Annotated in this window: 44 protein-coding genes, 2 tRNA genes and 3 pseudogenes; 16 read left to right on the top strand and 33 right to left on the bottom strand. The window is 65.0% G+C overall.

The window, feature by feature from the left end:
- Positions 1–44: 44 nt before the first annotated feature.
- Entirely contained in the window at positions 45–395 is a 351-nt protein-coding gene (locus Q0X68_RS04765) for a metallopeptidase family protein (protein WP_297748305.1), read from the top strand.
- Positions 396–420: 25 nt separating this feature from the next.
- Here Q0X68_RS04765 and Q0X68_RS04760 read toward each other — a convergent pair whose 3' ends face one another.
- Genes Q0X68_RS04760 through ffh form a run of 3 tightly spaced genes read right to left on the bottom strand, consistent with a single transcriptional unit; the run spans position 421 to position 4,402 of the window.
- On the bottom strand, positions 421–1,680 hold the full coding sequence (locus Q0X68_RS04760; RefSeq protein WP_297748302.1) for a S49 family peptidase: 1,260 nt from the start codon (positions 1,678–1,680) through the stop codon (positions 421–423).
- On the bottom strand, positions 1,673–2,755 hold the full coding sequence (locus Q0X68_RS04755) for an amidohydrolase family protein (protein ID WP_297748298.1): 1,083 nt from the start codon (positions 2,753–2,755) through the stop codon (positions 1,673–1,675). Before Q0X68_RS04755 ends, Q0X68_RS04760 begins: the two co-directional genes overlap by 8 nt.
- A 54-nt stretch (positions 2,756–2,809) precedes the next feature.
- The gene (gene ffh / locus Q0X68_RS04750; RefSeq protein WP_297748296.1) at positions 2,810–4,402 is read right to left on the bottom strand and encodes a signal recognition particle protein; all 1,593 of its coding nucleotides are present in this window, start codon (positions 4,400–4,402) and stop codon (positions 2,810–2,812) included.
- Between the two features lie 266 nt (positions 4,403–4,668).
- On the opposite strand from ffh, the gene Q0X68_RS04745 reads away from it, so the two are divergent.
- Both Q0X68_RS04745 and Q0X68_RS04740 read left to right on the top strand, forming a co-directional pair.
- Complete coding sequence (locus Q0X68_RS04745; RefSeq protein ID WP_297748293.1) at positions 4,669–6,144, top strand: ABC transporter substrate-binding protein/permease; 1,476 nt, start codon at positions 4,669–4,671, stop codon at positions 6,142–6,144.
- On the top strand, positions 6,141–6,902 hold the full coding sequence (locus tag Q0X68_RS04740) for an amino acid ABC transporter ATP-binding protein (RefSeq protein WP_297748290.1): 762 nt from the start codon (positions 6,141–6,143) through the stop codon (positions 6,900–6,902). The genes Q0X68_RS04745 and Q0X68_RS04740 overlap by 4 nt, the downstream gene beginning before the upstream one ends.
- A gap of 90 nt (positions 6,903–6,992) precedes the next feature.
- Here the strand turns inward: Q0X68_RS04740 and ftsY are convergent.
- Positions 6,993–7,928: pseudogene (gene ftsY, locus Q0X68_RS04735) on the bottom strand (signal recognition particle-docking protein FtsY); the annotation flags it as partial.
- 454 nt (positions 7,929–8,382) lie between these two features.
- Between ftsY and Q0X68_RS04730 the strand changes: the two are divergent.
- From Q0X68_RS04730 to glpK, 6 genes and pseudogenes are all read left to right on the top strand, one after another.
- A complete protein-coding gene (locus Q0X68_RS04730; protein WP_297748287.1) occupies positions 8,383–9,342 on the top strand; it encodes a sugar-binding transcriptional regulator in 960 nt (319 codons plus the stop codon).
- Positions 9,343–9,516: 174 nt separating this feature from the next.
- A complete protein-coding gene (gene glpA / locus Q0X68_RS04725) occupies positions 9,517–11,094 on the top strand; it encodes an anaerobic glycerol-3-phosphate dehydrogenase subunit GlpA (RefSeq protein ID WP_297748328.1) in 1,578 nt (525 codons plus the stop codon).
- Entirely contained in the window at positions 11,091–12,317 is a 1,227-nt protein-coding gene (gene glpB / locus Q0X68_RS04720) for a glycerol-3-phosphate dehydrogenase subunit GlpB (RefSeq protein ID WP_297748284.1), read from the top strand. Before glpA ends, glpB begins: the two co-directional genes overlap by 4 nt.
- Positions 12,314–13,576 carry an anaerobic glycerol-3-phosphate dehydrogenase subunit C gene (locus tag Q0X68_RS04715; RefSeq protein WP_297748281.1) on the top strand — a complete coding sequence of 421 codons (1,263 nt, stop codon included), beginning with the start codon at positions 12,314–12,316 and terminating at the stop codon, positions 13,574–13,576. Before glpB ends, Q0X68_RS04715 begins: the two co-directional genes overlap by 4 nt.
- 221 nt (positions 13,577–13,797) lie before the next feature.
- Positions 13,798–14,549: pseudogene (locus tag Q0X68_RS04710) on the top strand (MIP/aquaporin family protein).
- Between the two features lie 33 nt (positions 14,550–14,582).
- Positions 14,583–16,103 (top strand): glycerol kinase GlpK, encoded by a 1,521-nt coding sequence (gene glpK / locus Q0X68_RS04705; RefSeq protein ID WP_297748278.1) that lies wholly within the window; start codon positions 14,583–14,585, stop codon positions 16,101–16,103.
- A 138-nt stretch (positions 16,104–16,241) separates the two neighbouring features.
- On the opposite strand, the gene smc is transcribed toward glpK, so the two are convergent.
- From smc to Q0X68_RS04690, 3 genes are all read right to left on the bottom strand, one after another.
- A complete protein-coding gene (gene smc / locus Q0X68_RS04700) occupies positions 16,242–19,775 on the bottom strand; it encodes a chromosome segregation protein SMC (RefSeq protein WP_297748275.1) in 3,534 nt (1,177 codons plus the stop codon).
- Between the two features lie 4 nt (positions 19,776–19,779).
- Positions 19,780–20,337 (bottom strand): GtrA family protein, encoded by a 558-nt coding sequence (locus tag Q0X68_RS04695; protein ID WP_297748272.1) that lies wholly within the window; start codon positions 20,335–20,337, stop codon positions 19,780–19,782.
- A gap of 575 nt (positions 20,338–20,912) precedes the next feature.
- Complete coding sequence (locus Q0X68_RS04690; RefSeq protein ID WP_108871568.1) at positions 20,913–21,413, bottom strand: DUF2938 domain-containing protein; 501 nt, start codon at positions 21,411–21,413, stop codon at positions 20,913–20,915.
- A gap of 93 nt (positions 21,414–21,506) precedes the next feature.
- Between Q0X68_RS04690 and Q0X68_RS04685 the strand changes: the two genes are divergently transcribed.
- A complete protein-coding gene (locus tag Q0X68_RS04685; protein WP_297748265.1) occupies positions 21,507–22,151 on the top strand; it encodes a helix-turn-helix domain-containing protein in 645 nt (214 codons plus the stop codon).
- Between the two features lie 730 nt (positions 22,152–22,881).
- Here the strand turns inward: Q0X68_RS04685 and mutM are convergent.
- From mutM to Q0X68_RS04660, 5 genes and pseudogenes are all read right to left on the bottom strand, one after another.
- Positions 22,882–23,709 carry a bifunctional DNA-formamidopyrimidine glycosylase/DNA-(apurinic or apyrimidinic site) lyase gene (gene mutM, locus Q0X68_RS04680; RefSeq protein ID WP_297748262.1) on the bottom strand — a complete coding sequence of 276 codons (828 nt, stop codon included), beginning with the start codon at positions 23,707–23,709 and terminating at the stop codon, positions 22,882–22,884.
- Positions 23,702–24,461: pseudogene (gene rnc, locus Q0X68_RS04675) on the bottom strand (ribonuclease III). The gene mutM and the pseudogene rnc overlap by 8 nt, the downstream one beginning before the upstream one ends.
- Positions 24,376–24,567 (bottom strand): 50S ribosomal protein L32, encoded by a 192-nt coding sequence (gene rpmF, locus Q0X68_RS04670; protein WP_108871565.1) that lies wholly within the window; start codon positions 24,565–24,567, stop codon positions 24,376–24,378. The pseudogene rnc and the gene rpmF overlap by 86 nt, the downstream one beginning before the upstream one ends.
- A 24-nt stretch (positions 24,568–24,591) precedes the next feature.
- The gene (locus tag Q0X68_RS04665) at positions 24,592–25,137 is read right to left on the bottom strand and encodes a DUF177 domain-containing protein (RefSeq protein WP_297748257.1); all 546 of its coding nucleotides are present in this window, start codon (positions 25,135–25,137) and stop codon (positions 24,592–24,594) included.
- Between the two features lie 108 nt (positions 25,138–25,245).
- On the bottom strand, positions 25,246–26,166 hold the full coding sequence (locus Q0X68_RS04660; RefSeq protein WP_297748254.1) for an asparaginase: 921 nt from the start codon (positions 26,164–26,166) through the stop codon (positions 25,246–25,248).
- A gap of 47 nt (positions 26,167–26,213) precedes the next feature.
- Between Q0X68_RS04660 and Q0X68_RS04655 the strand changes: the two genes are divergently transcribed.
- Positions 26,214–26,924 carry a hypothetical protein gene (locus Q0X68_RS04655; protein WP_297748251.1) on the top strand — a complete coding sequence of 237 codons (711 nt, stop codon included), beginning with the start codon at positions 26,214–26,216 and terminating at the stop codon, positions 26,922–26,924.
- 122 nt (positions 26,925–27,046) lie between these two features.
- On the opposite strand, the gene coaD is transcribed toward Q0X68_RS04655, so the two are convergent.
- The 11 genes from coaD to Q0X68_RS04600 all read right to left on the bottom strand — a co-directional run bounded on the left by coaD (position 27,047) and on the right by Q0X68_RS04600 (position 39,384).
- The gene (gene coaD / locus Q0X68_RS04650; RefSeq protein ID WP_297748325.1) at positions 27,047–27,529 is read right to left on the bottom strand and encodes a pantetheine-phosphate adenylyltransferase; all 483 of its coding nucleotides are present in this window, start codon (positions 27,527–27,529) and stop codon (positions 27,047–27,049) included.
- A 20-nt stretch (positions 27,530–27,549) separates the two neighbouring features.
- The gene (gene rsmD / locus Q0X68_RS04645) at positions 27,550–28,128 is read right to left on the bottom strand and encodes a 16S rRNA (guanine(966)-N(2))-methyltransferase RsmD (protein WP_297748248.1); all 579 of its coding nucleotides are present in this window, start codon (positions 28,126–28,128) and stop codon (positions 27,550–27,552) included.
- Complete coding sequence (locus Q0X68_RS04640; RefSeq protein WP_297748244.1) at positions 28,125–30,353, bottom strand: ATP-dependent DNA helicase RecG; 2,229 nt, start codon at positions 30,351–30,353, stop codon at positions 28,125–28,127. The genes rsmD and Q0X68_RS04640 overlap by 4 nt, the downstream gene beginning before the upstream one ends.
- Before the next feature lie 73 nt (positions 30,354–30,426).
- Positions 30,427–30,615 (bottom strand): 50S ribosomal protein L28, encoded by a 189-nt coding sequence (gene rpmB / locus Q0X68_RS04635; protein ID WP_108871559.1) that lies wholly within the window; start codon positions 30,613–30,615, stop codon positions 30,427–30,429.
- Positions 30,616–30,777: 162 nt separating this feature from the next.
- A complete protein-coding gene (locus Q0X68_RS04630; RefSeq protein ID WP_297748241.1) occupies positions 30,778–33,363 on the bottom strand; it encodes an Rne/Rng family ribonuclease in 2,586 nt (861 codons plus the stop codon).
- Between the two features lie 224 nt (positions 33,364–33,587).
- Positions 33,588–34,286, bottom strand: coding sequence for a TIGR03936 family radical SAM-associated protein (locus Q0X68_RS04625; RefSeq protein WP_297748238.1), 699 nt, complete (start codon positions 34,284–34,286; stop codon positions 33,588–33,590).
- 46 nt (positions 34,287–34,332) lie between these two features.
- On the bottom strand, positions 34,333–35,184 hold the full coding sequence (locus tag Q0X68_RS04620; RefSeq protein WP_297748235.1) for a hypothetical protein: 852 nt from the start codon (positions 35,182–35,184) through the stop codon (positions 34,333–34,335).
- A gap of 16 nt (positions 35,185–35,200) precedes the next feature.
- The gene (locus tag Q0X68_RS04615; protein WP_297748322.1) at positions 35,201–37,138 is read right to left on the bottom strand and encodes a TIGR03960 family B12-binding radical SAM protein; all 1,938 of its coding nucleotides are present in this window, start codon (positions 37,136–37,138) and stop codon (positions 35,201–35,203) included.
- A 173-nt stretch (positions 37,139–37,311) separates the two neighbouring features.
- Entirely contained in the window at positions 37,312–37,716 is a 405-nt protein-coding gene (ndk, locus tag Q0X68_RS04610; RefSeq protein ID WP_108871555.1) for a nucleoside-diphosphate kinase, read from the bottom strand.
- Positions 37,713–38,057 carry a DUF4233 domain-containing protein gene (locus Q0X68_RS04605; RefSeq protein ID WP_108871554.1) on the bottom strand — a complete coding sequence of 115 codons (345 nt, stop codon included), beginning with the start codon at positions 38,055–38,057 and terminating at the stop codon, positions 37,713–37,715. Before Q0X68_RS04605 ends, ndk begins: the two co-directional genes overlap by 4 nt.
- Entirely contained in the window at positions 38,047–39,384 is a 1,338-nt protein-coding gene (locus tag Q0X68_RS04600; protein ID WP_297748228.1) for a folylpolyglutamate synthase/dihydrofolate synthase family protein, read from the bottom strand. The genes Q0X68_RS04605 and Q0X68_RS04600 overlap by 11 nt, the downstream gene beginning before the upstream one ends.
- A gap of 194 nt (positions 39,385–39,578) precedes the next feature.
- Here Q0X68_RS04600 and Q0X68_RS04595 point away from each other — a divergent pair, with 194 nt between their 5' ends.
- Positions 39,579–40,400, top strand: a complete 822-nt coding sequence (locus Q0X68_RS04595; RefSeq protein ID WP_297748225.1) for a thioredoxin domain-containing protein — start codon at positions 39,579–39,581, stop codon at positions 40,398–40,400.
- A 106-nt stretch (positions 40,401–40,506) separates the two neighbouring features.
- Complete coding sequence (gene valS / locus Q0X68_RS04590) at positions 40,507–43,047, top strand: valine--tRNA ligase (protein ID WP_297748222.1); 2,541 nt, start codon at positions 40,507–40,509, stop codon at positions 43,045–43,047.
- 77 nt (positions 43,048–43,124) lie between these two features.
- On the opposite strand, the gene Q0X68_RS04585 is transcribed toward valS, so the two are convergent.
- From Q0X68_RS04585 to Q0X68_RS04550, 8 genes are all read right to left on the bottom strand, one after another.
- Positions 43,125–44,336 carry an RtcB family protein gene (locus tag Q0X68_RS04585; protein ID WP_297748219.1) on the bottom strand — a complete coding sequence of 404 codons (1,212 nt, stop codon included), beginning with the start codon at positions 44,334–44,336 and terminating at the stop codon, positions 43,125–43,127.
- Positions 44,337–44,605: 269 nt separating this feature from the next.
- Positions 44,606–47,803: a S41 family peptidase gene (locus Q0X68_RS04580; RefSeq protein ID WP_297748216.1), complete on the bottom strand. Its 3,198-nt coding sequence runs from the start codon at positions 47,801–47,803 to the stop codon at positions 44,606–44,608.
- 54 nt (positions 47,804–47,857) lie between these two features.
- Positions 47,858–49,135, bottom strand: a complete 1,278-nt coding sequence (gene clpX / locus Q0X68_RS04575; RefSeq protein WP_297748213.1) for an ATP-dependent Clp protease ATP-binding subunit ClpX — start codon at positions 49,133–49,135, stop codon at positions 47,858–47,860.
- A gap of 188 nt (positions 49,136–49,323) precedes the next feature.
- Entirely contained in the window at positions 49,324–49,941 is a 618-nt protein-coding gene (locus Q0X68_RS04570) for an ATP-dependent Clp protease proteolytic subunit (RefSeq protein ID WP_297748319.1), read from the bottom strand.
- 23 nt (positions 49,942–49,964) lie between these two features.
- Positions 49,965–50,570 carry a ClpP family protease gene (locus Q0X68_RS04565; RefSeq protein ID WP_108871548.1) on the bottom strand — a complete coding sequence of 202 codons (606 nt, stop codon included), beginning with the start codon at positions 50,568–50,570 and terminating at the stop codon, positions 49,965–49,967.
- Positions 50,571–50,716: 146 nt separating this feature from the next.
- Positions 50,717–52,147: a trigger factor gene (gene tig / locus Q0X68_RS04560; protein ID WP_297748210.1), complete on the bottom strand. Its 1,431-nt coding sequence runs from the start codon at positions 52,145–52,147 to the stop codon at positions 50,717–50,719.
- Positions 52,148–52,187: 40 nt separating this feature from the next.
- Positions 52,188–53,228 carry a hypothetical protein gene (locus Q0X68_RS04555; RefSeq protein WP_297748207.1) on the bottom strand — a complete coding sequence of 347 codons (1,041 nt, stop codon included), beginning with the start codon at positions 53,226–53,228 and terminating at the stop codon, positions 52,188–52,190.
- Positions 53,225–54,226, bottom strand: coding sequence for a hypothetical protein (locus tag Q0X68_RS04550; RefSeq protein WP_297748204.1), 1,002 nt, complete (start codon positions 54,224–54,226; stop codon positions 53,225–53,227). The genes Q0X68_RS04555 and Q0X68_RS04550 overlap by 4 nt, the downstream gene beginning before the upstream one ends.
- Positions 54,227–54,287: 61 nt before the next feature.
- Between Q0X68_RS04550 and Q0X68_RS04545 the strand changes: the two genes are divergently transcribed.
- Positions 54,288–54,358 (top strand) — tRNA-Gly (locus tag Q0X68_RS04545).
- A 111-nt stretch (positions 54,359–54,469) separates the two neighbouring features.
- On the opposite strand, the gene arsA is transcribed toward Q0X68_RS04545, so the two are convergent.
- Positions 54,470–56,212, bottom strand: coding sequence for an arsenical pump-driving ATPase (gene arsA, locus Q0X68_RS04540; RefSeq protein WP_297748201.1), 1,743 nt, complete (start codon positions 56,210–56,212; stop codon positions 54,470–54,472).
- Positions 56,212–56,571 carry an arsenite efflux transporter metallochaperone ArsD gene (gene arsD, locus Q0X68_RS04535; RefSeq protein ID WP_297748198.1) on the bottom strand — a complete coding sequence of 120 codons (360 nt, stop codon included), beginning with the start codon at positions 56,569–56,571 and terminating at the stop codon, positions 56,212–56,214. The genes arsA and arsD overlap by 1 nt, the downstream gene beginning before the upstream one ends.
- An 86-nt stretch (positions 56,572–56,657) precedes the next feature.
- Here arsD and Q0X68_RS04530 point away from each other — a divergent pair, with 86 nt between their 5' ends.
- Together Q0X68_RS04530 and Q0X68_RS04525 are read left to right on the top strand one after the other, a co-directional pair.
- Positions 56,658–57,404 carry a metalloregulator ArsR/SmtB family transcription factor gene (locus tag Q0X68_RS04530; protein WP_297748194.1) on the top strand — a complete coding sequence of 249 codons (747 nt, stop codon included), beginning with the start codon at positions 56,658–56,660 and terminating at the stop codon, positions 57,402–57,404.
- A 71-nt stretch (positions 57,405–57,475) separates the two neighbouring features.
- Positions 57,476–57,551: transfer RNA gene (locus Q0X68_RS04525), tRNA-Pro, on the top strand.
- Positions 57,552–57,671 lie beyond the last annotated feature (120 nt).

Here is a 57,671-nt window from a genome sequence, read left to right as displayed (position 1 = left end):
GGGCCGGTGTGGCCTTGTCCGTCGCGCGCCGTTAGGCTCGCGGCATGCCCATGGACATCGCCGACGACGACTTCGACGCGCTCGTGGATGAGGCGTTCGACGAGATCCCCGAGGCGCTGCTGGAACACGTCGACAATCTCGTGTTCGTCGTCGAAGATGAGCCCGACGATGGTTCCGACACGCTGGGAGTGTACGAGGGTCAAGCACTCACCGAGCGAGATAGCAGCTACTTTGGGCAGCTGCCCGACCGCATCGTGCTGTTCAAGGGGCCGCTGACGCGGATGTGCAACAGCCTCGACGAACTCGCCGACGAGGTGACCATCACGCTGTTACATGAACTCGGCCACTACCACGGCATCGAGGAAGAACGCCTGCACGAGCTGGGCTGGGGATGATGCCCCAACCCAGCTCTGGATGCACTTAGCCGCACGCCGCAGTGGGCGCCCCGTGGTAGGCGAGGATGGCGTGGCGGCTGCAGATGGCTTGGCTCAGCTGCGGCACGACGCCCTCCCCCTGCTTCACTGCGGGAGCTTGCCCGTACGCGCGCTTCACGCCGAGGAAGCCGCCCAGGAATCCGAGGTCATCGGCGACCGTCTCGACCTTCGTCTTCGACGGGTCGAGCCCGGCCTGCTCAGCGGCGTAGCGGAAGAATTCGTCGCGGTTCTTCACACCGTTAATGAGCTTGTATTCGACGGCCTTCTCGCCGTTGAACATGCCGGCGCCCATCTCTTCGCGGATCACCTTTTCATCCATGCCGCGGCCCTCAACCATGCGCTGCACGAACTTGTCGTAGGAGGCGTTGATGCCCTCCATCCACTTGGCCTTCTGCTCGTCGCTCATGCCCACAAACGGATCACCGAAGGCCTTGCCCTTACCGGCACTGAGGTACTCCTGCTCGATCTTCTCAGCCGTCACGCCAGCCTCGAGCAGTGTGCTGCCCAGTGCGGTGACGTTGGTGTAGCGCTGGAACGGCCCGGAGATCACACCGATCGAGCCCACCAGCGAGCCTTCGTCGGCCCAGATCTCGTCGGCGGACGACGTCGAATAGACGCCCCCGGAAGCCGACATGCTGGACACGTGCGCCATGACCTTCTGGCCGGTGCGCTTCTGGTAGTCGGTTACAGCGTCGGCAATCGCTGCGGAGCCCGGGATGGATCCGCCCGGCGTGTTCATGAGCAAGATCAGGCCCGACGAGTCGTCCTTGTCGAGGGAGCGAATCATGTCGGCAACCTCGTAACCGTAGGTGCCGGCGCTCAGTACCGACCCGTCGCTGGCGTCGGCGAGGATGGGGCCGGAGATGGAGATGGCGCGGAGACGCCCCTCCGCGCTGCTATTGCCCCAGATGGTCTTGAGCGTGGTGGTCGAGTCGCCTTGGACGTCCTTCAACGACACGGCGAGCATGCCGAGGAAGATCAGGCCCGACAGAATCGAGCTCACGGTGAGTACCACGCCCAGGCCGAGTGCGAAGCCCATACCGGACCCGAAGCCACGGCTGAATCCGCCAGGCTGCTTCTGAGGTTTCGGAGCGTACCCCGGGCGAAGCTGCGGCGCGGGGCCCGCGTCGGCCTGCCAGGAACCCGGCTGACTGCTAGCGCTGGACGCAGACTGCGGAGCCTGCGTGGGTGGCTCAGGATTCGGCTGGTTCTTCGGATCCTGGTTGGGCGGGGGCAAATCAGACATGTGTAGCCAGTACCTTTCCTCGAAGTACACGGTGCAGCGGTGAACGCAGCGTTTGCAACGCACTACGCGGGTCCTCACTGTAGACCACGAAGTCAGCACTGGCCCCCTCGACGACGGCGTCGACGCCGAGCCATTCCCTCGCCCGCCAACTCGCGGCGCCGAGCGCGAACTCAACGCCGCCGACCTTGGCGAGCTCCTCGATCTCGTCGATGACACGACCGTGCTTGATGACGGTGCCCGCGTCGGTGCCGGTGTAGATGGGAATGCCTGCCTCGTAGGCTTTCCCAATGGTCTCGTAGCGTCTGGCATGCAGGTCGCGCATATGTGCGCTGTAGGTGGGAAATTTGGCTTCACCCTGTGCCGCGTAGTCGGTGAAGCGCGCGAGGTTGATCATCGTCGGCACCAGCGCGACACCGCGTTCCGCCATGACGGCGATCTGGTCGTCGTCGAGCCCCGTGCCGTGCTCGATGCAGTCGGCACCGGCGTCGATGATCTCCGCGACGGATTGCTCCGCGAAACAGTGCGACGTCACCTTCGCGCCCTCTTCGTGGGCAGCAGCGACGGCCTCGCGCACCACGTCGGCGGGGAAACTCGGCGCGAGGTCGCCCACGGAGCGGTCAATCCAGTCGCCTACGAATTTCACCCAGCCGTCGCCACTGCGCGCCTCGTGGCGCAGCTGCTCCACGAATTGCTCCGGCTCGACCTCTTCGGCGAGGTTGCGGATGTACCGACGAGCGCGAGCGACGTGCCGCCCCGAGCGGATGATGCGGGGCAGCGTCGGGTCTTGCTGCATGGAACGGGTGTCTTTCGGCGAGCCCGCGTCGCGAATGAGCATGACGCCGACGGCAAGGTCGGCCTCAGCTTGGGCGCGGGCGGTGGCGTCGTCGACAGCACCCTCGACGCCGAGGCCGATGTGGCAATGCGCGTCAACCAGCCCCGGAAGCACGAATGCACCGGAGGCGAGCGTCGTGGCTTGTTTCACTGGCTCGAACGTGACCCGTCCATCGACAACCCAGAAGTCGACGGGCTCATCGTCTGGAAGCACGGTGGCGTTGATATGCAGCGCTTGGTCCATGTGGAGAGCCTACCCTCCGACGTAGACAGCCTGGCGCCACGGCCGGACGACGGGCTATAGACCGCCCTGGTCTTTGAACATCTTCTGCAGCTCCGGGGGAAGCTCGAAGTCGTCCATGCTTTGTGGCATCGGCGGCATCCCGTCCATACCCGACGGTGCCTGCCTACCCAGCGCCTTTTGTTTCTCCTGCTGCGCTCGCTTGGCCGGGTTGCCCGACACACCCTTGCCGCGCTGCTTGCCCTTCTTCTTGGCCGCCTTCGCCTGCTGGCGGCGGCCACCGCCCATGCCGGGCATGCCTGGGAAACCTCCCATGCCGGGCATCCCGCCCATGCCGGGGAACCCTCCTCCGGCCATCTGCTCCATCAATTTACGGGCATCGACGAAGCGGTTCACGAGGTTGTTGACGTCCGACACCTCGACGCCCGCACCCTTCGCGATGCGTGCGCGACGTGACCCATTCAGGATGGACACATCGTCGCGTTCCTTGGGTGTCATCGAGCAAATGATGGCCTCGATGCGGTCGATCTCACGCTCGTCGATGCCGTCGATGGCGTCCTTGTGCTGCGCGGCACCGGGCAGCATGCCGAGGATCTTTGACAGCGGCCCCATCTTGCGCAGCTGGCGCATCTGGTTCAGGAAGTCGTTGAGCCCGAACTTGGATTTGCCGCCCATGAGCTTTTCGGCAGCCTCGCGCGACTGTTCTGCGTCGAAGGTCTTCTCCGCCTGTTCGATGAGCGTGAGCATGTCGCCCATGCCGAGGATGCGGCTGGCCATGCGATCGGGATGGAAGAGGTCGAAGTCTTGCAGCTTCTCGCCATTCGACGCGAACATGATCGGCTTGCCGAGCACCCTCGCGATCGACAGCGCGGCACCGCCGCGGGCATCGCCGTCGAGTTTGGTGAGGACGACACCGTCGACGCCAACTCCCTCGTCGAAGGCTTTGGCGGTGTTGACGGCGTCTTGGCCGATCATTGCGTCGACGACGAACAGCGTCTCGTCGGGGTGCACGGCGGCCTTGATGTCCGAGGCCTGCTGCATCAGCTCTTCGTCGACGCCCAGGCGGCCGGCCGTGTCGACGATGACCACATCGAACAGATGGCGCTCCGCGTGCACGATCGCGTCACGAGCTACCTGCACCGGGTCGCCAACGCCGTTGCCAGGCTCCGGCGCGAAGACGCGCACGCCGGCGCGCTCACCCACAATTTGGAGCTGGTTCACAGCGTTCGGGCGCTGCAGGTCGGCGGCAACCAGCAGCGGCGAGTGGTGGTCATTTGTGAGGTATTGGGCGAGCTTGCCTGCCAGAGTGGTTTTACCCGCACCCTGCAGACCTGCGAGCATGATGACCGTCGGCGGGTTCTTCGCAAACCGGATGGGGCGCGCTTCCCCGCCGAGAATATTGATGAGCTCTTCGTTGACGGCCTTGACGATTTGCTGCGTCGGGTTGAGCGCCTTCGAGATTTCAAGCCCGACGAGGCGTTCCTTAATTGCTGCGACGAATTCCTTGACCACGCCCAGGTTGACGTCTGCTTCGAGCAGTGCGATACGAATCTCGCGCAGCGTCGAGTTCACGTCGTCTTCCGTGAGCCGGCCCTTGGCGCGCAGCCCTTTGAATACAGAAGAGAGGCGGTCTTGCAGCGTGTCAAACAACGGAGGATCCTTCTCGAATTCGGGTACCCGCCTAAGGATAGCCCGAGCCGGCCATCGGAGCAGTCACCCGCGTCACCGTCGGAGTTCTCCGACCGTTCCTGCCGATTTTCTGCGCAACGGACCTCGTCGCGGATTACCGTCCAGGAAGGCTGAAATTCATTGCTTGCTGCGGCGTCAGCGTTGTGATGAGCGGTGGCGCAAACATGCAACATGCCCATAGGGTGCTTATCGAGGCAATACGTACGGTACATCTACGGAAGGAATCCATGCGCCGACGAGCCGAAGCAAGAAATACACCCCTCATACTGGCCTGGATTGCGGGCCTCATCGCCGTACTGCTGGGGCTCTCCCCGCTCCCGGCACATGCCGACGGAGAAGCCTCCGCCGCAGAGGGCAAGACTTACGAAATCGCCACTGATACTTCGTTCCCACCGCACATCGTGCCCGGACTCGGCGGCAAGGATGAGCTGAGCGGGTTGGACATTGAACTCGCCGAGGCGATTGCCGAGGTTCAAGGGTTCAAGGTGGCTTGGAAGCCGCTCGGCTTCGACGCCGCTATCCAAGCTGTCACGTCCGGGCAGGCCGACGGGCTCATGGCCGCCGCTGGCATCACGGAGGAACGCAAGCAGGTCTTCGACTTCTCCGACCCCTATCTGGAGACCAAGCTCTCTCTCGCAGTGAAGGACGGCGAGGGTGAGAAGTACCAGTCGTGGGACGACCTGAAGGGCCAGACCATCATGGCCAAGACCGGCTCGTTGAGTGAGACGCACGCTCGCGAACTCGCCGAGGAGCACGGTTTCAAGGTTCGCTCACTCGAAGACTCCGCAACGATGTACGAGGAAGTCCTCGCCGGGCGTGCCGTCGGTGTCATGGACGACTACCCCGTGCTGGCGTACGGTTCGCAAACCGGCAACGGACTCGAGCTGGTGCTCGACCCCATCCCTGTGGGTAACCTCGGCTTCGCCGTCGCCAAGGATAAGAACCCCGAGCTTCTGGCTGCGTTCAACGAAGGGCTCGAGACGATCAAGCAAAACGGCACCTACGACGAGATCTCTGAGAAGTGGCTCGGCGAGGGCGCGGCGAAGGAGAAATCGAGTTTCTGGGAGCTGCTCAAGGAGACGCTGCCTTCCTTGCTGCAGGCGCTCAGCATCACGATGCTCGTCACGCTTGCCGCCATCGTGTTCGCCTCGGCGCTGGGCATCGTGTTCGGCTTCGCGAAGGTCTCCGGAGTGAAGATGCTGCGCTGGATCGCAGACATCTACGTGAATGTGTTCCGAGGCACACCGCTGCTGGTGCAGGCGTTCTTCTTCTACCTCGGCGTTCCGGCTGTGCTTGGCATCAAGGCCGACATCTTCTGGACCGGCATCCTGGTGCTCTCATTGAACGCTGGCGCGTACATGACGGAGATCGTCCGCGGCGGTATCCAGTCGGTCGATATCGGACAGTCTGAGGCGGCGCGTTCGCTGGGTCTCAACTGGACACAAACTATGCGCAAGGTGGTGGCCCCACAGGCCATCAAGATCGCCACTCCTGCGGCCATCAACCAGTTCATCATGACGCTGAAAGACACGTCGATTCTCGCCGTACTGGGCCTCGCGGAGCTCACCTATCGCGGGCGCTCGATCATCTCGCAGAACCTGCGCTCCTTCGAGATGTGGCTGATCGTCGGCGCGCTCTACTTCATCGTCATCATGCTCTTGACCATGCTCTCCAACTTCCTCGACAGGAGGTTCAACAAGTGACCACCGACCAAAACCGTGACGACCAGGACGTCGTACTTGAGGTACGCGACCTCCACAAGTCGTTCGGCGACCACGAAGTACTCAAGGGGATCAACACCACGATTCGGCAAAGCGAAGTGGTCGTGGTGATCGGGCCGTCGGGCTCCGGCAAGTCCACCTTCTTGCGTTGCCTCAACCGGCTGGAGGAGGCGACGTCGGGCGAAATCATCTATGAAGGCACCGATCTTGCTGACAAGAGCAACGACATCAACACCATCCGGCAGAAAATCGGCATGGTGTTCCAGCATTTCAACCTGTTTCCCCACAAGACGGTGCTGGAGAACATCATGTTGGCACCCACGACGCTCAAGAAATCTTCGAAGGCCGAGGCGAAAGAGCGCGCCATGAAGCTGCTGGATCGGGTGCAGCTCACCGCTAAGGCTGACGCGATGCCTAGGTCGCTGTCTGGCGGGCAGAAGCAGCGTGTGGCGATTGCCCGCGCGCTCGCCATGAAGCCCGACGTGATGCTGTTCGACGAGGCTACGTCGGCGCTCGACCCGGAGATGGTGGGCGAGGTGCTCGACGTCATCAAGTACCTCGCGAACGATGAAGGCATGACCATGGTGCTCGTGACGCACGAGATGGGATTTGCCCGCGAGGTTGCCGACTGGGTGATGTTCATGTCCGACGGTGAACTCGTCGAAGAAGGCACCCCCGAGCAGCTCTTCGATTCGCCCCAGCACAACCGCACCAAGGAATTCCTCTCCAAGGTGCTGTAACGGGGCCGATAGCCGGTAAAGAATGAGGGATTCCACCTGTTTCGGTGGAATCCCTCATTCCTTATTCGTCAGAGGTGGCGACGGCGCTCGTTACTCCCCCAGGATGCCGGCCACGAACCCGTCAGTGTCGAACGGCGCCAGGTCGTCGACGCCCTCGCCCAGGCCGATGAGCTTCACCGGCACGCCGAGTTCACGCTGCACCTGCACGACGATGCCGCCCTTCGCGGAGCCATCGAGCTTAGTGAGCACCACGCCAGTGACGTCCACAACCTCGCGGAAGATGCGCGCCTGCGTGAGGCCATTTTGGCCGGTGGTGGCGTCAAGCACCAGGAGCACCTCGGAGACCTTCGCCTTCTTCTCGATGACACGCTTCACCTTGCCGAGCTCGTCCATGAGGCCCGACTTGGTGTGCAGACGGCCAGCGGTGTCGACGATGACCACGTCGACGCCCTGTTCCACGCCCTTCGCCACCGCGTCGAAGGCCACCGACGCCGGGTCGGCACCTTCGTTGCTGCGCACCGTGTCGACGCCGACGCGCTCACCCCACGTCACAAGCTGTTCTGCAGCGGCAGCACGGAAGGTATCGGCCGCGCCCAGCAGCACCGACTTCCCCTCCGCGACGAGCACACGGGCAAGCTTGCCCACCGTCGTGGTCTTTCCGGTGCCGTTCACGCCCACGACGAGCACCACCGCAGGATTGTCGCCGTCTTTCTCGAGGTTGAGGGTGCGGTCGAGCGTCGGATCGACGAGCTTCACCAGCTCGGAGCGCAGCACGCGCTTGGCCTGCTCGGGGTCAGACACACCGTCGACGGCCAGCTCCTTGCGCAGCGCCTCGGTGAGCTCCGTCGTCGGGCCCACGCCCAAATCGGAGCTGATGAGCGTCATCTCGAAGTCGTCCCAGGTTTCGTCATCGATCTTGTTCGACGACAACAGATCAGCCAGCGCACGCGCCAGCGCGTTGTTGGAGCCTGCGAGCCGGCGACGCAGCCTGGCGAGCCTCGACTTCGGCGCCTCCGGCTGGTCGAGCGGCGCCTCCGGGGCAGCAACCTCATCGGAAGGTTCTGCCTCAGCAGGCGCCTGCGGAGCGGGTTGCTCCGTCTCGGGCGCGGCCGTACTCGACACGTCCACCAGCGGCGGCTCGTCTTCAGCAACTTCACCGACGGGGCCTTGGTCGGCTGGCGGGGCCTCGACGTCGGTGGGTGAGGGTTCCTCGTCGCGGGAATCGAGCTCGGGCTTGTCGCGGCTTTCCAAACGCGCACGCTTGTTGTCGCGGAACACCACGACGCCGCCGACGACGATGGCCAGCCCCACGAGACCGACGACCGCCCAGAATATGACCTGATCAATAGTGAGAAGTATCACGCTGCTGATCCTACCGGGCACCAGCCACGTGGCCACCTCGCGAGGTAGGCTCGTATCACGTTGCGGGGATCTCGCCCCGTGGCCGCCTGAGAGGAAATCAGTGCCAACGAGCAAAGGCATGCAGGAATCGCGTGACCGGCAGGTGTACATCGCCGCCCGACGGCATTACATCGACGGTGAAACCATGGAGGCGATCGCACGCGAGCTGAACGTCTCGCGCCCCAAAGTATCCCGTCTGCTCCAACGTGCTCGCGAGACCGGAGTCGTGCGTATCAGCCTGGCAGAACCGCCCGGCGCGAACTCCCCCACCGCACGTCTCATCAGCGACGCCTTCGGCATCAACGTGCACATCGTGAACGTGCCGGATCAAGCCTCCGCGAGCGACCGGCTTCGAGCCGTCGCTGCCGAGGCCGCGGCGCTCCTTGACTCGCTCGTCACCGACGGCACATCGCTCGGCGTCGCGTGGGGGGTCACGTCCGCGCACGTCGCTCGCGAGTTGAAGCCCCAGGCAGTCTCAGGAGTCGAGGTGGTGCAGATCAACGGCGCCACGCACGCGCGCGATTCGAGCACCCCCTACATCGGCTCCCTGTTGCAGGCCTTCGCCACGAATTACGGCAACGCACACGTCGTTCCGTTCCCCGTGCCGACCTTTTTCGACCATCCCGAAACGCGCGAGGCGATGTGGCGCGAGCGCTCGATCCGCAACGTGCTTTCCTCCATTGAGTCACTGGACGTGGCCCTCTTCGGCGTCGGCTATCCGCACGCCCGCATCCCGTCGCACGTGTACGCCGCGGGGCACGTCGAGCCCGCCGACCTCGCCGCCGCCATCAACCAGGGTGCGGTCGGCGACGTGTGCACCGTCATGCTGCGCGCGGACGGCTCCCACGAGGGCGTTCATCTCAACACTCGCGCCACGGGCCCGAGCCCAAGCACGTTGCGCTCCATCAAGCACCGATTGTGCGTCGTAGGCGACCCGAGCCGCACCGTCGCCCTGTTGGCCGCGCTGCGTGCAGGCGTGGTGACGAACCTCGTCGTCGATGACTCCACGGCGCGGACCCTCGCCCGGCATCTTCAGTAGTTGCCCCAACGCAGCGCGGGACAATTCCGAGCTACGGCGGCGTCCATTGAAGAAGTGTGCAGGCCGCGCACCTATGAGTGATCATTCGTGCAATCACTCCACAAGCCGGTCAAATCACGATTGGATAGGAATAGGCAACGTGTATCTCGACGTTGCCGGAGAGGACCAATGATGGTGCAACACCTGAAGGCCGATGTTGTAGTGATCGGCGGTGGCTCCACAGGTGTGGGCGTGGTGCGCGACGCAGCGATGCGCGGCTACTCCGCAGTCCTGGTGGAGCGAGACGACTTAGCGTGCGGCACGACGGGACGCTTCCACGGGCTGCTCCACTCGGGCGGGCGCTACGTGGTGAGCGACCCCCAGTCGGCGACGGAATGCGCGGCGGAAAACGAGATTCTCAGACGCATCCAGCCCGCCGCCATCGAAGACACCGGCGGCATGTTCGTCACCCTGCCCGGCGACGACCCCGCCTTCGCCGACGAGTTCCTCAAAGGCGCGGCGGCCACCGGCGTTCCAGCCCAAGAAATTCCCGCCGCCGAGGCGCTGCGTCGAGAGCGCAGGCTAAACCCCGGCATCGAGCGAGCCATCGAGGTGCGTGACGCTTCCGTCGACGGCTGGGCGCTCGTGTGGGGCGCCGCCCGTTCCGCGATGGAGTACGGCGGCAAGGTGCTCACCTACCACAGGGTGACGAAGATTCTTCGCGAAGACGATCATGTCTCCGCGGTGCTGTGTCGCGACGAGCGCAACGGCGAAGATGTGCAGATTGATTGCCGCTTCGTGTTGAACTGTGCCGGGCCGTGGGCCGGACAGGTGTCGGCCATGGCGGGCTGCGAACCCGTCGCAGTGATCCCCGGGCGCGGCGTGATGGTGGCGATGAACCACCGCATCGTGAACACCGTCGTGAACCGCCTCGTCTACCCCACCGACGGCGACATCCTCGTGCCAGCGCACACAGTGTCGATCATCGGCACCACCGACGTGCACACCGACGACCCCGACAACACCCGCGTGCCCGCCGACGAGGTGCAGCAGATGCTGGACGCGGGCGAGCACATGATTCCCGGGTTCCGCAGCAACCGCATCCTGCGCGCCTGGGCAGGCAGCCGTCCGCTGGTGAAAGACCCGCGCGTGAGCAGCGACGACACCCGCCACATGAGCCGCGGCATGTCCATCATCGACCACTCCGAGCACGACGGCCTGCGCGGCTTCCTGACCATCGGCGGCGGCAAGCTCACCACCTACCGGCTCATGGCCGAGCACATCGTCGACGCGATGTGCCGCCAGCTGGGCGAGACCCGGCCTTGTCGCACCGCCGACGAGGCAGTGCCCGAGGAGCACCACAAGATCCACAAGATCACCGACCGCCTCGAAGAGCGCGAGGAAACACGCTTCGACGAACGTCTCCTGTGCGAGTGCGAACTCGTCACCGAGCCGGCCTTCCGCGAAGCCCTCGAGGCACACCCCGACGGCAACCTGGACGACCTGCGTCGCCAGCTCCGCATCGGCATGGGCCCTTGCCAGGGCGGGTTCTGCGCGACGCGCGCCGCCGGCGTCGCGTGCAGTGCGCGGAAGGATAGCGCCGAGGAGGCGTCGCACCTTCTGGAGGCCTTTCTGAAGGGCCGCTGGAAGGGCGTACAGCCTGTCCTGCTCGACGACCAGGTGCGTCAGCAGGCGTTGGACGATTGGATTTACACGGGGACGCTCGACGTAGAGCACCTCCCCAAGGGCGAGGCACAGGAGGAAGTGCGATGAAGGTCTGCGTCATTGGTTCCGGGCTCGCGGGGCTCACCGCGGCGATCCGGCTGCTCGAGGCCGGCGTCCAGGTGACGCTGGTCGCGAAGGGGCCGGGCGGTCTGCAGCTGGGCCAGGGCACCGTCGACGTGTTGGGTTACGCTCCGCAGCGCGTGCAGACGCCGCTCGAGGTGCTGGACGACCTGCCCGACGGTCATCCGCTGCGGGCGCTCGGTGCGCAGACCGTGCGCGAGTCTGTCACGTGGCTGGGTGAACAGCTTGGGCTTGAGGGTTCCGTCGACGAGAACCTCCACCTCCCGACTGCCGTCGGCGCGGTGCGCCCGACTGCGCTCGCCGCGCCATCGCTCGCGGGCGCCGACGTGCACACCCACACGTCGTTCGCCGTCGTGGGAGTACAGCAGCTGAAGGATTTCCAGGCCGCATTGATTGCCGGCAACCTCAATCGCACCACCTTCGGCGACCGGCAGCTGCGCGCGGAGGCCACGTCGGTGGATTTCGCACCTCGCAAGGGCGAACAAGACCCCTCCCCCGTGCATTTCGCGAAGGCGCTCGACGATCCGGTCGCGCTGAAGCAGTTCGCCAAGAAAGTGGCTGGCGCCGCCGGCGACGCGGATGTGCTGCTCGTACCAGCCGTCGTTGGGCTCGACAATCCCGAGGCCTGGGCAATCTTCCAAGACGCGGTGGGTAGGCCGGCAGCCGAGGTGTCGATGCAGCCCCCATCGATGCCAGGATTGCGCATGTTCCGTGCGCTGCTGGAACGGGCACGCGAGCTCGGAGTGCGCCACATCCAGGGCGTACTGGCTACGGGCTTTGAGGCATCCGACGGGCACGTCACCGCCATCGAGGTGGCATCGGCCGGGCACACCAAACGAGTCCGCTGCGACGCGGTCGTGCACGCCCCGGGTGGTTTCGAATCGGGCGCCCTCGCCGTCGATTCGAAGGGGAACATCACTGAGCGTCTGTTCGAGCTGCCGCTGACGGCCAGCACCATGGAGGGGCTCGTGCTTCCCGATCACAGCGTTCCCCAGCCCTTGTTCGAGGTGGGCGTGAAGGTCGACGAGGCCATGCGCCCTGTCGACGAATCGGGAGTGGTCTACGACAACCTGTACGCGGCCGGCGGCATCCTCGCCGGTGCCCAGCGTGCGCGAGAGAAATCCGGAGATGGAATCGCTGTGGCGAGCGCGTGGCGCGCCGCCGCTTCAATCCTGGGAGGTTCACGATGAGTGCAAAGTCTGCCGCCAAGTTGCGCGAGCGTCTCGACAACGAGGTGCGACGCGTCAGCCTCGATCACTGTGTGAAGTGCACCATCTGCGAGACGGCGTGCCCTGTCTCCGGCGTCACGTCGCTGTTTGAGGGGCCCAAGTACTCCGGGCCGCAGGGCGAGCGTTACCGCGATGGGGCGTCCGTCGACGATTCCATCGACTGGTGCTCCAGTTGCGGCACGTGCACCGTCGTGTGCCCGCAGGGCGTGCAGGTGGCCGAGATCATCTCGCTCGCCAAGGCCGTCAAGCGCGCGGAGCACGGTGGGCCGGTGCGCGACCGGCTGCTCACCCAGACCACGCTCATGGGTAAGGCCATGACCCCGGTGGCGCCGCTGGCAAATGCGGTGCTGAAGAACAAGCCCATTCGCAAGATCATGGAAGCGACGGTGGGTGTCGCCGCGAACGCTCCCATGCCGCCTGCGCAGAAGCAGTCGCTGCACAGCTGGCTCAAGCGTCGCAAGCAGCCCACTGTGAAGCCCACCCGCGGTGCGGTGGTGTACTTCCACGGCTGCGCCGGTGGCTACTTCGAGGTGGAGGCCGCGAAGTGCGCCATCGAGGTGCTGGAGTATCTGGGCTACGAGGTGCTGGTGCCGAAGCAGGGCTGCTGCGGGCTTGCGTCGCAGAGCAATGGCCTGTTCGACCAAGCCACCAAGTCTGTACTCGCGCTCGCTAAGTCGCTTGCGAGCGCTGGCAAGGAACTGCCAGTGGTATCGACTGCGGGCAGCTGCGTCGGCATGCTGAAGCATGAGGCGAAGCACTACCTCGGGATCGACGATCCAGTCCTCGACGACGTGAGTGTGCGCTCGTACGACATCTCGGAGTTCCTGATGGACCGCTACGAGGAGGGCGAACTGGAGTTCGACTTCCAGCCCATCGAGATGCAGATGCCCTATCACCAGCCTTGCCAGGTGCGCAGCCAGGGCATGGGCGCACCGGCTTCCGACCTGTTACGGCTTATCCCCGGGCTCAAGGTGCAAGATTCCAACGCCACCTGCTGCGGTATCGCGGGCACCTACGGCCTCAAGAAGGAGAAGTACGACGTCGCGCAAGCCGTCGGCAAGCCGCTGTTCGACATGGTGGAGCGCACCAACGAGGGGCTCGTCGCGTGTGACACCGAGACCTGCCGCTGGCAGATCCAGTACTCCACCAAGGTCACTGCCGTGCATCCCATCATGCTGGTGCACCAAGCGCTGGGGTTGAGCGACGCAAACGACAATTGATCGCTGCGCAATCTACGGTGTCGCCTCGACGAGTTTTCGTCGGGGCGACACCGTTGTTGCACAAACGAAATAGACTGGTGTCCGACCATGCACGAACGTTCAGGAGGGATGGCCTCGGTGAGGCTACGTGATTGAATATTCGAAAGCCCGGTACTGTCGGTATCCAACGACGAGCAGCCGGGAAAACAACGACATAGTAGTCAAGAGCAAAGAGGCCAACGATGGACTTCGCAACTATTTTTCTCTCCGAGTTCGTAGGAACGACACTGCTGCTTCTCTTGGGTGGCGGCACCGTCGCCAGCACAGCCCTCGTGAAGTCGAAGGGTAAGGATTCAGGATTCCTATTCGTAAACTGGGGCTGGGGTCTCGCCGTCATGATGGGTGTCCTCGTCTCGTACAAGTCCGGCGGCCACCTCAACCCGGCGGTGACGTTTGGCCTCATGGCCAGCGGCGTCAAATTCACTGGCGGCCAGATTGCCGGCTACATGCTCGGCCAGATGCTCGGCGCCCTGCTTGGTGCCGGCCTGTGCTGGCTGGCCTACAAGCAGCACTTCGACGAAGAACCGATCCCGCGACGAAGCTCGGTGTCTTCGCCACTTCCCCGCAGATCCGCAACCCGCTATGGAACGTCGTCACCGAGTTCATCGGCACCTTCGTCCTGGTGTTCGTGATCATCGGCGCTGGCAAGTACACCGCTGAGACCACAGCTGGAGTTGGCGTTGGTCCGGCGAACCTGGGCTGGCTGGGCGCGTTCGGCGTCGCGCTGTTGATCGTCGTGATTGGTATCGCGCTGGGTGGCCCCACCGGATACGCCATCAACCCTGTCCGTGACCTTGGCCCACGTATCATGCACGCAATACTTCCCATCAAGGGCAAGGGCGGCTCCGACTGGGGCTACGCGTGGGTGCCTATCGTCGGACCGCTGCTGGGCGGCGTCGTCGCAGGATTCGCGTCACTGGTTCTTCTCCCCTGACCACCTACCAACTACAAGAATTGAGATTCAACGATGACTGAAAAGAAGTACGTACTCGCTATCGACCAGGGCACTACAAGCAGCCGGGCAATCATCTTCGACCACTCGGGCCAGATCGTCGCTACCGGCCAGAAGGAACACGAGCAGATCTTCCCGCGCGCAGGTTGGGTAGAACACGACCCCATGGAGGTTTGGGGGAACGTCCGTGAGGTCGTCGCCACCGCACTCAGCGCAGCCCAGATCAATCGTCACAGCCTGGCGGCGGTGGGCATCACCAACCAGCGCGAGACCACCGTCGTGTGGGACAAGAACACCGGCGAACCCGTCTACAACGCGATCGTCTGGCAGGACACCCGCACCGACAAGATCGTCAAGGAACTCGGCGGCGACGAGGGCCAGGACAAGTACAAGGATCGGGTCGGTCTGCCGCTGGCCACGTACTTCTGTGGCCCAAAGGTGAAGTGGATTCTCGATAACGTCGAGGGCGCCCGCGAGCGCGCCGAGGCCGGCGATTTGCTGATGGGCACCATGGATTCCTGGATCATCTGGCACTTGACCGGTGGTGTCGAGAATGGCGTGCACGTGACCGACGTGACCAACGCTTCCCGCACCATGCTGATGGACCTCAAGACCCTCCAGTGGGATGAGGAGATCGCAGCCGACATGGGCATCCCGATGTCGATGCTGCCGGAGATCAAGTCGTCGGCGGAGGTGTACGGTTACGGCCGCAAGCAGGGCCTCCTCATCGATACCCCGATCGCCGGCATCCTGGGCGACCAGCAGGCCGCGACGTTCGGCCAGGCCTGCTTCGAGAAGGGCATGGCCAAGAACACCTACGGCACCGGCAACTTCATGCTGATGAACACCGGCACCGAGCCCGTGCCCAGCGAGAATGGCCTGCTCACCACCGTCTGCTACAAGATCGGCGACCAGGACGCTGTGTACGCGCTCGAAGGGTCGATCGCCGTCACCGGTTCGCTCGTGCAGTGGCTGCGCGACAACCTGCGCATGTTCGACTCCGCCCCGGAGATCGAGAAGCTGGCAGAAACCGTCGACGACAACGGCGGCGCCTACTTCGTGCCGGCCTTCTCCGGCCTGTTCGCTCCGTACTGGCAGTCGGACGCGCGCGGCGCGATCGTCGGCCTCACTCGCTACGTGAACCGTGGCCACATCGCGCGTGCAGTGCTGGAGGCGACGGCCTTCCAGACGCGCGAGGTGCTCGACGCCATGGAGGCCGACTCCGGCGTGCAGCTCACCGAGCTCAAGGTGGACGGCGGCATGACCGCCAACGACCTGCTCATGCAGTTCCAGGCTGATCAGCTCAATGTCGATGTGGTGCGCCCCGTCGTCGCCGAGACCACCGCCCTGGGCGCCGCCTACGCCGCGGGTATCGCCGTCGGCTTCTGGGAAGGCGAGCAGGACGTCATCAATAACTGGGCCGAAGACAAGCGCTGGAAGCCCGAGATGGAGGCTGGCGAGCGCGACCGCCAGTACCGCCTGTGGAAGAAGGCCGTCACCCGCACCTTCGAGTGGGTAGACGACGACGTGCTCTGATACGTCGCTCTTTCCTCGACGCGGCCCCGTATGCCTCACCGGCGTGCGGGGCCGCGTCGTCGCTCTGAACCGAAAGATAGATCAAGTTCGTGGCTCGTCTACCCGCCACGAACTTGATCTATCTTCAGAAGGCTGCGCTTAATCGTGCAGGCGCTGGCTCACCACGGTCGAGATGCCGTCGCCGCGCATCGTGACGCCGTAGAGCGAATCGGCGATCTCCATGGTGCGCTTCTGGTGCGTGATGACGAGCAGCTGCGAGTTCTCGCGAAGCTCCTCGTAGATGCTGAGTAGCCGCCCGAGGTTGGCGTCGTCGAGGGCGGCCTCCACCTCGTCGAGGATGTAGAACGGGCTCGGGCGGGCGATGAAGAGCGCGAACAGGAATGCGACGGCCACCAGTGAGCGCTCGCCGCCCGAGAGTAGCGAGAGGCGTTTGACCTGCTTGCCCGCCGGCCGGGCTTCGACGTCGACGCCGGTGTTCAGCCAATCGCCAGGCTCGGTGAGGACGAGCTTGCCCTCGCCACCGGGGAACAGCCGGGTGAAGACGTCCCCGAAGGCGCGCTCCACGTCGACGTAGGCTTCCTCGAATACCTGCTGCACCTTGTCGTCGACTTGGCGAACGATGTCGACGAGGTCCTGGCGGGTGGATCGGAGGTCGTCGAGTTGCTCGGCGAGGAACTGATGCCTGGCGGTCATGGCGTCGAACTCCTCCAGCGCGAGGGGGTTCACTCGCCCGAGCAGTTGGAGGTTGCGTTCGGCGGCCCGGAGGCGTTTCTCCTGTTCGGCTCTGACGTACGGGATGGGGTCGGGCTGCTCGTCGTCGGGTTGCAGGGCGGTGCCGTCCTCGCGTGTGATGACGGGCACGAGCTGGTCGGGGCCGTACTCGTCGATGAGCGTCTTCGGCTCCAGGCCGAGCTCCGAGAGCACTTTCTCCGTGAGTTGCTCGATGCGCATCCGGTGTTCAATGCGCGCCATCTCGTCCTTGTGAGCGCCGCGGACGAGCTCGTCGAGGTGCGCGTTCGCGGCTTTGGCGGCGTGGCGGGCACGGGTGGTCTGCGCCTCGGCTTCGCGACGAGCCTCGTCGGCCTGGTCGCGTTCACGGGTGGCGAGCTGGCGTGCTTGCTCGACGCGATCAGCGAGCTGCAGCGCTGCCTCGTGCACGACGCCGGCCACCTGAGCTTCGCGACGAAGCTGCTCCAGGCGCGCCTTCGCCTTGGCGCGCGATTGCCGTTCGTGCTCGGCGGCGCGCAGCAGCGAATCCGCGCGCCCGGCGACGGCCTTCACCTGCTCCTCTGCGGTGCGCAGCTGAAGGCGCGCGTCCATCTCCTTCTGCCTGGCCAATCGAGCGGCGACGGCAAGCTCGTCGCGCTCCCCTGGGTCAGGCTCGTCGTGTTCGCCCTCGTCAGAGGCGGCTTCGAGTCGTTGCTGGAGCTCGGCGAGCTGAGCTTCGTCCTGTGCACGCGAGGTGGTGGCCTGTTCGATGGCCTCGGCGAGGCGCTCGGCATCCTTCGTCGCGGCGGCCTGGGTTTGGCGGTAGGCGTTGAGCTGATCGGCCACGGCAGCCATGGCCGCATCCGACGCGTGCAGCTGGCCCAGCGCGTCGGCTTCGTCCCGCTCGGCCTCGGCCAGGCGCTCGCGCAGTTGCTCCTGCTCGAAGCGGATGCGGTCGAGCGCGTGCCCCTGCTCCTCCAGCAGCGCCTCCGCCTCCGCGAGCTGGGCGGAGACCTCGATGAGCGACGGCCCCGTCGCCGACCCGCCCTCAACCAGCCAGGAACGGTACACGTCGCCGGATTGCGTCACGGCGGTCAGGTGATTGCCTGCCACTACCTTCGCGGCTTCATCGCCGTCGTCGGCAAGCACGACGTCGGCGAGCAGCCACGCCACGGCGCTCGCTACCTCGGGCTTCGCCTGCACGACGTCGATCGCGGCCCGGCCTTGGGCGCGACTGGGTGTCGGAGCATCGGCGTGGGCGACGACGAGGGACGCGCGGCCCAGCTCCTCCCCCGCGAGGTGGGTGAGGGACTCCGTCGCGCCTTGCAGCCTCTCGACGACGACCGCCTCCGCCGCAGCACCCAAGGCCGCGGCGATCGCCGACTCCCAGCCCTGCTCTACGGTGAGGAAGTCACTGAGCCGGCCGAGCACCTCGTCGCGCCCCGATTCGAGCAACGACGCCGACCCGTCCTTGCGCTCAGTCATAAGGCGCAGCGCGTCCACTCGCGCCTGCGTGCCAGCGCGCTCGCGCTGGAGCTCCGTCTCGGCGGCCTTGTTATGTTCGACAGCGTCCGCCGCCGCCTCAAGTGCCTCGGCCGCCTGCTCGTAGGTGGCATCCAGGTCGGATTCGTCGGCGCCCAGCCCAGCCAGCGAGGCTTCCGTCGATCGGTACTGCTTCGCCGCATCCTCTGCCCGGGCGAGCGCCTCGTCGCGGCGACGCTCGAGGCGCGCCACTTCTTCCTCGGACGCTTCGAGGCGTGACTTGATGGAGTTCACCCGTCCCGTGAGACGAGCAAGGCCCTCCCTTCGGTCAGCGACGGCCCGCAGCGCGGCGGAGTAGGCGGCCTCGGCCTCGGCGTGCTGCTGTTCCGCGCCGTTGCGACGCAGGGTTGCGTCGGTGAGCGCCTCGTGCGCGGCCTCGACGTCGGCGCGCAACTGCTGCTCACGATCGCGAACCTCCCGCGCCTCCGCCTCGAGCTTCTCCGGATCGCGGCCGCCGACGTCGAGCTGCGGCTGGTTGTCACCCATCCGGGCACGCTCGGAGGCGACGGTGATCGTCGACTGCACACGCTCGCGCAGTGCGGCGAGGCCGTACCACGTTTCCTGGGCGCGATCGTAGTTGGCGGAGGCCTCCTTGAGCGCGCGTTCTGCCTCCTCTTCGCCAGCGAGCGCGTCGCGTACGGCCTGCTCGGCGCGGGCTTTCGCTTCTTCCATCGCGCGCTCGTCGGCGAGCTCGGCCTCGAGCGCTTGCTGGGCGGCCGAGAGATCGTCGGCAAGAATGCGCGCCTTCGCATCGCGCAGCTCGGCCTGGATCACCGCTGCCTTGCGCGCGGCCTGTGCCTGGCGCCCGAGCGGTTTCAGTTGGCGCTGCAGCTCTCCGACGAGGTCAGTGAGGCGTTCGAGATTGGCCTTGGTGGCCTCCAGCTTGCGCAGCGCTTTCTCTTTGCGCTTGCGGTGCTTCAGCACACCGGCGGCTTCCTCGATGAATCCGCGTCGGGATTCGGGGGTGGCTTGGAGGATCGCGTCGAGCTGCCCCTGACCGACGATGACGTGCATCTCACGGCCGATGCCAGAGTCGGAGAGGAGCTCTTGGACGTCGAGGAGGCGCGCTTGAGCGCCGTTGATCTGGTACTCGGAGCCGCCGGAGCGGAACATGGTGCGGGTGATCGTCACTTCGGAGTATTCGATGGGCAGCGCGCCGTCGGAGTTGTCGATGGTGAGCTCTACTTCGGCTCGGCCGAGTGGTGCGCGCTTCGCTGTTCCGGCGAAGATCACGTCCTCCATCTTGCCGCCGCGTAGCGTCTTCGCACCCTGCTCGCCCATCACCCAGCTGAGGGCATCGACGACGTTGGATTTGCCCGAGCCGTTGGGCCCGACGACGCAGGTGATGCCTGGTTCGAACACCAGCGTGGTGGCGGAGGCGAAGGATTTGAAGCCGCGAAGCGTGAGCTGTTTCAAATACATGCAATCACACCTCCGTCGGCTTCTGATCGGCATCGAATCCTGGTGCTCGGACCGCCCTGAACGTCCACAGTTTATTGACTATGAAGTTGATGGGGAGGGTTAGGAAGATGGCGATGAGCTGGCTCCAGTATTCCCGTGAGCGGATGCCTTTCTCCTCGTGGAACCACGGTTCCGGGAGATAGAAGGGCGTCGTCGGGTTCGTCATGAGGATCTTCAGCAGCGCTCCCACAACCATCGCGACCGACCCGACGACGAAGAAAGGCCAGAATTCTTTCCACCAGCCAGCTACTTTTTGGGATTGGAACGTCCACCAGCGATTGAGCTGAAAGTTCCACACATTCGCCACGACGAACGGCACAAACCAAGCCAGGAGCGTGAATCGGATATTCCACCGTGTTCCCGGGATTGACCACAAAATGTTTTGCGCGTTGACAGACCCGCCGTTGAGCTTATTCATGGCGATGTTCACCGTCATGTTGACCAGTACCCCCGAGCCGCCCACGATGCCGAACTTCAAGAACTGGCGAATGGACTGCCCATGGCGTTGTACAAGCTGCTTCATGCAATCTCGTCCATCCGCTCCGGCCTCGGGCGGGCGCTCAGCACCGCTCGGGCTGCTGGTACGGTCAAATACATGAGGGACAGATTACTCGGTGGGATGCTGCTGGCCCCGCGGACGCTCCGCGTGAGCCGACGCACGCTGGGGTCAGTGTGATTCCGGTTCAGAGGCGAATGGGTTGACCACCCGAACCCCGCGAAGCGTAGAGCCGCTCGCCAGGTCCTCCGTACACACTTCACTGCCCCCGCGAGGCGGGCCGCTTCCAGAATCGTCGACACCAGATGCTTCTCCGCAGCATGGTCGTAGAACGACTACAACTAGGCCAGCACATTGGTGTCGAGAAACACACTATCCACGATGCAGTTCTTCCCTAGCTGTACTGACCACGGAGGTTAGGTCCATCCGTGGTCAGTACAGCTAGCGTGCGGATTGTCCATCGTCGACGGCGCCGGAACGGACTTCGCCATCGCTTTCGAGCGGCGCTGACCCGGCGTCGCGCATCCTGGTGGCCGATCCGCCCGCGCGCTCAGCGGTGGTTGAGTAGCCGCCCACGGGCGGCGTATCGAAACCACCCCCCATTATCTCGACGCGCCAGCGAAGCGGTGAAGCACCCGACCTGACAGCCAGATTCCCAGACCATACAGCGCGTGCGCCCGCAGGGTGCGGAATCGTGCCGTAGCGGGATCGGGCAGCTTCGACGCCGCAACACCCATCCCCCACGCTGGCTGCATAAGCAGCCACGGCGCGGCGGACGTCGCAACACCCGCCGTCATGGCTGGGCGGAAGGTGGGCTTACTGAGCCAATCGGGTCGCACCGCAACCAACGCAACAGCAAATCCCGCACCGATGGCGTAATGCGTAACCAGCCCAATCTCGTGCTCATGCTCAACCGGTTCGGCGGTCATGATCGAGTCATGACAGAGATCCCCCTCTCGCATGTGGCCAACCCAGCGACCCACTAGGTCGAGGTTGAGCGGTGGAACACCCGTCGTGCGCCGGATTATCTCCGCGCCGATATCCATCATCGCGGTGGCTCCAAGCCCGATGAGAGCAGCGCGACCTAGATCGCTGAATTTCATTTCGACCTCCTTCAGTTTCCACGATGATCACCAAAGTCAACATCAACAGCAACAATCATTGCCGAAACCGGGATGCCTATTTAGGCTGGAGGCATGGAATCCATTCCTGCGATCGCCGCCGCGCTCGATCTGATCCCTTCGAGGCTGCGTCGAATGCGAGAACGCAAAAGCATGCCGTTGTCCGAGCTCTCGTCGCTCACGGGTATCTCGACGAGCACGCTCTCGCGGCTGGAGCATGGCCAACGTAAACCCAGCTTGGAGCTGCTCTTACCCATCGCTGCCGCGCTCGGCGTAAGCCTCGATGAGCTGATCGCCCCGCCCCGCGTCGTCGACCCACGCGTTCGCAATGCGCCAGAGCAGTTGGCAGGTCGGACCTTCGTCCGGCTCTCCCACCAGCCGCACGACCCACAGGCATACAGGGTGTCTATACCACCCCTCGACGGCCCACGAACCTTGCGTAGTCACGACGGCTACGAATGGATCTACGTACTCAGCGGCAGCCTCCGGCTACTCCTCGGGGAACAGGATCTCACGCTCAAACCTGGCGAGGCCGCTGAATTCGACACGGCAGTCCCCCATTGGTTCGGCCCCGCTGGCAAGCGGCCAGTGGAATTGCTGACCATGTTCAGCAGCCAAGGAGAACGAATCCATCTACGGACCTCCATGAACCAGGCCGCTCTCAGCAACCAAAGCCACCTCACAGAACCACCAGCGTCCGCATCGCCGCCCGGAACCTGACCGAAGGCAGATACCCCCCTTTCGGCAGGCAGATGTGATCGCTTCTGAGCACATCGCCGTCGGTGCTGACAGGTACCCGTTCATCACGAGGAGACGCGCCTGCTCTCGGTTGAGCTGCCCGTGCGGAAGACGACGGAGAACGTACCGATCCACGCGAGTCGGCGTCGGCGCCGGAGCCTGCGACGCTGCACGAAGCGGTACTGCCGTGGCTCGTCGCGATGCGTGGGCTTCCCCCCTGCGCGGCTCGCTCGAAGACGACTTTCGCCGCATCCCCAGCCCTAGACGAAGTCTCCGGTAAGCCCCTCGATTGCGAGGGTGCCGTGACGGCCATCAAGACGGAATCTCCCGTGGCGCAGGAACTGTACCGACCGACAGGAGGCGGATAGCGGCAGCCCACACATCTCAGATGGTTGAGCATCCCGCATAGCGGGCGCAACAGAATCTGGCACGAAACTTCATAATCCGTACGCAGATAGACCAAACCCTCCGAATGTGGGGGGTTAAGCGAATCTGCGTACGGATTTTGAAGTTTTTTACTCGGCGCATCTCGATACGCGCCTTCGGCGCTACTTGATGACCGGGGTGGGACGATGCGCCTGCGCAGCCCGGTGGTTGAGTAGCGCCCGTAGGGCGCGTATCGAAACCATGCCCTGCGTCTCAATGCGCAGCTTCGCTGCTACTCGACGATCGGGGCGGGGGGGCGGACCTACTCGATGATCAGGCAGGGCGATCACCGCAGACGCTGGCATTTGGGGCACCAGAAGCTGGATCGATTCATGAACGCGCTGCGGCGCATTGGCGTCCCGCAGCGCTTGCACGGCAGACCCTCGCGGCCGTACGCGTCCAGAGATCGCTCGAAGTAGCCCGACTCACCGTTGACGTGCACATACAGCGAGTCGAACGAGGTTCCGCCGGCGGCGAGCGCCTCGCGCATCACGTCGGTGGCGTGCCGCAGCAGGCCCGTGGCCTGCCGGGGGCCGAGGTTCCCCGTCGGAGTCTCGTAGTGGAGCTTCGCCCGCCATAGGGCCTCGTCGGCGTAGATATTGCCGATCCCAGAAACCAGGCTTTGGTCGAGCAGCGCGCGTTTCACCGTCGAACGTTTCGCGCGCAGGCGCCGGGCCACGTCATGGATACGAAAGTCCGACGAGAAGGGGTCGGGTGCGATGTGCGGAACGGGGTCATCCGCCAGCCCCGGACGCAGCTCGAGCCCGCCGAACATGCGCTGATCGACGAACCGCAACTGCTGCCCGTCGTCGAGATGCAACACGACGCGCGTGTGACGCGCCAACGCGTCCGCTGGATCAGCAACGCGGAACTGGCCGCTCATCCCAAGGTGACACAGCAGCGCGTCCGGCCCGAGCGTGAGCCATAGATACTTTCCCCGCCGACGAGCACCGTCGACGATACTGCCCCGCAGCATTGCGACGAAGACGTCAGCGCCGCCGGGGTTGTTGCGCACCGGGCGCGGGTGAAGGACGTCGACGTCGAGGATGCGGCGTCCGACAAGGTGGCTCTCGAGTCCTCGTCGAACCACCTCCACTTCCGGGAGCTCAGGCATTGCCCAGCGCAGCGACGGCTTCCTTCGCCGCGAGCTGCTCGGCGCGGCGCTTGTTGGTTCCAGCACCGCGGCCGCGCGCGACGCCGTCGATCAACACGGTGGCCACGTAATGGCGGTCGTGATCGGGCCCAGAGCCTTCCACCTCATAGGTGAGGCTCCAGCCGTGGTGCGCGCAGCGTTCCTGGATGACGGTTTTGAAGTCGGTGTACTCCCCCGCCTCCACCACCTCGATGATGAGGGGGTCGATCACATGATGGATGAACCGGGACGCGGCCTCCATGCCTTGTGAGAGATAGATGCAGCCGATGATGGCCTCGGTGGTGTCGGCCAGGATGGATTTCTTGTCGTGGCCACCCGTCGAGATCTCGCCCTTTCCGAGCTTGATCAGCGGGCCGATCTCGAGGCTTCGCGCCACCCCGGCCAGCGCGACGGCGGACACCACCGACGAGCGCAGCTTCGCCAGTTCCCCCTCGGCCAGCCCCGGGTATTGGCGGTAGATGTGGTCGGTGACCACGATCTCGAGCACCGCATCGCCCAGGAACTCGAGCCGCTCGTTACTGGGTATGCCGCCCGCCTCGTAGGCGAAACTGCGGTGTGTTAACGACAGCTCAAAGAGCTGGGCGTCGACCTCGACGTCCAGCTCTTGAAAGAGTTGCAGTAACTTGCTCAGGCCTCGGTGACCTGGCGACGCTGACCGCGCGGGCCGTACTGACCGCAGGAGGGGCATGCGGTGTGCTGCAGGTGCGGCTCACGGCAAGCGGGGTTCACGCACACGACGGTGGGGACGACGGAGGTCTTCCACTGCGCACGACGCGAACGGGTGTTGCTGCGCGACATCTTCCGCTTCGGAACGGCCATGTCTACTCCTTGAAATCCAATGTCTTAGTCGTTGTCTCCGAACAGCCCGGCGAGTTTCTCCCAACGGGAATCCACCTGTTCGCCGTGTGAGTGATCCGGATCATCGTTCAGGTCGAGCCCACATTCGGGGCACAAACCGAGACAATCCTCGTCGCACAAGGGCGTGAACGGAAGTTCGAGCACCACAGCGCCTCGGAGCGGTTCCTCGATGTCCACCGTCTCATCGACGATGAGCAGCTCGTCCTCCTCGACCTCACGGCCGGGGTAGTAGAACAACTCCTGGAAGTTGAATGACGCATCGTCGCCCAACTCCTTCAGGCAGCGGGAACATACGCCGTTGAGCACAACGTCGACTGTCCCCGTCGCCAAGACGCCTTCCACCACCGCTTCCATCCTGAGTTCCAGGTGGATGTCGGAGCCTTCCGGCACTCCGATCACCTCGGTGCCAAGCTCTGCGGGTGCGGGAAGCACCACATGCAGTTCTTTCATCATTCCCGCGCGGTGGCCGAACTCGTGCACGTCGAAGACGAACGGCGAGCGGCGATCGCTGTGGTGATGACCGGACTTCATGATGGTTTCCCAGCTCCTGACCGAGCATGACCTCGTGGTTGACCGACGGCCAACTCTACTCGTCAGCGCCCAGATCTCCAAATATCTCCCGCGCCACGCAGGCGCTTGTCACAGCCCTTGCAGGGCATCGCTGAGTTCGGGCGCGATCTCCACTTCGGCCGTGAGCCCCACAATCGGATAGCCCAACGCTCCGAGCACCGCAGCCATCACCTCAAAGCGCCCGCGCCCCATCCCGTCGGACATCTTCACCGCGATACCCGTGCCGTCGGGTAGCGCGGCGGCGAGGATGCCTTCGGCTCCCAGCTTCATCACGAGCCCCTCAATCTGTGTGACGAACACGACGGTGCGGTCGTCGGAGCCGGACATGTAGGCGGGGTGCTCGTGGTAGGCGCGATAGATCCGACGTTCCGCCTCGCCCTCGGCGAGTGCCCAGGCGCCAAACCCTCGAGCCAAGCCTGCGAGTGCGCACGCGAAGGCGGGGGCGGTGCAGCCGTCGACGACGGGCTCCCCGATGACGCCGCAGTACTCGTCGATCGTGGCGCGGACGGCTTGCTGCAGCGGGTGGGCGGGGTCGCGGTACCCGTCGGTGGACCAGCCAGCGCGCACGCAGGTGCGCAGCATTGCCGCATGCTTGCCCGAACAATTGTGCGCGAGCGGCTCCTTGCCGTGCCCGTCACGGATCCACGCGATCCTGGATGCCTCGTCGAGGGGGAAATCTGCGGTGTTACCAAGGTCGGCTTCGCTCAGCCCGGCGCCCGCCAAGATGGCGCGGGCACCGTCGCGATGGAACTGCTCACCCCAATGCGACGCGCCAGCCAGCGCGAGTAGTTCGCCGTCGAGGTCGAGACCGCTGCGCAGCATCGCGATCACCTGGAACGGTTTCAGCGCCGAGCGTGGCAGCGTCGCAGGCGCAGTGTCGCCAAGTAAGAGCCGGACTCCCCCGTCGGGATTCGTCACGACGACACGGGCGCGGTGGTGTGATTCGGCCACCCATCCGCGATGGGCGATGGCGGCTTCAACGTCTTGCATGCCTCCAGACTAGGGCCTTGAGCTACGTGAGCGGATAGGCTTCCGCCATGCCGCAGTACACGCGTCTGGATGCCGCAGCGGTGCGCGATACCGTCGACCGCCTCCAGCGTCGCATCGAAGCCCGGTTCCCCACCCGGAACCTTCCCAGGGTTGCGACGGAGGTTAGCAGCACCATCGACGAACTCCTCATCCGCCCGAGGTCGCGCTGGCATGGCGTGGTGCAGGTGGTGAGCCGGGTGCTCATCACGATCCTGGTGCTGACCCTCGTCGTCGCGTTCGCGATGCTGCTGACGGGCACCGGTGGCACCCCCGACGAGCCTCGTGCGTGGGAGTGGGCGTCCATCGTCGAATCGATGGTGAACGACGTGATCTTCGCGGCCGTCGCGATCTTCTTCCTGTGGCACGTTCCCAATCGCCTGCAGCGCCACCACTACCTGAAATCGCTCCACAAACTTCGCTCGCTGGCGCACATCATCGACATGCATCAGCTCTCGAAAGATCCGGAGCGGCTCGCCACTGGCTACCAGCGCACCGAGCACAGCCTCGACATCGGCATGGATATGCACGAGCTGTGGGCCTATCTCGACTACTGCTCGGAGCTGCTGTCACTCGTCGGCAAGGCGGCGGCGCTGTTTGCCGAACACAGCGACGATGACACCGTGCTCGCCACGGTGGAGGGCATCGAGGAACTCACGACGGGCATGAGCCGCAAAATCTGGCAGAAGATCTCACTGCTGCGGTCGGCAAACGCCAGCTGATCGAGCCGTCTCGGGCGAGGCACGGGCGGTGCAACTTCATAATCCGTACGCAGATTGACTCAACATGCCGAAATCGGGGGGTTAGGTGAATCTGCGTACGGATTATGAAGCTTTTTGGGGCATCAACCCAGCGCCGCCTGCTTGTCCCGGATCGCGGCGGCGACGTTCGTCGGGACGTAGCTGGACACGTCGCCGCCGAGCCGGAACACCTCACGCAGGATGGTGGACGAGAGCGTGACGTACTCCTTCGACGCGGGCAGCAGCACCGTTTCGATGCCGGTCAGCGAATGGTTCATATGGGCCTGTTGCAGCTCGAAGTCGAAGTCAGCGCCGAATCGGAGCCCCTTCACAATCGCGACGGCGTCATGCTGCCGCGCGAAATCCACCAGCAGTCCGCTCAGGGGCTCGACGTGCACGCCGTCGAGATGCTGCAGCGCGCCCCGCACGAGCTCGATGCGTTCCTCGTAGTTGAACACGTAGGTCTTCGACGAGTTGCGCCCCACGGCCACGACGACTTCCCCGAACAGCCGTTGGGCGCGTTCGGCCACGTCGACGTGCCCCAGGGTGATCGGGTCGAACGAGCCCGCGTACACCACTTTCGCCATCATCTACCTCCACCGGGGCGTCAGTCGGTTGCCCCAAACCATAGTGTCGTCTCACCGTACCGGCGCTCCCACCGGTCGGTGAAGATATCCGGCCAATCTGGCGCCCCGCTCGCGGTGGCTCGCTCCACGACGACGAGCGCACGCGGTAGGAGGAAGCCGTCGGCGGCGAGACCGTCGAGGAGTTCGCTGAGCGCGGCGTCGGCGAATTGGTAGGGCGGGTCGGCGAAGACGAGGTCGTAGCCTGCCTGCAGCGTCGCGAGCGCCCCGGGGAGCCGGCCCTCGACGACCTTCGCGCGCAACCCAAGGTCGCTCGCGTTGGAGCCAATCAGCCGTGCGGTGGGGCCGTCGGACTCTACGACGGTGACCCGCCCCGCTCCCCTGCTGGCGGCCTCGAGCCCGATGGCCCCCGACCCGCCGAAAAGATCGAGCACCGCCAACCCTGCGAGGTGTTCGTCGGCAGGCTCGTCGGCTGTGCCAAACCAGCTTGCCAGCGCGGAGAAGAGCGCTTCGCGAACCCGGTCGGTGGTGGGACGGGTGCGATCACCCTTGGGTGTGGCGAGCCGGCGCCCCTTGGCGCTGCCCGCGATGATTCGGCTCATCCCTTCTCCAACCACTCTCCAGCAGCCACCTGTGTGGCCTGGTCCAGCAGGTCTGCCAGCAGCGGGTCGTCGGCGGCGCGGGGATCGTCGACCACCTGCTCCGCCAGCGCCTTCGCCTGCTGAATGAGATCGACGTCGGCTATCCGCAAGATCTTCAGCGACGAGCCACCCGACTGCCCCACGCCCAGCACGTCGCCCTCGCGCCGCAGCTCGAGGTCGACCTCCGCGAGATGGAACCCGTCGCGCGATGTCTCGACGGCCTCGAGACGCACGCGGGCCTGCTCGTCCTCGTCGCGCAGCGGTGCCATCAGTAGGCACAGCCCCTTGTGGGAGCCTCGTCCGATGCGCCCACGGAGCTGATGCAGCTGTGAAATGCCGAAGCGGTCGGCGTCGAGGACCACCATCACCGACGCGTTCGGCACGTCGACGCCGACCTCCACGACGGTGGTCGCCACGATCACGTCCACCTCACCCGCTGAGAACGCGCGCATGGCCTCGTCGCGTTCCTCGGTGGGCTGCTGGCCGTGCACCACGCCGATGCGCAAACCTTCGAGCGGCCCGGATGCGAGCTCTGCGGCGAGCTCCGTCACCGACGCGAGCGTGCGCTCACCGTCGCCCTTCGTGGATGTCTGTTCTGGGGTAATGGATGGGCAAACGACGAAGGCCTGCCGCCCGGCGGCGACCTCTTCCCGGATGCGCTCCCACGCGCGATCCACCCAGTTGGGGTGTAGCAGCGTGTTCACGAACACGGTCTGCACTTCCTCGCGGCCGCGTGGGAGCTGCCGAAGCTCGGAGACGGCGAGGTCGCCGAAGATCGTCATGGCGATCGAGCGCGGAATCGGGGTGGCGGTCATGACGAGCGTGTGGGGCTTCTGGGCGGCTTTCTTACTCAGGGCCGCGCGCTGTTCGACGCCGAAGCGGTGCTGCTCGTCGATGACGACGAGCCCGAGGTCGAAGAACGCCACCGGGTCGGAGAACAACGCGTGCGTGCCGACGACGATGCCCGCCTCGCCGGTGACGATGCGATTCAGCGCCTCGCGCTTCTCCGCCGTCGACATGGAGCCCGTGAGCAGCGTCACATGCGTGCCTCGCGGTTGCGCCAGGGTGCGCCCGTCGCCGAGTTCGCCGAGCATGGCCTTGATGGAGCCGAAATGCTGTTTGGCAAGCACCTCGGTAGGCGCGACGAGTACGGCCTGGCCGCCGGCGTCGACCACGGCACACATAGCCCTGAGCGCGACGAGGGTCTTACCCGAGCCCACTTCGCCCTGCAGCAGCCGATGCATGGGAGTGGGGCGCGCCAGCTCGTCGAAGATGGTCTCCCCGACGCTGCGTTGGTCGTCGGTGAGTGCAAAGGGCAGGCATTCGTCGAGGGTGTCGAGGAGGCCGCCGACGGTGCGCGTGCGGGGCTTGGCGGTCTCGGACGCCATGGTTGCGCGACGGTGGGCCATCGCCAGCTGGATCCCGAAGGCCTCGTCGAATCGCAGCCGATCGATGCCTCGCTCCGCCTCGGCCATGTCGACCGGCTCGTGCACGCTGCGCAGCGCCTCAACAAAGGACGGCTGGCCGGCCTCCTCGAGCACCCACTGCGGCAACGTTTCGCCGTCGATGGTGGGCAGGAGCATCTGGATGGTCTCGGCCACCATCCAGGTTTGGAACGTCGACGTGGCCGGGTAGATGCCCACCATCGTCGCGCGCTGCGCTATCCGCCCCATGGCTTGGCGGTTGTCTTCCTCGGCTTGTTGTTTCGCGGAGCGCTTACGGTCTTTACCGCCGGTGATGCGCGCGCCGTCGAGCATGACGAAGTCGGGGTGGCTCAGCTGGAGCTGGTCGCGGAATACGCCTACCTTGCCTGCGAACAGCCCGCGATCGCCCGGGTGCAGGAGGTTCTTCCAGTAGTCAGCGAGAAATTGCGCCTTGGCTCCGGGCACGAACAGCGTGACGTCCAGCCGACGCCCCGCCTCGTCGGCGATGGTGGCGACGACGCGCGTCTTGCGCCCGTACACGACTGAGGAATGCACCACTTTGGCGATGACGGCAACGTCCTCGCCCTCACGAAGGCTCTCAAACGACGACATCTGCGTGCCCGGAATGTAGCGACGGGGCACGTGGCGCAGCAGGTCGTCGAGGGTGCGCAGCCCGATGGCGGCCAGCTTCTTCGCGGTGGCGGCGCCGACGACGTCGGGCAGGCTCCGCGCGAGTTCGCGGTAGATCGGGGTGCGGAACATAAGTGAAAGCCTAGCGAGATACAAAACGAGGCGGCCTCATGAGACCGCCTCGTTCGTTACGCGTAGTGCAGCGTCACTTTGCCAGGATCTTGCCCGACTTGATGCACGCTGTGCAGGCGTTGATCTTCTTGGCACGCCCGCTGACGGACGCGCTCACCGGCTGGATGTTGGGGTTCCAGCGGCGCTTGGTCTTCTTCTTGGACCAAGGGACGTTGTGGCCAAAGCCGGGACCCTTGGCGCAGATGTCACACACGGCAGCCATCAGAATCTCCTTGATAGAACGGGGCGTTGCGCTCAGGCAACCGCACAAGACTAACCTGAATTCGCCTGCCCGCACAAATCCGACCGTTATCCTCCACACACAGCTGAGATACCCAGCATTCTGAGGATTTTTGGCGCGCGTGGAGGAAAACGGTCATCGCGGCTAGCGCTTGCGGCGTCGACGCTGGGGGCGGTCGCCGCCGTCAGCCGGGGCCTGGGAGTCTGTGGGTTCCTCGAACTTGAGGTATCCCTGGCCGTGGCAGTGCTCGCACACCTCAGTGAATGCTTCGGCCAGGCCGGTGCCGATGCGCTTGCGCGTCATCTGCACGAGGCCGAGGCTAGTGACCTCCGCTACCTGGTGGCGGGTACGGTCGCGGCTGAGGCATTCGACGAGGCGGCGCAGCAGCAGCTCGCGGTTGCTGGGGAGCACCATGTCGATGAAGTCGACGACGATGATGCCGCCCAGGTCACGCAGGCGCAGCTGGCGGACGATCTCCTCCGCAGCCTCGAGGTTGTTCGATGTCACCGTGGCCTCGAGGTTGCCGCCCGACCCGGTGAAGCGTCCGGTGTTGACGTCGATCACGGTCATGGCCTCGGTGCGATCGATCACGAGTGATCCGCCCGACGGGAGGAACACCTTGCGGTCGAGCGCCTTGGCGATCTGTTCGTCGATGCGGTGCACCGCGAAGACGTCCTTGCCGTCCTCGCCCGGCTCGTAGTGCTGCACGCGATCCAGCAAGTTCGGGGCGACGTGCCCGACATAGGCCGAGATCGCATCGTAGGCGTCCTCGGGGCCGCCGTCGCCCTGCACCTGAATCTGCTCGAAATCCTCGGTGAAGAGGTCGCGGATGATGCGCAGCGTCAGATCGGGCTCGGTGTAGAGCGCGTGGGGTGCTCCCCCTTGCTTCGAGCGCTTCTCGATCACTTCCCACTGGGCCTTCAGCCGGCTGATGTCGCGCACCAGATCTTCTTCGCCGACGCCCTCCGCCGCGGTACGGACGATCACCGACTCCTCGTCGGAGATGTGGTTGCCAAGCACGCTGCGCAGGCGTGAACGCTCGGTGTCGGGCAGCTTGCGGGAGATGCCGGAGAGATGACCGCCCGGCGAGTAGACGATGTAGCGGCCAGGCAGCGAGATGTGATGCGTGAGCCTGGCGCCCTTCTGCCCCACCGGGTCTTTCGTGACCTGTACGACGATGGTCTGCCCAGACTTGAGCACGTTCTCGACCTTGCGGTCTTCACCGGTCACGCCGAAGGAATCCCAATCGACCTCGCCCGCGTACAGCACGGCATTGCGCCCGCGGCCGATGTCGATGAAGGCGGCTTCCATGCTCGGCAGCACGTTCTGGATCTTGCCGAGGTAGATGTTGCCGATGAGCGACGACGCCGACGGGCGGTCGACGTAGTGCTCCACCAAAATGTCGTCTTCGAGTACGGCGAGCTGCGTGTACTCCTCGCCCTGTCGCACCACGAGCTTGCGGTTCACGGATTCGCGGCGCGCGAGGAACTCGGCTTCGCTCAGGATGGGAGCACGACGCCGGCCCGCCGCACGCGACTCCTTGCGACGCTGCCGCTTGGCCTCCATCCGAGTGGAGCCTTCGATGCCAGTGACCTCGTCGTCGCTCGAATCGGAGCTGCCGCTCCCACCCCGGCGGCGACGTCGACGGCGACGGCGGGAGGTGCCGTTGTCACCGTTGTCGCCGTTGTCCTCGTCGTCCTTGCTCTTGTCGTCGTTCTTGTCGGCGTCAGAGCCATCGTCGGACTGGTCGCTCGACTTCTCGGCGTTGTCGTCGGAGTCGTCGTCGCTGCTGTCGTCGGAATCGTCATCGTTGTCGTCGTTGTCGCGGTTGTTGTTACCGCGACGACGACGCCTGCCACCGCGTCGACGACGACGTCTCGACGGCTTGTCCTCCACCTGGTTGTCGTCGCCCGAGTCGTTGTCTTGTGACTCGGACTCGTCGTTCTTGTCGCTGGAATCGGACTCTTGCGCCTTGTCGGCGGCATCCTCGTCGTCGGACTGGTCGTCCTCGTCATCGTCACTGCCGGCGATCGCCCCCGCGAGTTCGGCGAGCTGCTTCTCGCGGTCTTCGCTGCTCATGAACGGGTTGGCGACCACCTCGCGACGGGCCTGCGCCAGCTTCTCCGCTTCGGCCAGCTTGGCGGACACGTCGTCTTCTTCATCGCTGTCTGCTGCGGACTCGTCCTGGGCGGCCTCGGTGGACGGCGTCGGCGCGTCCTCCGCTGGGGCTTCGCTCTTGGGCGAGCGACGACGACGGCCCCGAGTGGGCTTCTCCCCCGCCGAAGCCTCCTCCACCGGAGCTTCTGCCGACGACGCTTCCGACGCCTGTGCTTCTACCGTGCTGTCTTCTTGGGGCGCCACCTTCTTGCGCCTCGACGTCGACTTAGGTTTCTGTTCCTTAGCCTTGGGCTCCTCGACGGGCGCAGGTTCAGCAGCCGGTTCTTCAGCCTGCTTCGGCGCGTCGCCGGTGACGACGACGGCCTCGTCTGCAGCGGCGGGTGCCGCCTTGCGGGTGGCGCGGCGCCTGGCGGGACGCTTGGGCGCCTCCTCTGCGGACTCCGCGACGGGCTGCCCCGCGTCGGCGTCGACCTGCGCGGCGCTCGTCTGCGCTTCTGCAGCACTCACTTCCACCTTCACCGGGGCGCCTGCCGGGCGGGAGGCCGCGCGACGGCGACGCGGGCGCGCGGATTCAGAGGGCTCGTTGGATTCGGGTACGACCTCGTCGGTCATGGAGAAACTCCTTACGCGCATGATGCGCGGACGGGCACAACCGTGTTGTGCCGAAAACCTACGGTCCCCAGGCGCTACGAGGCAGTCGCGTGCAAACCTATGTCGCGGTGCAGCCTCGTGCTTCCCGGTGGCGCCGGCGGCGCCTTGACCTGCAGCTATCTTCGCACACAAAGCCAAATTCTTGCCACATCGACGCGGCAACGTCCGCACTTTCGCGCGAGTATTTAGGGGCGCAGCGGGTCGCCGATCTCACCGTCTGCGAGCGGGCCCTGGCAGATGCGTCGCAGCAAAGGCTGTCCCACGAGAGCGGGCTCCAGCGAACGCAGCGCGGTGACCACATCGTCGGGCCGAACCAACGGCACGGTGTGCCGCAGGCGCATCGTGAGCAGCTGAGCATCGGTGGTGCAGTGCAGCACCGCGGCCCGAGCGTCGAATGTGCGAAGGCCGTTCTTCGTCATGCGCTCCACCTCGTAGCTGTCTTCGGCGAGGAACCGCGCGACGGCACCCTCCATCGTGGCGGGGTCGACGTCGGGCAGCGACACCTCCCAGTCGGATGCCTGCAGCAGATCGCCAAGCGACTCGGGCACTGCGTCGGCGGCGTCGAGAACAACAAAGCCGTTCGGCAGCGACGAGTTCAGGGCCTCCTGCACCTTCTCCGGCGAGCAGCGCTGGGCAAGCCCGAGTTCTACGTACTCCGCCTCGGATGCGGCGGAGGTGGGCGCGGCGTTGGCGTACGAGATGCGCGGGTGCGGGTTGAAGCCCGATGAGTAGGCCATCGGCACATCGGCCCGGCGCAGCGCGCGCTCGAGGGCACGGCCGAAATCACGATGCGACGTGAACCTCGCCGCCCCGCGTTTGGCGTAGCGGATACGAAGTTTCTGCACCGGGGGTGGCTGCTGGGGAGGCTGCTTGCGCTTACTCACGAGGCATCACTCTACCGGGCGCGATCGCCCCGAACGACGCGCAGCGTCACAGCTGTGCGTTGATCGCTTCGACGAGCCTCTTCGATTTCTCAGTCTCGAATTTGGGTGTCAGCTCCACCTTGCCGTCAGCGACTTCGACGCGTCCTCCGTCGATACTGATGACATGGCCTGAAGGGAGATCCGCAACGACGCCCGCGGCCTCTGGAGCAAGCTGCTCGGGCTCCACCCCGTCAGCGGGATGCAGCGCCAGCACATCCTTGCCGTTCCTGATCTCCCGCACCTTGCCTCCTTCGGCGATGGGCGCGAGTTCACGAAGGGAAAGAGGCCCCCCTGCATTGCGCACTTCGACTCCCTCGTGCACCCATTTCCGTACGCTCGCCTGACAGCCCTCAGGATTCGGCGCATCGAACCATTCATAGAACGTCTCGGATGGTCCTTCCGCAACGATTTCACAGGCCGAGCCCGGGTTGAACCACGTGGCTGTTGTAGCTCCCCGGCGGAGTTCTTCGAAGAGCGACGTGAACGACTCGGGGCTGAAGCCTGGCTCGCGGAAGTTCCGAGAAATCCCCAACTCGAACGTGCCGCCATGCACCTGCTGCACATACCGGAACCGTTCGACACCGAGGTCCAGATCTGCTACCCGAACGAGCGCGCGTCGAGCCACCTTCTCCGCCTCTTCCGGGCTCAGGTCGTCGCGCCCGTGCACCTTCGGGTACGGTGCGCTCCCTAGCCCGCCTGCGGTGGCATGGGACGTCACTTCGACGTGGTCCACGCCGTCGATGGCGCTCAGCTCCGCAATGAGCTGCTCTTTGTTCTCGTCGTCCTTATTGTTGAGAAGACTGCACCCGGCCAAGGCCACAGCCGCGAGGATGGCGACGATGCCCCGAATGATTCGCATACAAGTCAGTATGGCGTCAGCTCAGGTCACGCTTCACGACGCTCAGCGGAATCAGGGTCTGCCCCGTGGGGCCGATCTGGATGTCGGTGCCCATCTGCGGGCACACTCCGCAGTCGTAGCAGGGCGTCCAGCGGCAGTCGTCGACGGGTTGCTCGTCGAGCGCTTCCTGCCAGTCTTCCCACAGCCAGTCGCGGTCGAGGCCGGAGTCGAGGTGATCCCACGGGAGGATTTCCTCGTACTCACGCTCGCGCGTGGTGAACCAGTCGAGGTCGACGCCGAACGGCGCGAGTTCTTCGTTGGCGCACTGCACCCAGCGTTCGTAGCTGAAGTGCTCGCTCCATCCGTCGAACTGGCCGCCCTCGCGCCACACGCGTTCGATGACTTTCCCGACGCGACGATCACCGCGGCTCAGGAGTCCTTCGACGATGCCCGGCTCGCCCTCGTGGTAGCGCAGCCCGATCGATTTGCCGTAGTGGCGGTTCTCACGGATCTTGTCGCGCAGCGTGTAGAGGCGGTGGTTGATCGTCTCCGCGCTGGCTTGTGCGGCCCACTGGAAGGGCGTGTGCGGTTTCGGCACGAATCCGCCGATCGACACGGTGCAACGGATGTCCTTCGTGCCTGCCACTTTCCGCCCAGTCTCGATCACACGAGCCGCCATATCGGCAATGGCCAGCACGTCCTCGTCGGTTTCGGTGGGTAGGCCGCACATGAAGTACAGCTTCACTTGCCTCCAGCCGTTGCCGAACGCGGTGGCGACGGTGTCGATGAGGTCGTCCTCGGTGACCATCTTGTTGATGACTTTGCGCATCCGCTCCGAGCCGCCCTCGGGCGCGAAGGTGAGGCCAGAGCGTCGACCGTTGCGGCTGAGCTCGTTCGCGAGGTCGATGTTGAACGCATCGACGCGGGTGCTGGGTAGCGAGAGCGACACGTTCGTGCCCTCGTAGCGGTCCGCCAGTTGCTTGGTGACGTCGGCGATCTCGGAGTGGTCGGCTGACGACAGCGACAGCAGGCCGATCTCCTCCAGGCCGGTCGCCTCGAGTCCGCCAGCCACCATCTCACCAATGGTCTGAATGTTGCGTTCGCGGACCGGGCGGGTGATCATGCCGGCTTGGCAGAAGCGGCAGCCGCGGGTGCAACCGCGGAAGATCTCCACCGAGTAGCGTTCGTGCACGGTCTCCGCGAGCGGAACAATCGGCTTCTTTGGGTACGGCCACGCGTCGAGGTCCATGAGCGTGTGCTTGCGCACCTGGAATGGTGCAGCCGGGCGGTTTGGGGCGACGCGCATGATGCGGCCGTCGTCAAGGTATTCGACGTCGTAGAAGCGTGGGATGTAGAACGCACCCGTTTCGGCCAGGCGTTCCAGGAGCCCATCGCGGCCTCCGGGGCGCCCCTCCTGCTTCCATTCGCGCACGATGTCGGAGATGTGCAGCGACGCCTCCTCGCCGTCGCCGAGCACTGCAACGTCGATGAAGTCGGCGATGGGTTCCGGGTTGAAGGCCGCGTGACCGCCGGCCACGACGATGGGGTCCCCGTCGCCACGCTCGTCAGCGTGCAGCGGGATGCCGGCCAGGTCGAGCATGCTCAGCAGGTTGGTGTAGCCGAGTTCAGTGGAGAAGCTGAGCCCGAACACGTCGAAGTCACCGATGGCGCGGTGCGCGTCGAGGGTGAACTGAGGGATGCGTGCTTCCCGCATCCGATTGGCCATGTCGGGCCACACGGAGTAGGTGCGTTCGGCCAGGATCCAGTCCTGCTCGTTGAGGATCTCGTAGAGGATGGCGACGCCCTGGTTGGGCTGCCCAACCTCGTAGGCATCGGGGTACGCGAGCGCCCAGCGCACGTCGACGGCGTCCCACTCCTTCACGACGGAGTTGAGCTCACCGCCCACGTATTGGATGGGCTTGGAGACCTGCGCGAGCAACGGCTCGAGCTCGGGGAACAGGGTCTGTCCTTGCATGGTGGCAGTCATAACGCGCCGATTGTAACTGGCATCAACGAGAAGCCAGCAATCATCGGCGGGCACCTACCAGCGCGTTGCACGACTGAGCGCACACCAGACGACGAAAATGCCTCCAAAAAAGCGAAAATAGCGATCTGGCGTGCGCTCAGTCGCGGTCTGCGTTGGTGCCGTTAGCGCTGCGGGAACCAGAGCGCGATCTCAGAGGCAGCCGTGGCCTCCGAGTCGGACGCGTGCACACCGTTTTCGCGCACGCTCGTGCCGAAGCGCTGCCGGATGGTGCCCTCGTCGGCCTTCGACGGGTCGGTGACACCGTTCAATGCACGCACCTTCTGGATGGCGTCGTCGCCGGAGAGGATCACCGCTACGAGCGGGCCGGAGGTCATGAACTCGCGCAACGGCGGGTAGTAGTCGCGCTCCAGGTGCTCGGCGTAGTGCTGGTCGGAGAAGGCGCCGTCGATGGTGCGCAGTTCCATGGCTTCGACGGTGAGCCCCGCATCCTCGTAGGTGGTGAGGATATGGCCGACATGGCCGGCGGCCACCGCGTCGGGTTTGATGATGACGAATGTCTCGTTCACTGGGCTTCCTTCTTTGCTTCGATTCGTTTGCCGAGTACGTATGAGGTTATCCACAGCAGGGCGAAAATTGCACCCATCACGTACATCCACCAGGTGAGGAGCCCCAACAGCAGGAGGCCTGCCTGCCCAAGCCACCCGACGGGGTATCCCCATGATTTCTTGATTCCGCCCGCGGCGGCGACGAGCAGCAGCGTCTCCACCGAGCACGCCGCTACTGCCATGCCCACGTCCGCTCCGGCTACCTGCAACATGCCGGGAAACGAGAGCCACGCGACGATGATCTCGAACACGAGCAGGGCCCGCATCGAGGCGTTCATGGGGTTGCTGGGATCAAGCCTCATCGGTGGTGTCCTTCGCCAGCAGCGCGCGGGCTTCTCCCGCCGCGATCACGGAGCCGGCGACGAGGATGCCGGTGTGCTCGGACAGCGTGTCGGCGAGCATCACTGCGGTGTCGAGCGCCTCGGCCATGGTCGCCGACTGGTGGATGGCGCCGTCGGGGAAGAATTCGCGCGCCTGTTCTGCGAGCTCGGCGACCTCGCGCGCCCGTGGTGACGACTGCACCTTGGTGACGACGAGGACGTCCATGATCTCCGAGAAGATGCGCAGCACTTCGCGGGAGTCCTTGTCTTGCATCATCGCGACGACGCCGATGGTCGGCTGGAACGTGAAGGCTTCGCTGAATCCCTTCGCGGTGGCGAGGGCCGCCTGCGGGTTGTGGGCGGTGTCAATGACGATGGGCGGCGACGTGCGCACGCGTTCAAGCCGCGCGGGGGCCTCCACCTGGCCGAGCCCTTCGACGATGATCTCCGGATGCAGCGGCTTGCCGCCCAGGAATGCCTCGACTGCGGCGACCGACAGCGCCGCGTTACGCGCCATGTGCTCACCGAACAGCGGGAGGAACACATCGCCGACGGGGCCTCCCTCCGTCGCGATGCGCAGCAGCTGGCCGCCGATGGCAGCCTGGCGGTCGATGAGCCCGAAGTCGGGCCCCTCGGCCTTGACGCGGGCACCCACCTCGACGGCGCGCTCCAACAGCACGGCGGCTGCGGCTGGTTCTTGCCCCGCAAGCACCGCCGTCGACCCTTCCTTGATGATGCCGGCCTTTTCCGCGGCGACTTCCTGAATGGTGGAGCCGAGGATGTGCGTGTGGTCGAGGCCGACGGGGCAGATGACAGCTACCTGCGGGTCAGCGACGCTGGTAGCGTCCCAGCGCCCCCCGAGCCCAACTTCCATCACGGCCACGTCGACGGGGGCGTCGGCGAAGGCGGCGTAGGCGAGGCCGGTGATCACTTCGAAGAAGGTCATCGCGACGTCGTCGTGGGCTTGCTCGTCCACCATCCGCACGTAGGGCTCGATATCTTCCCACACCGCGACGAATCCCTCCGGCGAGATGGGCTCGCCGTCGATGCAGATGCGCTCGCGCACGTCGGTGAGATGCGGCGACGAGAACCGCCCCGTGCGCAGTCCGCTGGCGCGCAGCAGTGCGTCGATCATGATCGCCGTCGAGCCCTTACCGTTGCTGCCCGCAACCTGGATGACGGGGAATGCGCGCTGTGGCTCGCCCAGCAGGTCCGTGAGTGCGGCGATGCGCTTCAGGCTAGGCGCTACCCGGTGCTCGGGCCAGCGGGTAATGAGTTGGGCGGTGAGCTCGCGATACGTCTCGTGCATGATGCCTTGATCGTAGGCCCTTGCTCCACGAAGTGCCCACTTTCGAGGGGCTGAGCGATACGAGACGATGTCGGTGCGTGGCGCATCGCACCCACTCCACTACACTGCAACTCGAGTGCAATGGAACAAAGCGACGTCGTACGCCGTTGTGTTTCGTTGAGTACTGCATCAAGAACGCTTGGAGAGACACCACGATGGCGAACAACCAAAATCTCAGCCGCCGCGCCATGCTGCGCCAGCAGCAGGAACTGGAACAGCAGCGACGCCGCAGGAACCGAGTCATCGGCATCGGCGCCGGCATCGTGGCGTTGGCACTCATCGTCGTGATTGCGGTTGTGGCTATCCCACCGATTCTGAACAACCGGGGCATCGAGGTGACGAAGGATCAGAAGACGCCTCCCAACGCCACTGCGGCAGGCGGCATCATGCAAGACGGCAAGATGCCCACCGACGGGGTGCCCAACGTGATCGTGTACACCGATTTCCAGTGCCCCTACTGTGCGGAGTACGAAGCCACCTACGGCCCGGCGTTCGCCGAGCTCGTTGAACAAGACAAGATCACTGTCGAACATCGCACCGCGTACTTCCTAGATGGCGACAAGCCTGGCGCGTCGCACCGCGCTGCGATCGCTGCCGCGACGGCCGACGCCTTCGGGAAGTACCGCCAGTACATGGGTGTGCTGTTCGAACACCAGAACTCGCACTTCCCCGAAAAGGATCTGCGTGAAACCTTTGCGAAGCAGGCAGGTATCGAGGGCGAGGATTTGCAGCAGTTCCAGGAATTACTGCGCACGCGGGCGTACCAGGACTTCACGAAGAAGGCGCACGACGACTTCATGAGCTCCGGCGCGGGCGGCACACCCACCTACGTGGTGAACGGACAGAAGCTGCGCTTCGGCGACCCGGAGACCAAGCAGCGGCTCATCCAGCCCGACGCCAACTCGCTCCTCGATGCGATCACCAAGGCGCAGGAAGGCACCGACGCGCCCACCCATCACCCGCTCGAGCAAGAGTAACCACACCGCCCACGAGAGCCCGCACGCCACCTCGGCTGCGGGCTCTCGTCGCATTCACCGTTGAGCGAAACTGCATGGCTCGAGGGTTGCCACTAAGATCGCTGGCATGACCGAATTGCAATCCCGCATCCCCGACAAGCCGTCCCTCGAAGGCCTCGAGGAGAAGTGGGGCAAGGTATGGAGCGACGAAGCCACGTACGCATTCCGTCGCCCGGCCTCCCGCGAAGCCGTGTTCTCCATCGACACCCCGCCGCCCACCGTCTCCGGCTCGCTGCACGTCGGTCACGTATTCAGCTACACCCACACCGACGTGGTGGCGCGCTACCAGCGCATGCGCGGCAAGGAAGTGTTCTACCCCATGGGTTGGGACGATAACGGTCTGCCCACCGAGCGCCGCGTGCAGAACTACTACGGCGTGCGCTGCGACCCGTCGCTGCCCTACGACCCCGATTTCCAGCCTCCCGCCAAGCCTGACCCGAAGCGCCAGGTGGCGGTGTCTCGTCGCAATTTCATTGAGCTGTGCGAGGAACTGACGGCCCTCGACGAGCAGGTGTTCGAGGCGCTGTGGCGCAGGCTTGGGCTGTCGGTGGACTGGGATCTGCTCTACACGACGATCGGGCGCGACACCCAGGCCATCGCCCAGAAGGCCTTCCTGCGTAACCTCTCCCGTGGCGAGGCGTACATGAACCACGCGCCGACGCTGTGGGATGTGACGTTCCAGACCGCTGTCGCGCAGGCCGAGCTCGAGGCCCGCGACTATCCCGGCGCCTACCACCGCGTCGCCTTCACGAAGGCTGACGGCTCCCCCGTCTTCATCGAAACCACCCGCCCTGAGCTGCTGGTGAGTGTGTGCGCGCTCATCGCGCACCCCGACGACGGGCGTTACCGGGATCTGTATGGGCAGACGGTGACGTCGCCGGTGTTCGGCGTCGAGATTCCCGTCCTCGCCCACCGCGACGCGGAGCCTGGCAAGGGCGCCGGCATCGCCATGTGCTGTACCTTCGGCGATCTCACCGACGTCACCTGGTGGCGCGAGCTTAACCTCCCCACGCGCACGGTGATTGGCCGCGACGGGCGGTTCGCGCGTGAGACGCCCGAGTGGGTCACCAACACCGAGCCGTACGAGCAGCTTGCCGGCAAGACGGTGTTCTCCGCCCGCGAGGCCACCGTCGCGATGCTGCGTGAATCCGGCGCGATGACAGAAGAGCCGAAGGCCACCACCCGCAAGGCGAACTTCTTCGAGAAGGGCGACAAGCCGCTCGAGATCGTCGCCACGAGGCAGTGGTACATCTCCAACGGTGGCCGCGACGACGAACTCAAGGCCAAGCTGCGTGCCCGCGGCGAGGAGTTGCAGTGGGTGCCGGAGCACATGCGTCACCGCTACGACAACTGGGTGGAGGGCCTGAACGGCGACTGGCTGATCTCGCGCCAGCGCTTCTTCGGCGTGCCGTTCCCTCTCTGGTACCCGCTCGACGCCGATGGCGAACCCGACTACGACCATCCGATCGTGCCGGACGAGGCCGAGCTTCCCGTCGACCCGATGTCGCAGGCACCCGCAGGCTACGACGAAACCCAGCGTGGCCAGGCGGGCGGCTTCATGGCGGACCCGGACGTGATGGACACGTGGGCGACGTCGTCGCTCACCCCCGAACTTGCCTGCGGTTGGCAGCGCGACGAGGAACTGTTCAACCTCACGTTCCCCATGGACGTGGCCCCGCAGGCCCACGACATCATCCGCACCTGGCTGTTCTCCCGCGTCGTGCGCTCCCACTTCGAATTCGACTCGCTGCCGTGGAAGCGCGCCACGATTTCGGGTTTCGTGGTCGACCCCGACCGCAAGAAGATGTCCAAGTCGAAGGGCAACGTGGTGGTGCCCACCGAGATCCTCGACAAATTCGGCTCCGACGCGGTGCGCTGGCGCGCAGCCATGGCCCGCCCGGGGCTTGATTCGCCGTTCGACGAGTCGCAGATGAAGGTGGGCCGCCGCCTAGCGACGAAGGTGCTGAACGCATCGAAGTTCGCGCTGTCCCGCGCGGAGGGCGAGTTCACCGTCGACGAAGTCACCAACCCGCTCGACCGTGCGCTGCTCGCTTCGCTGCGCGGCGTGGTGACGGCAGCCACGGAGGCGTTCGACGGGTACGACTACACGTCGGCACTCGAGGCCGCCGAACAGTTCTTCTGGGCATTCTGCGACGACTACATCGAGCTGGTGAAGGAGCGCGCCTACTCCGACGACGAGGAGTCCCGCTCCGCGAAGGCCGCACTGCAGCTCGCGCTCGACGTGCAGCTGCGCCTGCTCGCCCCGTTCCTGCCGTACGTGACGGAGGAGACATGGAGCTGGTTCCGCGACGGCTCCATCCACCGCTCGGCGTGGCCCACCGTCGACGAGCTGCCGAAGGCAGACACCGAGCTCATGGACGACGTGGCGTCGGCGCTCATCGCAATCCGCGGCGCGAAGTCCAACGCGAAGGTGTCGATGCGCACGGAGGTCATCAAGGCCGCGTTCAGTGGCCCCGCCGACGTGCTGGAGCGGCTGCGCACCATCGAAAGCGACCTGCGCGCCGTCGGGCGCATCGTCGGCGACGTGACGTGGACCGACGGCGGCGACGAGCTCGCCGTCGACGTGGAGCTCGCCTCGCAGGAGTGATGTTCCCGCCGCGATCGGCCTCGGGAAGGTCGTTCGTCGGGAAGCGCCTCGGCTGAGACGCCTCCCGACGAATCTGCTCACCCCTTCACGCACAGGATAGTGCGCAACCGCGCGACCACCTCAACCAGCGGCTGTTCGCCGGTGGTCTGCGCCTCAATGACCTTGGCGAGGTCCTTGTAGGCGCCGGGGATCTCGTCGAGCACACCCTCGTCCTTGCGGCACTCGATGCCTGCGGTCTGCGCCGCGAGGTCATCGACAGTGAACGCGCGCTTCGCTGCCCGCCTGGACATCCGGCGTCCGGCGCCGTGCGAAGCGGAGTTGAGGCCCACCTCATTGCCGAGGCCGCGCACCACGTAGGAGCCTGTTCCCATGGAGCCCGGGATGAGTCCCAGGTCTCCGCGCCCCGCGCGGATGGCGCCCTTGCGGGTCACGACGAGCTCCACCCCGTCGTACGTCTCTTCCGAGACGTAGTTGTGGTGGCAGTTCACGCCCTCGTCGAAGCGCACGTGCGGGAAGTGCTGCACGACGACGGCCTGCACCAGCGCCATCATCACCTCGCGGTTGGTCTTCGCGTAGGCCTGCGCCCAGTAGAGGTCGTGGAGGTACGCCGCCATCTCGTCGGTGCCCGCGAGGAACACGGCGAGGTCGCGGTCGGGCAGATCGAGGTTGTGGTTGAGCGTCTTCGCCGTCGCGATATGGCGCTCCGCGATCTCCTTGCCGATGTTGCGTGACCCGGAGTGCAGCATGAGCCACACCCGGTCGTCATCGTCGAGCGTGACCTCGATGAAGTGGTTTCCGCCGCCGAGGGTGCCGCACTGCGCCACCATCTTCTGCCGACGATCCCCCACCCTCGGCGCGCGCAGCTCGTCGAAGCCGCGTACGAGCGGATCGAACTGCGCAGCCAGGCGCGGGTTGTCGTCGAGGATGGGGGCGTGGCTGTCGTGCTGGTGCCAGCCGACGGGGACCGCCGCCTCGATGGCGAGCCGAAGCGCAGAGAGGTCCTCGGGGAGGTCGTCTGCGGTGAGGCTCGTGCGGACGCCGATCATGCCGCAGCCGATGTCGACGCCGACCGCGGAGGGTGCGACGGCGTCGCGCATTGCGATCACGGATCCGACGGTGGCTCCCTTGCCGAGATGCACGTCGGGCATGACGCGGACACGATTGACCCACGGGAGCGACGCGATGTTGCGCAGCTGCTGCAGGGCTGCGTCCTCGACTTCCGACGGGTCGGCCCACAGGAGCACGTCGGCGTCCGAGCCGGGCAGTGCCGTGGGCAGGGTGGTGACCATTGGTCTGTTCCTTTCGTTCATATGGGTGCAGGCACACAACAAGGGCCCGGTCGCGCGCTGACCGGGCCCTTGTAAGGAAGTGTTTGGGTGTGCGTCAGGTAGACGGCACGGCGGACCGGTCACAGAAGACGAAGAACTTCTCACGCTGCAGTCGGGAGCACTGGTTCATCGTCATCTCCTTTCGGTCCAAAACGCCTGCGCAGGCGGACGCCTGCCCCATCAAGGTAGAGCACGCGCCCCGCCTGTGGCAAGGCGGGGCTCATCTAGGATCAGGCGAAGCGCGGTGCGCCCAGCGGCTTGGGCTCCTTTGCGGGAATGCGCTGGAGCCGCTGCAAGGCCTCCGCGATGGCCGCGTCGAGCTGCGGATCCTTATCGGATTCCCAGCTGTCGGGCGTCATCTCCACCTCGATGTCGGGGTCAACGCCGTGGTTCTCGACGCGCATCCCGGAGCGCTCAAACTGGATCCAGTAGCGCGGCTGCGTGACCTCGGTGCCGTCGACGAGCTGAAACCGCCCGTCGATGCCGATCACGCCACCCCAGGAGCGCTCCCCCACCACCGGACCGAGCCCGTGCTCCTGGGCAGCGAGGGTGACGATGTCGCCGTCGGAGCCGGCGTAGGGGTTGGTGACGAACACGACGGGGCCGCGCAGGCCCTGCGCCGGGTAGGTGCCGAAACCGTCGAGGTGGCGCGCGCCCGTGAATGCAACCACCTTGCGCATCAGCCGCTCCAACACGAGCTCGGAGGTGTGGCCTCCGCCGTTGTACCGCACGTCGACGACGATGCCGTCGCGCTGGGTTGCCTCGCCGATGAGTCGGTGGAACTCGGCCCAGCCGAAGGCGGTCATGTCGGGCACGTGCACGTAGCCGAGCTTGCCGTCGGAAGCGCGATCAACGTATCGCACGTTGTGTTTCACCCATTCGTGGTAGCGCAGCGGCACCTCGGAGGCCACCGGCACCACCGCGACACGGCGCTTCATGCGCCCCCGGGCGAGCGTGAGCTCAATCGCTTTCTCCGCAGTTCCGACGAGCAGCTCGCCGATGTGTTTCGCTTCGGCGGTGGGGTGACCGTCGATGGCGAGGATCACGTCGCCGGGCTCCGCGCCAACACCCGCCGCCAGCAGCGGGGAGCGTGCGCGGGGGTCGGAGGATTCGCCGGGCAAGATGCGGTCGATCACAATCTCCTGCTTGGAGTTGCGCCTGAATTCCGCGCCAAGCCAGCCGACGGGCACCCGCTCCCCCGTATTGGGCGGAATCACGTAACTGTGCGACGTGTTCAGTTCGCCGATGACTTCCCACAGCAGGTCAACCAGGTCGTCGTAGGTGGCAAGGTGGCCGACGAGCGGGCGGTACTGGGCCACCACCGATGTCCAGTCGACGCCATCCATGTCCTCGCGCCAGAAGTGGCTGGCCATGAGGCGTGTGGTCTCGTCGAACATCTGCTGCCAATCGGCGACGGGGTCAACGTCGCGGCGAAGACGGCTGAGGTCCACGCCAATCCTGTCGTCGTCCGGTTTCGAGTCGGAGGGTTGCACCCACACCTCGTCGCCAGAACGCACGACGAGACGCTCACCGTCGCCGGATACGGCCACGGCGTCGCACGCGTCGACGACCACCGTCGTCTTGCGCTGTTTAAATGAGAAGTGCTCGACGAGGTCTTTGGCGTCTTCGGTGCCGACGCGCCCGTCGCCCAGCACCGCACTCCCGGCGGTGGAGCGGGTCCAGATGACGCCGTCGGCGACGGGAAATACGCCACGGAACTGCCCGCTGGGGACGGGAAACACCGAGAGGCGGTCCTCGAAGCCGTCCACGTCGAGGGTTCCTTGCGGAAGGTCGCTGCTGTCTTGGTCGTCCTTCTTGGCGTCGTCGGTGGTGTTGGAGTCGTCGTCGGGTTCGCTGATCTGCCAACCGTCGGCGCTCACTCCGAACGGCGACGGTTCCTCGGCGCTCAGCGGCACCAGCCAGGGGCGCACGGTGTTGGTGAACGAGAGGTCGAAGGTGAGCTCGTCGTAGCTGGGGTCGATGGTGCGCGACGACAGGAAGATGAGGTACTTGCCGCAGGTGGAAAACTGCGGTGAGTAGTCGTTGAATTGGCCCCTGGTAAGCGTGAACGAGGCGTCGTCGGTGAGGTCGTAGCCGACGAGCCTGCCGAGCATACCTTCGTTGGCGATCGCCTCGCGCCACACGAGGTAGCGCCCGTCAGGTGAGAAGGTGAAGCCGCTGGGCTCGCCGTTGGGGGAACGCCCGATTTTCTTCAGCGATCCGCGAGCTACGTCGAGCAGGTAAATCGTGCCGTCGTGCGATCCGACGGCCACTTTGGAGCCCTGCGGGTTGGACTGCAGCTCTACAACGCGCCCTACGCGACCTTGCGCGAGGCGACGCACCGGCCCGTCGCCGTCGATGCCCTTGATCTCCAGGCAGTCTTCGCCTTCGATGTCGGAGGCCCAGATGGCTTTGCCGCTGCGACCGAGCAGCCGGGGTTCACGGATGCGCACACCGGGCGCGTCGGCCAGGGCCCGTGCGGGGCCGGATCGGTGGGTGAGGAAGTACGCTGCCCCGCGCCACTCGAGCAAGGAGCCGTCGCCGCCGTGGTCGGGGATGATCGCTTCGAGGCGCTCGCCAGGGGCGATGGAGACGGGCTGTGGGCGCCCGGTGGCGGTGCGCAGGTCGAGGAGCTCCGGGCGGCCTTCAAGCGAGGTCATGAGGTACAGCTGGCCGCGAGCGTGGTACACGATGCTCTTGCCGTCGGTGGTGGCGTCGCGCACATAGCCCTGCTCGAAGCCGTGCTTGGTGTGCTGCTTCGGGTTGCGGCCGGTGGCGGTGACCGACCACAGCTGTGCCTGGCCGCGGACGGCGTCGCCGCGATCAGAGGTGAAGATGATGCGGTCGTCGAACCAGCTGGGGCCGGCGAGGCTCGCCGCGGTGTCGGGCAGAATGCGCTTCCAGTCGGACTGGCCGTCTGCGGAGACCCACAGTCGGATTGCCATGCCGCCGCGGTAGCGCTTCCAGTCGTGCGGGCCGTGGAAGTTCGGGCTCGCAACGACGGTGCCCGCCCGTCCGACAGCGGCATCCATGGCGAGGCCGTAGGGCAATCGGGTGATGTGCCCGTCGAGCGAGACGGAGTACAGGTAGGTCAGCCCACGCGCCACGGTTTCGTGCGACGAGGCGATCATGATGTGCGACTCGTTTATCCATCCGGATACCTGCATTCTCGACGCGCTGAGCCAGGTGAGCCTGCGCGCGCCGCCGTCGGCATCTGTGACGTAGAGGTCCCAACCGCCGCCGGTGGTGGAGACGAAGGCGATGTCACGTCCGTTGGGAGCGAACCTCGGCGAACGTGGCGTGTCTTCACCCCGCGTCAACCGCGCCGCAGTGCCCCCACTTGTTTCGCCCAGCCAGAGGTCATCGTCAGCAACGAACACGATGTGTTTGCTGTGAATGTGCGGGTAACGCCGGTAGCCATGACTCATAAGGCCCCAGCTTAGTCATGCGCCGGGGTCCACCAGCTTCGTGAGCGGCGACAATCAGGCCGACAGGCCCCGATGCGCCTCGATCTCGGTGCGGGAAATCAGCTCAGGGCCTTCTTCGCCGCGCACCGTGGCTGCCGTGACGCGCACCGTCGCGATGTCGTCGTTGCTCGGCACCTCGAACATGACGTCAAGCAGCAGCGTCTCCAGGATGGAGCGCAACCCACGGGCGCCGGTGTTGCGCTCGAGCGCGCTGTCCGCGATGGCTTCGATGGCGTCGTCGGAAAACTCGAGCTCCACCCCGTCGAGGTCGAACAGCTTCTGGTACTGCTTGATGAGCGCGTTCTTGGGCTCGCGCAGGATGCGGGCGAGGGAGTCGCGGTCGAGTGGGGATACCGACGTGACCACCGGCAGGCGGCCGATGAATTCCGGGATGAGCCCGAACTTGTGGAGGTCTTCTTGACGCACCTGCGCGAAGACGTTGATGAGCTCGTGCTCCCCGTCGGTGTCGTTGCTGAATCCGAGCGCTCGTTTGCCGACGCGCTCTCGGATAATCTCATCCAGGCCAGCGAATGCTCCCCCGACGATGAACAGCACCTTCGTCGTATCGATCTCGAGGAACTCCTGGTGCGGATGCTTGCGCCCGCCCTGTGGCGGCACGGAAGCGACCGTGCCCTCGATGATTTTCAGCAGCGCTTGCTGGACGCCTTCGCCCGACACGTCGCGGGTGATGGACGGGTTCTCCGACTTGCGGGCCACCTTGTCGATTTCGTCGATGTAGATGATGCCCGTCTCCGCTTTCTTGATATCGAAGTCGGCGGCTTGGATGAGCTTCAGGAGGATGTTCTCGACGTCTTCACCGACATAGCCCGCTTCGGTGAGTGCCGTCGCGTCGCACATCGCGAAGGGCACGTTGAGCATGCGCGCCAGGGTCTGGGCAAGGTAGGTTTTCCCGCAGCCGGTGGGGCCGAGCATCAGGATGTTGGATTTGGCGACCTCGACGAGTTCCTCGTTCGCGCGGCGGGGGCGCTTCTGCTCGGCGCGGAGCCGCTTGTAGTGGTTGTAGACGGCGACGGCGAGGGTCTTCTTCGCATCGTCCTGGCCAATGACGTAGGTGTCGAGGAAATCGCGGATCTCTCTCGGCTTGGGCAGTTCGGATAGCGCAGGGGTGTCAACGGCGTCGGGGAATTCTTCCTCGATCATCTCCTGACACAGGTCAATGCACTCGTCGCAGATGTACACGCCGGGGCCGGCAATGAGGCGTCGCACTTGCTTTTGCGACTTGCCGCAGAAGTTACATTTGAACACTTCGCGGACATCACTCGCTGGTGCCATCGGCGGGCCTCCTCCCGGATTGGTTTCTCCACGTAAGCCTACCTACTCATCCGTGCAACTCCAGGTGGCTCGCCGCACGGCTGCAGCGTGGCTGGCTCATTGGCGGGCTCGCGCAGGTGCGCCTTCAACGCATTGGGGCCCCGAGGGGTGTTCACATTCCCCCGAGGCCCCAACACATCAGTGTTACGTTACGCCTGCTTCATCGTCGTGAAGATGTCGTCGATGATGCCGTATTCCTTCGCCTCTTCGGCAGTGAGGAACTTGTCGCGCTCGATGTCCTTCGAGATCTTCTCGACCGGCTGGCCGGTGTCTTCGGCGAGCATCTCCTCCATGCGAGCACGGATGCGCAGGATCTCCTTCGCCTGGATTTCGAGGTCCGACGACTGCCCGCGGCCACCCTCGGTGGCCGGCTGGTGGATCAGGATGCGCGAGTTCGGCAGGGCGAAACGCTTACCCTTGGAGCCCGCAGCGAGCACCACCGCGGCGGCCGAGGCCGCCTGGCCCAGGCACACCGTCTGCACCTCTGGCTTGATGTAACGCATCGTGTCGTAAATGGCGGTGAGCGCAGTGAAGGAACCGCCCGGAGAGTTGATGTAGATCGAGATGGGGCGCTCGGCATCCATCGACTGCAGACACAACAGCTGCGCCATCACGGCGTTGGCGATGTCGTCGCTGATGGGAGTGCCGAGGAAGATGATGCGGTCTTCGAACAGCTTCGTGTAGGGGTCGACGCGACGCACGCCGTAGCTGGTGCGCTCTTCCCACTGGGGGATGTAGTAATCCATCGACGGGCCCGCCGGAGCCATTCCGCCGGGAAGGGTGAATTCGCTCACTGGTTCGGTGCCTCCGTGTTGATCTGCGACGCACGCTCGTAGACGTGGTCAATGAAGCCGTATTCGAGTGCCTGCTCGGCCGTGAACCAGCGGTCGCGGTCGGAGTCGGCTTCAATCTGCTCGAGCGGCTGGCCGGTGTGCTTCGCGATGAGCTCGGCCATGGTCTTCTTGATGTGCAGCGACTGCTCCGCCTGGATGCGGATGTCCGACGCGGTGCCGCCGAGCCCGCCTGAGGGCTGGTGCATCATGATGCGGCTGTGTGGCAGCGCGTAGCGTTTACCGGGGGTGCCTGCAGACAGCAGGAATTGCCCCATCGACGCAGCGAGACCCATCGCCACCGTGGCGACGTCGTTGCTGATCCACTGCATGGTGTCGAAGATGGCCATTCCGGAGTCGACGGAGCCACCGGGCGAGTTGATGTAGAGGAAGATGTCCTTGTGCGGATCCTCTGCATTCAGTAACAGCATCTGAGCGCAGATGGCGTTGGCGTTCTCGTCGCGCACCTCGGAGCCCAGGAAGATGATGCGGTTCGCGAGCAACGATTGATACACGTTGTCGTTCATGCCCAGGCCCCCGGCGGCCGCCACTGCGGTGGGGTTCATTCGTTCAGTCACGACCCCCAACCTACCGGCACCAGGCGCCCGACCCAACACTTGGCTGAACTGTTCGCCGTCGGCAGAGTCAATAGGTACGACGAAAGGCGGCCCCGCGTGTGCGGAACCGCCCTTCGTTTGCTCGGCGTTGTGCGTTACTTGGCCTCGGTGTCGACGGCGATCTCTTCGCCGTCCACCTCGGTAACGATCTGCGCAGGAGCGTCCTCGGATGCGTCGTCAGCAGCGGCTTCCTCGGGCTCGACGGGCTTCGGCATCTCGACGACGTTGCCCTCCGCGTCCTTCACCGTCGCGGCGGCGCAGATGGCGGCGAGCGCCTTGCCGCGGCGCACCTCGGACATCCACTCAGCCATGTGGTTGTGCTCCATCATGTGCTGAATCTCGTCCTGGGGCGAGGTGCCGTTCATCTGGGCCTTCTGGAAGATGAGTTCCGTGAGGTCCTGCTGGGAGACGTCAACGGTGTGCTCCTCAGCGTACTTGTCGAGGATGATCTGGGCGCGAAGCGCCTCTTCGCCGCGACGATTGAGCTCAGCCCAGAAGGACTCCTCGTCCTCAGCCTCTTCGTCTTCGGCTTCCTCGAGGTACTGCTGCAAGGTGAGCCCAGCGCGGGCGAGCTGCTGCTCGACACCCTGGCGGCGGGCAGCGAGATCGTCGGCGAGCGTCTTCTCGGGCAGCTCGAAGGAAGTGGCTTCGACGACGGCCTCGATGATCTTGTCGCGCGCGTCGGCGATCTGCTCCTGCTTGGCCTGCTGTTCGACGGCCTTGCGGAGGTCGTCCTTCATCTCTTCGACGGTGTCGAACTCGGAGACCATCTGGGCGAACTCGTCGTCCACCTCGGGCAGATCCTGCTGCTGCACCTTCTTGACGGTGACCTCAATCTCGGCCTCTTCGCCTCGGTGGGCACCGCCCAGCAGCGTCGAGGTGAAGGTGACGACGTCGCCGGCCTTGGTGCCGGTGACGGCCTTCTTGAGGCCCTCGAGCATGTTCTTGTCGTCGCCGATCTCGTACTCGAGATCTTCAGCGGTAGCGTCCTCAAGTTCCTTGCCGTCCTGGCTCGCCTTGAGGTCGATGGTGAGGAGGTCGCCCTTCTTGGCCTTGCGACCCACTTCCTTCGTGGTGGCGAAGCGCTTGCGGAGCATCTCGATGCGCTCGTCGAGCTCCTCGTCGCTGCTCTGTGCGGCGTCGACCTCGACGTCAATCTTCTCAAAGTCGGGGAGGTCGAAGTCGGGGCGAACATCGAGCTCGGCAGTGAATTCGACCAGTTCATTGTCTTCGAGCTTGGTGACCTCGATGTCAGGCTGGCTGAGCGGGAAGAGCTTGTGCTCCTCGACGGCAGCACCGTAGGCGCCGGGCATGGCGTCGTTGATGGCTTCCTGCAGCACGACGCCGCGGCCGAAACGCTGGTCGATGACCGCTGCCGGCACCTTGCCCTTGCGGAAGCCGGGGATGTTCACCTGGCCGGCGATGTCCTTATAAGCCTTGTCAAGGTGCGGCTTGAGATCGGCGAATGGAATCTCAACAGTGAGCTTGACCCGCGTGGGGTTGAGCTGCTCGATAGTGCTAGGCACGAACTTGTCTCCTGAAATGGACGATTGTGACTGTGCAATCCTAGCGGTCCGTGTCAATCGGGTCACTCCCGCCGGGTTCAGTTCCGGGGCCTTCGAGTGCGCGCAGCTCTGCCGCGTCGGGCAGGAAGTGCAGCGAGAGGGAAGCCAGCAGGGCGTTGAGCTGCGCCCTGGCCGCAGAGCGCTCGCCCTCGCTAGCCCCAGCGACGGCCAGCCTCGCCACCTTCGCGGCGCGACGGACGTCGTCGGCCTTCTCAGGCGCGACGTGCCTGATCCCGACGGTTTCGGCGTGGCGACGCGCGAGCCCGTACGTCACTTCTACCCGAGCGGCGGCCTCCTCTGCCTCCCGGGGTGGGGCGTCGTCGGGGATCTGGTCGAACTCCCAGAGCGCGACGAGGAACGCCTCGGTCGTCCGTGCTGATGCGTCGAACAGCGCCGGTTGCTCGATGCGATAGACGATATCGAGCTTGCGCCCACCGTAGTCGGAGCGGACTTTCTCGACGCGCTCCCTCGCCTCCTCGATGCGCGGGATGCCGCGCAGGCCGCGCGGGTTCTCACCGCGCTGCCGTGCCAATGCGTATTCGACGAGGTTGTGTTCGTTGAGCGGCATGCCCTCGAGCGAGCGCACCGTGAGGCCGCCCGCTGGGTTCAACGCCCTGCGCGCCCACATGAGCAGCGGAACCAGAAACAACGCCAGCAGCACGAATGGCTGCGCCAACACCGTGGCCAGCACAATGATCGCTGCTATCGGAAGCAGGCTCCAACGACGCACCTGCGCGACGGTCAGGTACTTGCCTTCCAGCTCCCACGGAGGCATGCGCAGCACCTGGCGCGACGGGTCGCCGTCGGGGTTGGCGTAGCCAAGCTTGTGGCCATGGAACGCGAAACGCTCCGTCCATGTACGTAATGGGCGCGCTTCAAGGTCTACAAAGCGCAGCATGATGGTGGATGAATGGCTGTGCTGGATGACATCCACTCGCATGGCGATGGAAGGTCGTCGCCCGAGCCACAGGAACGTCTGCCCAGCCAGATCGATGAGTTCGGCGTCGAGGTTGGCCTGAGTCCAGTACGTTTCGCTGCTCACAGCTCCAGCCTCCCCGGCAACGCGCGCAACGGCCGGCCCGCGACAAGTTCCTTCGCTTCCCTGACGGTTGGGAGGTAGTGCAGCGCCAACGATTCCAGGATCGCCACCGCACGCTCGAGCGCGGCCTGCCGCTCCGCACGCGTCGCCCGAGCGTCCTGAGCGAGTCGCATCGCCTTCAGCGCGGTGTCTGCCGGGCCGCGGGCGTCGTCGGGGTAGTGCTGCATGCCCACTGCCTCAGCATGCGCTTTCGCTGTTTCAAATGCGACGGCCAACTCCCCCGCGAGAGTAGCTCGCTCGGGGTTGGATAGTCGCCCGTGCTCCGCGTCCCACCGCACCAGGAGTTCGGTGAATCGTCGGGTTTCCGGCAACGTGGCATCGAACAGTGCCGGACACTCGATCCGCATGATGACGTCCGACGCCAACCGCCCATACTCCGCCTTCAGCTCGTTGACCTTCCCGACGATGTCCCTGCGCGCCCCAGCGTCGTCTAGGAACCCGTGCAGCTGATACTCGTGCCCTCCTGAGACGTAGACGTGCGGCGCGGCGACGAAGCGAGGATGGATGAAGGCAACAGGGATGACTGCACAGAGCACGCCCACAAGGAAGGCGAGAGGGGGGATTGGGATACCCATGTGGTAGCTGGCCCAGAACCCGAACGCCCCGCCGACGCACACGCACGCCAGCATCGTGAAGGCGTAGGCGGGGTTGAATACCGTGATCAATTTGCCCGGCGGGAGTTTGTACGCGCCGACAGGGCGTCGCGTGTGGGCGGCGAGGGCGAGGTCACCCAGCTCCGGGAACTCGTCGATGTGGAGCGACGTAACGTTGAACCCCTTGGTGCCCGCGATTCTGGCGGTCTTCGGGCCGCCCTCGGGCCCGAACAGCGTAATCACGACGACCGTCCCGTCGTCGTACTGCACCGCGATGCTGCCGTCGAACGATGCCGCTTTGGCGTGGAAGTCGAGCAGTTCGACGTCGAGTGGCGGCCGTTCACGCATGCGCAGATCTTATCGCGTGGATCGCGCAGGACGTTCGTCGCTGCTATGATCAATCCGCGTTGCGGATGTAGCTCAATGGTAGAGCCCTAGTCTTCCAAACTAGCTACGCGGGTTCGATTCCCGTCATCCGCTCGAAGGCTTCCGGCCCTTGTCAAGAACGGTTTGACAAGGGCCGGAAGCGGTTTTCGAGGTGGAACATCCTGCCTGCTCGCACTTTCCAACACTCATGCGGGCAGCGTTACATCACATCGCAGTGAACGGGATCTGCACGACTGGCACCTGGACGCTATCCACAATGCCGGCGATGATCTCGCGTTGCGTGCGTGCACGCTGCTGCAGGAATGGCGACGTCGTCTCAGTGGCAGGCAGCGACTGATTCACTACCCAGGCCCAGGGCGTGATTCCTGCGCGCTCGAGGTCCCGCGCCAACGACTGCGCCTCGAGCACCGGCGTCGTTTCCGGAAGCGTCACCAGCACGGGGCGCGTCACATCCGAGTCTTGGAGCCGCTGGAGGGTGGTCGCCGAGTCATCTCGCCCGGACTGGCGCATGAGCTCTCGATGGTAGGAACCCGTGGCGTCCAGGAGCAACAGCGTGTGGCCGGTAGGGGCAGTATCGAGCACAACCCATTCCTCTTGGGCTCTGCCGACCACGTCAGAGAAGGCGCGAAAGACTGCAACCTCCTCGGTGCATGGAGACCGCAAATCCTCCTCTAGTTGAGCGAGGCTTTCAGCGTCGAGGGATGCCCCCTTCGTCGCGAGTACCTCGTCACGGTAGTGTGCGGTAACTTCCTCAGGATCGATCGAAGAGACGGTGAGCCCGGATGCTTGGGCAACGAGCGAGCCGTCCAAATGGTTCGCCGGGTCCGTGGTTGACAGGTGCACCGGCTTGCCGCTCCTCGCGAGGCCGAGCGCAATGTGCTGGGCGACGGTGGTCTTTCCGACCCCGCCCTTGCCCATGCAAAGCACAAGCTTGGGCTTACCTTCCGCCAGCTTGGCTATCAGGGAGTCGAGACCGACAGAGATTTCACCCGCATTCACAGCCTGCTGTGGAACATCACCGAGTGCACCTGGCTTCTCCTCAGGTTCGCCCAGATGCAAGAGCCCCTCTACGCCCATCACAGGCGAAGCGTGGAGCTCGATAGATACGATAGGCAGCGAACTGATCTCGCGCAGCGAATCATTCAGCGGGATCCCGGCAATGAGCTGACGCTCACGCTCATAGATCGACGTCGCAAGCTGGTCTGTTGCGGCCTGCGCCGGCAAGACGCCGTTTACGACGAGGGCGGTAGGGCTGATACCCAAGTCTTGCAGCTCGGCGGCTGACCTGTTCGCTTCCGCGAGTGTGCTTTCCTGGGCTCGCGCCACGAGGATCAACGAGGTCTTTCGCCGGTCAGCGAGTGCTTCAACCGCACCCTGGTACGTCTCTCGATGCTTCTCCAGCCCGGACATGGGGCCCAGACACGACGCATCTCCCGCTCCCTTACTGATAAAGCTAGACCAATCGCCGGGCAGCGACAGTAGCCGAAGCGTGTGGCCCGTGGGCGCCGTGTCGAACACCACGTGGTCGTACGCATCCGCCACGTCAGCGTTGGTGAGGTAGTCGGTGAATCGGTTGAAGCTGGCGATCTCCACCGTACAAGAACCCGAGAGGGTTTCCTCAGTGGCGGCGAGCACCTCCGCCGGGAGCACTGCGCGCACCGGCCCGAGAATGGATTCGCGGTAGCGCTCCGCTTCCACCTCAGGGTCAATCTCGATTGCGTCGAAAGTTGAGGCCCCTTCCACCAAGTCCGCCAACGACGTGAGGCTGGATCCGATTGCGCGCCCAAAGACCTGCCCGACATTGGATGCCGGATCTGTCGAGACGAGGAGCACACGCTGCCCGCGAGCTGCGGCTTGAGCGGCTAACGAACAAGACACCGTGGTCTTGCCCACACCGCCCTTCCCGGTAAAAAACGTGAACTTCGTGGTGAGTTCAGGAAGCGGCATCAGCACTCACCGCCACCGCAGCAGCCAGTGCTCGCGATGGGGAGAGACTGGGCCTGCTGCTCCCCTGCAAACTGCCGCAGCTGCGCCTCAGTGGGGTATGCAGCGGTGAGCACCACAGCACCGTCCACGACGGTGGCGGGAAGCGCTTCGACCCCGGCAACCTCCATCAGCGACCGCACTGATTCGCACTCCGCGAAGTCGGTGGGTGCCGATGCAAGGTTATGTCGCGCCACCTCGACCCCGTCCCGTTTCAGCGCACCCAAGGCGGCGTTGAAGTCCACCAAGCTTTGATCCACGTCGGTGCCACAGACTCCCGACGAGCAGCACAGAGCGGGTTCATACACATCGATGTGACGCATGTCATCCTCCAAACATTTCGATGAAAATCGTTACGTTGCAACGGTAACACAATTCGATACCCATCGAAACGTGCTACGGTTTCCCTGTGACCACACCTCGATCTGCCGATTGCTGCACTACCCCGTCGATCATCGATCTCGACGAGGCAGCCAGCGTGGCTGCATTGTTTTCGGCGCTAGGAGACCCGGTCCGACTGCAACTGACGGTGTTTATTCACCGATGCGCACCCAGCCCGGTCTGCGCCTGCTCGTTTCCCGAGGTCTTTGATCTCAGCCGGTCTACGATCTCCCACCACCTGACCAGGCTCGTCAACGCTGGAATCCTGGAGCGAGTAAAGAAGGGCAAATGGGCGTATTACTCAATCGCTGAGCACTTCGATACCTCGTTGCTCGCCGGTATCGAGGCGAAGTTCATGGACCACCACCAACACGCCGAGGAGCGTCCGATGAAAACTATCCTCTTCGCCTGCACCAAGAACGCCGGACGCTCCCAAATGGCCGCCGCCATTGCCCAGCAGCTCGCCGGCACCGACATGACCATCCTCAGCGCCGGAACCGACCCTGCCGACGACGTGCATCCCGAGGTGCGCGACGCCCTGGCTGAGATTGGACTCGAGCCACACTCACAGCCTGAGAAACTCGATCCTGCGACGGTGAGATCCTCGGACTGGGTCATCACGATGGGGTGCGGAGAATCGTGCCCAATCTTCCCTGGCACGAGGTACGAGAACTGGGATATTCCTGACCCGGCAGGCCAGCCGCTCGACGTCGTTCGCGAGATCCGGGACGCAATCCAGGAGCGTGTGCAGCACTTGCTCACCCGGATGGCGTAGTACTTCCTGGCAGGTCCCCCGAAGCGAATCTGCGCCAGATGGAGTAGACTACCGAGGTCCCACCACGGGAACGGGGCGTAGCGTAGTGGCTAGCGCGCCTGCTTTGGGAGCAGGAGACCGCAGGTTCGAGTCCTGTCGCCCCGACCACTCCCGCCGTGCCGCTAAGCCTGATCATCGAGTAGCAGTGAAGCTGCGTATCGAGATGCCGTACCGGTTTCGATACAGTCATGATGGTGGTGTTCTGGGGCTCGCGTTTGGCTGTTTTCG

The sequence above is a fragment of the uncultured Tessaracoccus sp. genome, from assembly GCF_947286155.1.
In the GTDB taxonomy this organism is placed as follows: domain Bacteria; phylum Actinomycetota; class Actinomycetes; order Propionibacteriales; family Propionibacteriaceae; genus Arachnia.
Note: the sequence above shows the minus strand (reverse complement) of the source record. Positions and strands in the feature narration are given on the sequence as shown.

Bases quoted from the DNA above. Each gene is read 5' to 3' on its own strand.
- Q0X68_RS04565 (WP_108871548.1), bottom strand. From the start codon at position 50,570: ATGAACCCCACCGCAGTGGCGGCCGCCGGGGGCCTGGGCATGAACGAC.
- arsA (WP_297748201.1), bottom strand. From the start codon at position 56,212: ATGCCGCTTCCTGAACTCACCACGAAGTTCACGTTTTTTACCGGGAAG.
- Q0X68_RS04730 (WP_297748287.1), top strand. From the start codon at position 8,383: ATGCAGGAATCGCGTGACCGGCAGGTGTACATCGCCGCCCGACGGCAT.
- Q0X68_RS04570 (WP_297748319.1), bottom strand. From the start codon at position 49,941: ATGGCTCCGGCGGGCCCGTCGATGGATTACTACATCCCCCAGTGGGAA.
- rpmB (WP_108871559.1), bottom strand. From the start codon at position 30,615: ATGGCTGCCGTGTGTGACATCTGCGCCAAGGGTCCCGGCTTTGGCCAC.
- Q0X68_RS04595 (WP_297748225.1), top strand. From the start codon at position 39,579: ATGGCGAACAACCAAAATCTCAGCCGCCGCGCCATGCTGCGCCAGCAG.
- valS (WP_297748222.1), top strand. From the start codon at position 40,507: ATGACCGAATTGCAATCCCGCATCCCCGACAAGCCGTCCCTCGAAGGC.
- Q0X68_RS04585 (WP_297748219.1), bottom strand. From the start codon at position 44,336: ATGGTCACCACCCTGCCCACGGCACTGCCCGGCTCGGACGCCGACGTG.
- mutM (WP_297748262.1), bottom strand. From the start codon at position 23,709: ATGCCTGAGCTCCCGGAAGTGGAGGTGGTTCGACGAGGACTCGAGAGC.
- Q0X68_RS04665 (WP_297748257.1), bottom strand. From the start codon at position 25,137: ATGAAGTCCGGTCATCACCACAGCGATCGCCGCTCGCCGTTCGTCTTC.
- Q0X68_RS04745 (WP_297748293.1), top strand. From the start codon at position 4,669: ATGCGCCGACGAGCCGAAGCAAGAAATACACCCCTCATACTGGCCTGG.
- Q0X68_RS04765 (WP_297748305.1), top strand. From the start codon at position 45: ATGCCCATGGACATCGCCGACGACGACTTCGACGCGCTCGTGGATGAG.
- Q0X68_RS04760 (WP_297748302.1), bottom strand. From the start codon at position 1,680: ATGTCTGATTTGCCCCCGCCCAACCAGGATCCGAAGAACCAGCCGAAT.
- Q0X68_RS04615 (WP_297748322.1), bottom strand. From the start codon at position 37,138: ATGCAAGGACAGACCCTGTTCCCCGAGCTCGAGCCGTTGCTCGCGCAG.
- Q0X68_RS04715 (WP_297748281.1), top strand. From the start codon at position 12,314: ATGAGTGCAAAGTCTGCCGCCAAGTTGCGCGAGCGTCTCGACAACGAG.
- Q0X68_RS04605 (WP_108871554.1), bottom strand. From the start codon at position 38,057: ATGAGGCTTGATCCCAGCAACCCCATGAACGCCTCGATGCGGGCCCTG.
- glpK (WP_297748278.1), top strand. From the start codon at position 14,583: ATGACTGAAAAGAAGTACGTACTCGCTATCGACCAGGGCACTACAAGC.
- clpX (WP_297748213.1), bottom strand. From the start codon at position 49,135: ATGGCACCAGCGAGTGATGTCCGCGAAGTGTTCAAATGTAACTTCTGC.
- Q0X68_RS04600 (WP_297748228.1), bottom strand. From the start codon at position 39,384: ATGCACGAGACGTATCGCGAGCTCACCGCCCAACTCATTACCCGCTGG.
- Q0X68_RS04580 (WP_297748216.1), bottom strand. From the start codon at position 47,803: ATGAGTCATGGCTACCGGCGTTACCCGCACATTCACAGCAAACACATC.
- Q0X68_RS04755 (WP_297748298.1), bottom strand. From the start codon at position 2,755: ATGGACCAAGCGCTGCATATCAACGCCACCGTGCTTCCAGACGATGAG.
- glpB (WP_297748284.1), top strand. From the start codon at position 11,091: ATGAAGGTCTGCGTCATTGGTTCCGGGCTCGCGGGGCTCACCGCGGCG.
- coaD (WP_297748325.1), bottom strand. From the start codon at position 27,529: ATGGCGAAAGTGGTGTACGCGGGCTCGTTCGACCCGATCACCCTGGGG.
- Q0X68_RS04695 (WP_297748272.1), bottom strand. From the start codon at position 20,337: ATGAAGCAGCTTGTACAACGCCATGGGCAGTCCATTCGCCAGTTCTTG.
- Q0X68_RS04640 (WP_297748244.1), bottom strand. From the start codon at position 30,353: ATGTTCCGCACCCCGATCTACCGCGAACTCGCGCGGAGCCTGCCCGAC.
- rpmF (WP_108871565.1), bottom strand. From the start codon at position 24,567: ATGGCCGTTCCGAAGCGGAAGATGTCGCGCAGCAACACCCGTTCGCGT.
- Q0X68_RS04660 (WP_297748254.1), bottom strand. From the start codon at position 26,166: ATGCAAGACGTTGAAGCCGCCATCGCCCATCGCGGATGGGTGGCCGAA.
- Q0X68_RS04655 (WP_297748251.1), top strand. From the start codon at position 26,214: ATGCCGCAGTACACGCGTCTGGATGCCGCAGCGGTGCGCGATACCGTC.
- rsmD (WP_297748248.1), bottom strand. From the start codon at position 28,128: ATGAGCCGAATCATCGCGGGCAGCGCCAAGGGGCGCCGGCTCGCCACA.
- Q0X68_RS04620 (WP_297748235.1), bottom strand. From the start codon at position 35,184: ATGCGAATCATTCGGGGCATCGTCGCCATCCTCGCGGCTGTGGCCTTG.
- Q0X68_RS04690 (WP_108871568.1), bottom strand. From the start codon at position 21,413: ATGAAATTCAGCGATCTAGGTCGCGCTGCTCTCATCGGGCTTGGAGCC.
- Q0X68_RS04550 (WP_297748204.1), bottom strand. From the start codon at position 54,226: ATGCGTGAACGGCCGCCACTCGACGTCGAACTGCTCGACTTCCACGCC.
- arsD (WP_297748198.1), bottom strand. From the start codon at position 56,571: ATGCGTCACATCGATGTGTATGAACCCGCTCTGTGCTGCTCGTCGGGA.
- Q0X68_RS04630 (WP_297748241.1), bottom strand. From the start codon at position 33,363: ATGACCGACGAGGTCGTACCCGAATCCAACGAGCCCTCTGAATCCGCG.
- Q0X68_RS04685 (WP_297748265.1), top strand. From the start codon at position 21,507: ATGGAATCCATTCCTGCGATCGCCGCCGCGCTCGATCTGATCCCTTCG.
- smc (WP_297748275.1), bottom strand. From the start codon at position 19,775: ATGTATTTGAAACAGCTCACGCTTCGCGGCTTCAAATCCTTCGCCTCC.